Raw genomic sequence first — 57,093 nt, 5'->3', positions numbered from 1 at the left:
AGCTTGAGGCCGGGCATGTAGGTCCCCCCCATGCCGATGCCGGTCAGGGCCCGTAGCACCAGGGCCGAGAGATAGTCATGGGCGAAAAGGGCGAAGAGGAGATTGGCGGTCCCCGACCAGAGGGCCGAGGCGATGAAGATGTTGCGGGTGTTGAGGCGGTCGGTGAGGGCCGAGAGGATGACTCCCGATGCGATATAGCCGAGCTGGTAGACCGAGAAGACCGACCCGGCCATGGTGTTGTTCATTCCCCACTCGGCCTTGAGCAGCGGCAGCACGGCCGAGTAGTTGATGAAGACGAGCATGATGAAGAGCTGGGCCGTACAGAGAAGCAGCAGCCAGCGGGTCTTCTCGGTCATGGGTCTCCCTTGGGGTGCGGGTGGCGGGTTGCGCTTCGGCGCGACGCCTTTCATGAGTCGTCAAAGTATAGCGGTTATCGTGTCGGGGGACAACGGATTTGCGGTCCTTAAATGAGAGAGGGCCCCGTCGAAACGGAGCCCTCTGAGGTAAGTAGCCGTGCGGAAGTATCGTCCTACCGGACGCCCCGCGGGGTGGTGGGGGTGAAGCCGAGGAAGTCGGCCCAGCCACGCATGAAGCTCTCCAGGAACATCCCCTGGGGAACCGGCTCCAGCGCGGGGGCTGCCACCGGTTTGGCAGCTTTTGCCGGCCGCAGGGCGAAGCTCATGACGGCGCCGGCGATCAGCATGCCGCCGGCAAGGAGGAAGGAGGCGCGGAAGCTGCCGGTCTGGGTGTTGAGCATTTCGGAGGCGCGCCCCATCACGAACCCTCCCACGCCCCAGGCGGTGAAGAGGAGGCCATAGTTGAGGCCGTAGTTCTTGAGCCCCCAGTAGTCCTTGCTGAAGGAGGGGAAGAGGGAGAGGTTGGCGCCGTAGTTGAAGCCGATGAAGGTGGCCAGCAGTACGATCAGTACCGCGTTGGGGTGGCCTGCCCCCACGAGGGGGATGGCGGCGAACATGAGCGCAGCCTGGAAGACGAACATGATGATGAGTGTCGCCATGCGGCCGATCTTGTCCGAGAGGACGCCGGCCACCACCCGGCCGCCGGCGTTGCCGATGGCCATGATCGCCACCGCCAGGAACGCCATGGAGCCCATGCTCTTCTTGGCGATGCCGGCGACGTTGCCGATTACCATGAGGCCGGCGCCTGCGCCGATGAAGTAGGTGATCCAGAGGATGTAGAACTTGCCGGAGCGGAGCATCTCGGAGGCGGTGGCGTTGACCGTCGGCTTGGCCGCGGTCTTGGCCGCCGCATTGCCCGTGGCCGCTTCAGCGGGAACGTAGCCGGCGGGAGGGTTGGCCAGGAAGAACGAGAGGCCGCAGACCACCACCGCGAAGGCGACGGCCAGCACCAGCATGGAGTTCTGGATGCCCATGGACCCCAGCAGCCAGGTGGAGAGGGGGGCGATGTAGACCGGCGCCAGGCCGAAGCCTGCCACCACGATGCCGGCGATGAGGCCGGTCTTGGACGAGGGGAACCACTTGAGGGCCGGCGGGGTGGCTGCCGAGTAGCCGAAGCCGAAGCCGGAACCGGCCAGGACGCCGAAGCCGAGGACCCACGCCATGTAGCTGTTGCTCTGGGAGATGATGGTGAAGCCGGCTCCCACCAGAAGCCCGCCGATGAGTGCCGTGCGCGCCGGGCCGATTTTGTCCTGGGCCTTGCCCGCCACGATCATGGAGAAGGCGAAGGCGAGACAGCAGATGGCATACGGGTCGTTGAGGGAGGAGAGGTCCCAGTTGAACGCGCCCGGTCCCCCCTTCTCGATGGAGCCCTTGATGGCCCCCTTGAAGATGCTCCATGCGTAGAGAACGCCGAGGGCCAGGTTGATCCCGGTCCCGGCAAGGGTTACCTGCCATCCCCTGTTCTTGGTTTCCGACATGTTTCGATACCTCCTTTTATGAGCGCTGCGCGTCGGGATACTTTTCGTGTTCATGAAGCTATGAGCAACTTGCATACCATTGTTATAAAATTGCGTATATTTGTTAAAGCCTATAAAAATAAATACGTTACATTTGCAGCCGGTGGTCATGGCACCTCTCTGGCGTGCTGCGGAATTTGCAGTGCTGCAAAATCGAGTTAGAACTTTAGCCAGGATAAAATGCCCGTTAACAATGTTTCGAGGCAATTTTTTCATGTAAAACAGGAGGTTGTGGAGTAGAAAGGGGGAGGGAAGCGGTTTTGCGTAAATGCGAAGGCGGAGATTCGTTTTGCGAAATTGAAAAACCCGGTAACGGGAGCGCACTCACCGTTGCCGGGTTTTTCAATGTGCCGGATAACCGGAGAGAAAGGTCTACTGATAGGTGGTGGCGAAATTCACGGTGTCGCCGGTCAGATATATATTGTCCAGAGTAGTCGGTGGATGCGTTAGCAACTGTCGGTATTGACCCACCGAAGGCGACAGGTCTTGCAGCGGCATCGACGAAGGGGTGACACCGGCAGTGGCTAAAGAGAAGTTGATGGTGGCGATTTCGGCGCCGGTGCCGGTTGAGCTGGTTTTCAGCGCAACCTGGTTTTGTCCCGGGCTGTTGATCAGCGAAACCGTCAGTGTCCTGCTGGCGATATCATAAGTGCCGGTAAGATCAGTTGTTGCTACTCGGACCGGTCCTGAGGGAACAAGAACTCCCGGCCTGAGGATGCAGAGCCCCGAAGTCGCGCCGGGCGCCGAGGAGTAATTGACCAGAACACCGCTCGGCACATTTAATTTTGTACTGACAGTAGCGATTGTGCTGGTGGTCGAGATGTTGTTGAACTTGCCGCTCGATGACATGGTGCCGAAGAGGTAGACCTTGGTGGTTGCCCTGGTTACCGCGGCCGGCGCAGCAGCACCACCGCCTCCGCCACCCCCTCCTCCGCAGCCGGTCACTGCCAGGGCAGTGAGGGCGACTCCGATTGCTGCCGAAATATATTTCTCCATGTGTTGAATCCTCCTGTATTCAGGTTTGCTCCCTTCCTCCCCCCGTGGGAGAGAGGAGGAAGGGATGATTGCTAGAAGGTTGCGATGAGTCCCACCATCCGGAGCAGGATGCCGTAGACATCCAGCAGGTCTATCTTCCCGTCGGGAGCCGCCCCCCCCCGGGAGTACGGCGCCACATCGCCGTGGACCAGGTCGAAGGGGGTCGGTGCGATGAGCCCTTTGGCTATCTTCAGTGCCCTGACGGCGCTGGCGAGATAGCTGGAGGTGCCCGGAAGGAGCCCGTCCTTCGTCCCGAGGAGAATGGAGGAGGTTACCGGCGGGTAGAGATTGCCGGTGGGGAGGGAGCCATCCTTGAACCGGGCATAGACGGTCTTTACCCCTTCGCCGGTGTCGAGGGTCCATGCCTTCGTGGTGGCATACGGTTCTTCGGCGCTCCAGGTGGTGCCGTCGTTGGAGAACTGCATGGTTGAAACTCCCACAGGGTCGGTGGCGCTCAGGTTCAGGGTGACGCCGGTCACGGGGGTCCAGGTGCTGCCGTTATTGATCTTGATGCTGCTTAGCATGTCCGAGATATGCATGGACCAGATTCCGGACTTGACCGCCTCGGCGTTGCCGGCCAGATCGACGGCAAAGTACTTGATGGTGGTGGCCTGGCCCGGGATGTTGGTTACCGGGACCGGCACGGTGTAGACGCTGCTGGCCGTGGTCGGCGTGGTCCCGTCCGTGGTGTAGTAGATCCGGTCGCATCCCGCGCCGTTGATGTCGCTGCAGGTGAGGGTGACGGTCACGGGGCCGGAGGAGTAATTGCCGGGGATCGGAGTCGGCGCGGTGACCGGCGGGGTGGTGTCCAGGGTGATGACGGCGGTGATGGGGGGATAGAGAACCCCGGTCGGAAGCGACTTGTCACGGAAACGGATATAGACGGTCCGGGAGCCGTCGCTCCCGGTGGCGAGGGTCCATTGCTTGGTGGTGGAGTAAGGCTCCTCGGCGCTCCAGACCTTGTTGTCGTTGGAGAACTGCATGGAGGCGACCCCCACCGGGTCGAAGGCGCTCAGGGCCAGGGTCACGGCCAGGCTGTTCGTGGCTGCGGCGCCGTTGTTGATCTTCGCGCTGGCAACCATGTCCGGGACATGGATGTACCACGTATCGGAATGGACCGCTTCGGCGGTGCCGTTGACGTCCACCGCGAAGTACTGGATGGTGGTCGTCGCATTCAGCACGAGGGGAACGGTGTAGATGGGCGAAGCGGTGGTCGGCAGCGTGCCGTCGGTGGTGTAGAAGATCGTCGCCGGCGGAGCGTTGGTCGAGGCCGTCAGCGTCACGGTCACCGGAGCCGCCGAATAGACTCCCGGCACCGGTGCGGCGACGGTGACCGGCGGGATCGGCGTCGGGATGACCCGGTAGCTCAGGGATGCGGTCGCGTCGTAACCGCCTGCCGCATTGGCGGGGGTCGAACTGGTCCGGACGTCGACGGTGATGGTGTAGGTGCCGACGGGGGTGCTGGCCGGCATCGCCCAGGAATTGCCGAACCCGTAATCCTGGACCAGCGCCTTTCCTGCCCCGCTGTCGAGCCAGAACCGGTACTGGTAGGTGACGTTTGCCGGGGCGCCCGTGCCGACGCCGGTGAAGAGGGCGTTGGTGCCGACGACGTGGGGGCTCGGCTTGCTGGGGGTGATGGTTACTCCCGTCGCCGGGGCCCAGGTGCCCGTCGTGACGGCGGCGGTGGTGGAAGAGGTGCTGCCGACACTGTTGAATGCCGTCACGCGGTACGTATAGGCCGTGTTCTGTGATACGGCTTTGTCGGTATAGATCGGCGGATACCCCGGCAGATACGAGATGGTGGTGAGGGTTGCGTACGTGGCGCCGCCGTCACTGCTCCGCTCGACATGGAACGTGCTCGGAACCGCAGGGGGCTGGTTGCCGTCGACCCACTGCAGAATGACCTGGTTGGCATAGGGGTTGGCGTAGGAGGTTACGTACGGGGTCTTACCCGGAACCGTCTGCCCAAGCAGGTAGGTGGCCAGCCCGGTTGGCGCCGGGGGGGCCGCCTGGGAGGTCCTGAAGATGACCGGACGCATGAAGTCGTTCTCTTCGTGCCCCAGGATGTGGCAGTGCCAGACGTACTCGAAGCCGAAGTCGGTCGCTGTGTTCTGGGTGGTAGTCGCCACCGGGTTCGCCGGATTGGCGAAGTTCGTGGTCGTGATCAGTGCCGTTGTCGGCATCGTCGGGTCGATGGGGCGCAAGCTGTTCGGAGGAGTGAAGGGGAGCGTCTGGGACTTCGGCCGCAGCGCGACGATGGTATCCTCCAGCGGGTTCATCCGGACGGTTTCCTTCCACCCCAGTTCGTTGTCATCGGGGGGGCGGATCTGGCCGTCCCAGCCAACACGGTTGATCAGCTGCACATCGAACATGTGGAAGTGGACCGGATGGGTGTCGACGCCGTTATGGGTGATCTTCCAGATCTGCGGCTGGCCGTCGGTGATTATCTCGGTGGCCGGCTCCGCGTATCCCAGGGGGATGGTCGTCTGGGTCAGGTTGCTGGTGAAGGGGAGCTCGACGCCGAGGGTCGCGTTCATCCGTCCATAGGGGTCCCACAGTTCCTGGATCGCCTTGGGCTGGAAGGGGATGGTCGCGGGAGTGGTCGATCCGATCGGCGTGAAGGTGAAGGAGTAATCCTGGATCTTGGCGTAGAGATCCGTGGGGGCGTTCCCCCCCGATGCCGGCGGATAGGTGGATTGCGGGACGATCGGTGTCGGATGGGTTGCTTTGAAGGCGCCCGGCATCGTTGCCTGCAGCGAAGCCATGTCGAACGGAGCGGAGGGCGTCCCTGCCACCCGGAACTGCATGACGGTCCGGGTATTGGGGCCGACACCCCGCAGGGTCGAAGGTGCCCCGCCGCCGGTGGTCTGGTCGGCGTTGCCGGTGTAGTAGTCGTAGCGGGGGTCGAATCCGGGGCTCGGCGCCGGCCCGTCGTTGTAGAGGATCAGGGTGGAGCCGGGGGGGACCTGGGAGAAATCGACGATGACGTCCGCCCGTTCCGCGGGCCCGAGGAGGAGGGCGTGGGTGGAGACATTCAGCACCACGATGTTGCGGCGGTTGTATTCATACCCGATCGGCGTCGGCGGGATGACCACCGGTGAAGGGAGGAAGCCGCTTTCGTTGCCGATCTGGACCATGCTGGGGCCCGACAGGGCCGGGTCCGGTACTCCGCCGGCCCTGCCATCCGTCGGCCATGTTGCCGGGAACGTCGCACTCGGACCAGCCGGGACCATCTTCACTTCTTTCCCGGAAGGGTCGTTGGGGTCGGCGTAGAATATGCTCAGGTTGAGAGTCCGGTCGTTGCAGGCGTTGAGGACCCTGAACCGGTACGGCTTGGGCTCCACCGTCAGGTAGGGATACGCCGTGCCGTTGACGACGGGGGTGTCCATGAAGGCTTCCGGCGTGAGGGACGGCTCCGGGATCTTCGATTTGTCCGGCGCCACGATGAACGGCGGCCAGAACCAGGGGCCGTAATCCCATCTTCCGAAGGGGTTGGTCCCGTCGGGGGCGTTGGGGTCCTGGTTCGGTTCGTAAACGTGGGGGAACCAGAGGTCACCATAGCTCCCCCATGCGGGGTTGGTCCACTTGGCATCCTGAACGCCGATGTTCTGCGGGACGAAGGTCTTGTCCTGGATGATCAGGGGAATGCCGTAATGGTAGACCCCCCCCAGATCCGGGATGGTCTTTGCACTGGTGGGGTTGACGCCGGTGACGTTTGTCCCCGCGATCAGATCATCTTCGTAGGGGTCGGTGATGAGGTAGCCGGCTGCCATGCCGGAGTACACATTCAGGCGGGTCATGCCGTAGGAATGGTCATGGTAGAACATCAGCCTGCCGCTCTGCTGGTTGGTCCAGAAGAACGTCTGGGAGCCCAGGCCCGGGTTCGGCATGTCGGGAACATTCTGGAAGCTTGCGCCGGTCTTGTAGGGGGTGGTTTCAGCGGCCGGGGTAAACCACTGGTGAGGAGTGCCGTCGCTGATCCACGGGCTGTTCCCCCCGTGCAGGTGGATGGAGGTGCGGTTCTGGGTGTACATGGCGCACATAGCGCCCGGAGCTGCGGGGTCGCACTGGGTTCCGTTGGCGTTCAGCGGGCCCATGCCGGCTCCCATGGCGGTGGTGTCCACGGGGAGGAAGAGGTTGCCGGCGGTGCCGGTGGGGAGAAGGTTGGTCGCCTTTACGCGGACCGGCCTGTCTTTCTGGGCAATGATGAGAGGGCCGAGGTAGTGGGCCCGATTATGGGCGGAGGAGATGCTCCCGAACGCGGGATTGAGGTCCACGTATCCCCGCAGCTTGGTCTTCTTCGGGAGGTCGGAGTGCATCTTCTCCGCATACTCGACGACGCCGATCTCGTAATAATCGCCATCGTTGGGAACTCCCGCCGGTGGGGTCACTTTGCTTGCGATGGGGATATACTGCCCCAGGTTGTTGGCATTGGCCGGTCCCAGGCCAGGAAGAGAATCGAGGAATTTCCGGAGGGCCGTTCCGGAATTCCCCCCTGCCGGGGTGTTGGCGAAGTAGGTCCCACCCCCCGGACCTGCGTGGGCCGGACCGATCCCCCACGGGATGGTCGCGACAGTCATCAATAACAGCAGTAATCTTCGGAAATTACCCATTGCCATGTGTCACCTCGTCCCTCTTTTTTTCGTATTGGTACAAACTCAATTGCAGAAAGCCACAGGGGCCAGACCTGAACGCACCCCGCTCACGCCATCGGGCCTGCCGGCACCCTCGCCGGGTGATGGGAAGGCGGATGGCGAGTCAACGGCCGGCGGCCGGGGCCTCGGAATTCGATGCTGCCTGTTGCTGGAGGCAGGAGCGGTATGCGCTGATCTTCTCGCGAATTTCCATCCTGCTGACGGGCTTTGCCGTTGCGCCGTCACCTGGCCTCGACGCAGTTCCTGCACCAAGAAGTTCCCTGCAATCGGTGACCGTGGCGTTGCTTTGGGCCGGAGCTGAGGGTGAAGGGGGGGGGACGGAATAATTCGCGGTGCCGGCATCGGCCGCGAGGGCTGATGATGTCAGCAAGCCGACAGCGCACGTCAGGGCAAGCGAAAGAGTGCGTTTCATGGTCGATCCTCCTTTGGGTAGTGAATGCGTGACGGGCCTGACATACCACGGCGCTCAAGGGCTGCACTCCTGCTGCTCCGCAGTTCGTTCCACTGTGGCATGACGGGTCATCTTTGACCGCCCGCCTCTGTCTGCAGCTTTGCAATGGTGGTGCGTGGGTGTTATTCCGCTTGAGAGCTGTTGACGAATTGCTGGGGAGTGACCGGCGGTGCCGACATATGCCGTGCGATCCGTCCCCGAGACAACCAGTGCGTTACCCCCGCTTCGAGTCGCTTGGGAATCTTGACCGAGGGGGCACCAATGGTGCGTTCAGAAACATTTTGTTACTTGAGTGTAAAAGTCAGATTGGGTTTGTCAAATGTTGCGTTAAATTATAAAAAATTAATGAAATATGGTGTGTGGCTTGAGGGAGGGAAGGAGCTGCTCGATATTGGGGAGAGGGGAGGTGAAAATGGTGACGGCGGAGTGGGGCGGAACCGGAGGGGGTCACCCCACCTCCGCATACTCCCGCTCGCGGAATTCGACGCCGAGGGATTCGGCGAGCCTCCGCACCGCCGCGACGTCAATGCCCGGAACGGTGACGGCGGTGGCAACCACGGTGGGGATCTGTTTCTTTGCCTCGACGAGGAAGGCGCAGACCCCGGCGAAGCCGTCGGCGCCGTAGGGGGTGTTGCAAAGGCGGTTGTAGGTTTCCGCATCGGCGGCGTTGAGGCTCACGGAGATGCTGTCCACCAGCCCCGCCAGCTCCGGCAGGACGTTGCGGCCGTGGACCAGGTTCGCCTGGCCGTCGGTGTTGATCCTGATGCGATACCCGTGCTTCTTCAGTTCGGCCGCGACCTCCCTGATGAGGTCGACCCGGAGCATCGGTTCGCCGTAGCCGCAGAAGACCACTTCGTCCACGGGGCCGGGATCGCCGATGGCGGCCATGACCTCCGCGAAGGTGGGCTCGTGCTCGAGGCGCAGGTAGTGCCCCTTGACGGTGAAGTCGTCGAACTTGGCGCAGAAGGAGCAGCGGTTGGAGCAGCGGTTGGTGATGTTGAGGTAGAGGGAATTCCGGATCCGGTAGGCGATCTCGGTGGACTGGTCCTTCCCCCCGATGCCGAAGAGGCGCCGGGCGTTGAGGGAGGTGATCCGCCCCACATCCTCCACCGTAAGCCCCTTGAGCGCGGCGATCTTCTCGGCGGTGAGCCGCACGTAGGCCGGCTCGTTCCGCTTCCCGCGGTGGGGGACCGGCGCGAGGTAGGGGCAGTCGGTCTCGATGAGGAGGTGTTCGGTCTTGATGCCGCGCACCACCTCCCGCAACTGCTCGTTGGAGGGGAAGGTGACGGTGCCGGGGACGGAGATGAGAAAGCCCATGTCGATGCATTCCCGCGCCATGGCCAGATCCCCCGAGAAGCAGTGGAGCACCCCTCCCACCGCGGCAGCCTTTTCCTCGCGCATGATCGTCATCACCCGCTCGTGGGCGTCCCGGTCGTGAACGACAATCGGCAGCGCCAGTTCCCGCGCCAGCCGGATGAAGCGGCGGAAGACCTCCTCCTGCTCGGCGCGGGGGGAGCGGTCGCGGAAGAAGTCGAGGCCGATCTCGCCGATGGCCACCACCTTCGGCGAGGCGGCCAGCTCACGGATCACGTCGTAGCAGCGGGCGGTGACGCGGGCGGCGTCATGGGGGTGGATGCCGACGGCGGCGTAGATGTGGTCGTATTGTTGTGCCAGTTCACAGGCGGCGCGGCTCGACTCCAGGTCGGCGCCGATGGTGACGATGTGGGAGAGGCCGGCCTCGGCGGCGCGCTGGAGCATCTCGTCGAAATCGGCGGCAAAGTCGTGGCCGTCGATATGGGCATGGGTGTCGATGAGAAAGCCGGCGTGCGTCATGGGGGTGTCCTCGCGGTGCAGAATGTACGAAGGGCGGCATGGTTGATGCCGCCCTCATTTACGTCTGAAAGTACCACGAAGCCCGTTATTCTGGCAAGGGGTCAGAGCCACTTCTTGCGCCGGAAGAAGATCACCATGGCAATGCTGATGACAACCATGAGCGCCAGCACCGCCGGGTATCCCCAGTGCCATTCGAGCTCGGGCATGTATTTGAAGTTTATGCCGTAGAGGCCGACGATGAAGGTGAGGGGCATGAAGATGGTGGCGATGATGGTGAGCACCTTCATCACCTCGTTGGTCCGGTTGCTGAGGGAGGTGAGGTAGACGTCGAGCATGCCCGAGAGCATGTCGCGGTAGGTGTCGACGGTGTCGATGGCCTGGACCGTGTGGTCGTAGACGTCGCGAAAGTAGACGATGGTCGCCTCGCGGATCAGGGGGGAGTCGCGGCGCTCCAGGCTGCCGATCATCTCCCGCAGCGGCCAGACCGCCTTGCGCAGGAAGATCATGGTGCGCTTGAGCCGGTGGATCTTTCGCTGGGTCTCGCGGGTGGGGCTGGTCACCACCTCCACTTCCAGTTCCTCGATCTCCTCGCCGATCTTCTCCAGGGCGACGAAGTAGTCGTCGATGACGGCATCGATGAGGGAGTAGGCGAGGTAATCGGCCCCCATGGTCCTGATGCGCCCTTTACCCCCCTTGATCCGCTCGCGGATCGGGTTGAAGGCGTCTCCCGCAAGCCCTTCCTGAAAAGAGATGACGAAGTTCTCGCCGAGGATCAGGCTGACCTGTTCCGTGGCGATCTCGAACCCCTGGCGGGGGCGGAGCATCTTCAGGACGATGAAGAGGTAATCCCCGAAATCCTCCGCCTTCGGGCGCTGCTCCGTGTTGAGGATGTCCTCCAGGACCAGGGGGTGGATTCCCTGGCAGTCGCCGAGCTGCTGGACGAGTTCGACTTCGTGGAGCCCCTCCACGTTGATCCAGGTGATGGCCGAGGCATCCATGAAGTAGAAGCATTCGTTGAGGGCGGTGATCTCCTTCTCTTCGGCGTTGTCCGCGGTGTAGTCGATGACGGTGATCGTGATCTCCCGGTCGCTCTTCTCACCGATATGGATGAGGGTCCCGGGGGGGAGGCCGGCCTTTTCCGATCTCTTCGTGGCGCGGGGCGGGGCGGGTGCTGGCGGCGGCTGGCCGCCGGAGTGGTGGTTTTTTCTCATGACTCCAGAACTACCAGCCGGTTCACGACCTTGTCAACTCCGAAGACGTACCAGGCGTCCGCCTCGGCCATATCCTTCTCCTTGGGCTTGGGGACCGCGCCGTCAAGGGTGACGACCCGGTCGCGGCAGCCGACCCGGAGCTGGGAGGCGTTGACGAAGGGGTCCTTTTCCAGCACGAGCCGCACGGCGTCGGTGATCTCGTCGTCGTTGTCCTCCTCCGGAGGAATGACCTCGATGCCGTTCACCACGTCGCGGCTCCCCGGCACCCACCAGGCGAGAACTCCGGCGAGCCGCTTGTGGGAAAGGCTCGTCACCTGGCCGTTGAGGGTCACGATTCCCCCGTCCGCCTCGACCTGGAGGAGCCCCGTCGGTTCCCGGGGGGCCTCACGCACCGATTCCCACCTGCCGAAGACGAGGGCGTGGATGGCGTAGTCGGCGAAGGCCGGCTCCTGAAGGAAGGCATCGGTGAGATGGTCGCGGATCTCCATGTCCTCCATCGTCTCGGCCGGGGCGACCCTGAGCCGGTCCACGATTCCGTCCACCCCTGTTGCTGCCCCTCCCAGCTCCAGGGCGAGCTTTTTGGCGGCAACGTGCTCCACCTCTCCCTCCAGGGTGAGGACGCCGGCATCCAGTTCCATCCGCAGTGGCCAGGCGTGGAGGTTGATGCGCGGTTCCCGCTCGAAGGAGGCCTCGATCTCTTTGAGAATCTCCCGGTTGCTCTTCATGGTTCCTCCCGATCTCCGGTGTTTTCAGGCTTCGGCCCCCGTTCCCCGGTTTCCGCGTTAGTCGCAGGTGACACAGTTGCGCCCCGCCGCCTTGCTCCGGTACAGGAGCTCGTCGGTCCGCTTGATGAGGCTTCCCACCGTGTCCTCGGCGGTGGCGATGGTGGCCCCCACGGAGATGGTGACACGGGCGGTGGCGTCGTTGGTGGCCAGGCTCGACTCCTCCACGAGCCGGCGGAACCGCTCGGCAGTGTGGGCGAGTTTTTCCCGGGAAACGCTGGCGAGGAGGGCGATGAATTCCTCGCCCCCCCAGCGCCCCACCAGGTCGTAGGAGCGCGCGGCGTGCTGGAGGGTTCGGGCCACCATCCGCAGCAGGTCGTCGCCCACGTCGTGACCGTAGCGGTCGTTGACCGCCTTGAAGTGGTCCAGATCCAGCAGCATGACGCCGAAGGTCCAGCCGTAGCGGAACATCTCGTCGAACCGCGACTGGAGATTGAGCTGGATGTAGCGCCGGTTCGCGATGCCGGTGAGGGGGTCGAGAAACACCATCTGCTGCAGTTCCTCGATCCGCTGGATGTCGGCGATCCGCGCCGAATTGTCGCTGAAGACCTCCACCGCCCCGACGATCTCGCCGCCGCCGTTGCGGATGGGGGATATCCGGACCTGCACCGGAACGCGGTGCCCCTCCCTGTGGTGAAGGTAGACCTCGGCGTCGCGGTGGAGGCCGTCGGCAAGGGTGTGGCTGACGGGACAGTCGTGCTCGCAGAGGTTGTGTCCGTCCGCGTCAACGTGGCAGAGGATGTTGTCGCGGCAGCGCGAGCCGAGGACCTCCCCCCCCACGTAACCGGTAAGCCGCTCCGCACCCCGGTTCCAGTAGGTGATCCGTCGCTCGCGGTCTACGAAATACACCCCGTCGGAAAGGCTGTCGAGAAGCTGCTTGTAAAAATCATTGTTCTGATCCATAGGTCTCCACGGAAAATGGATTTTGCCCTCGTGTCGCGATGGCGCGCCGGTGGCGGGTCTGCCCTTAATTGTAGTAGATAGCGCCGCGATTTCCAGTGCGGACGCTCATGATGGCGGGAGAATCAGGGGTATGATTTAAAAGTAACGCAAAAACAGATGGTTGCGCTGGTGGTGCGCCCACTGTCTCCTCTACGGAGATGTTGACACCCGAAAGGATTTCGTGCCATAATTACAAAAATTTTTTAGCCAAACTAAAACGTGGGAGGTGCTGACGGCAGCTCCCATCGTCGTATCGAGGCCTATGGAAACCCCCAGTTTCGTCCATCTCCATCTCCATACTCAGTACTCCCTTCTCGACGGCGCCATCCGCCTCGGCGATCTGGTCAAGAAGGTTAAGGACCACCACATGCCGGCGGTGGCGATCACCGACCACGGCACCATGTTCGGCGCCCTGGAGTTCTACCTCAAGTGCCGGGACAAGGGGGTGAAGCCGATCATCGGCTCCGAGGTCTACATCGCCCCGGGTTCGCGCCACGTGAAGGAGGCGCGGGGGGGTGAGGCCGGCGCCGGCTACCACCTGCTCCTCCTCTGCGAGAACCTGACCGGCTACAAGAACCTCTCCAAGCTCGTCTCCATCGGCTTCAAGGACGGCTTCTACTACAAGCCGCGGATCGACAAGGAGGTGCTGGCCGAGCACGCCGAGGGGCTCATCTGCCTCTCCGCCTGCCTGAAAGGGGAGGTGGCCTACCTCTGCGAGCGGGGGAAGATGGAAGAGGCGCTGGACGTTGCCCGCTGGTACGCCGACCTCTTCCCCGACCGCTACTATATCGAGCTCCAGGAGAACACCCTGCCGGAGCAGGACAAGGCCAACAAGGGGCTGCTGGAGGTGGCGCGGGAGCTTGCGCTGCCGCTGGTGGCCACCAACGACTGCCACTACCTGAACCGCGAGGATGCCCGGGCCCACGAGGTGCTCCTCTGCATCCAGACCGGCAAGACCATGAACGACGCGTCGCGGATGCGCTTCTCCGCCGACGAGTTCTACGTCAAGACCCCCGAAGAGATGGCCGCCGCGTTCCACTACGCCCCCGAGGCGATCACCAACACGGTGAAGATCGCCGAGCGGTGCAACCTGGAGCTGGATCTCAAGACCTACCACTTTCCCCGCTACGTCCCCCCCGAGGGGCAGACCCTGGACGACGTGCTGGAAGGCGAGGCCCACCAGGGGCTCGAGGCGCGGCTCGTGGCCATCAAGGCGAAGAACCCGAACCTCACCCCGGAGCAGGAGGAGGGGTACCACAAGCGCCTCCGGATCGAGCTCGACTGTATCAAGCAGATGGGGTTCCCGGGGTACTTCCTGATCGTGGCCGACTTCATCAACTGGGCCAAGGACCACGGCATCCCCGTGGGGCCGGGGCGGGGCTCGGCCGCCGGGTCGCTGGTGGCTTACTCCATCCGGATCACCGATATCGATCCGATCCCCTACAACCTCCTTTTCGAGCGCTTCCTGAACCCGGAGCGGATCTCGATGCCCGATATCGACGTCGACTTCTGCCAGGACCGGCGCGAGGAGGTGATCCAGTACGTCACCGAGAAGTACGGCCGCGACAAGGTCTGCCAGATCATCACCTTCGGGACCATGTCGGCCCGGGCGGTCATCCGCGACGTGGGGCGGGCCATGGACATGACCTATGGCGAGGTGGACAAGATCGCCAAGCTCGTGCCGGAAGTCCTCGGCATCTCGCTGGACAAGGCGCTCCAGCAGGAGCCGAAGCTGAAGGAGATGGGTGAGGCCGATCCGCGGGTGAAGGAGCTCCTCGACGTTGCCCTCTGCCTCGAAGGGCTTGCCCGCCACGCCTCCACCCACGCCGCCGGCGTCGTGGTGGCCCCGGACATCCTCGAAGAGTTCTGCCCGGTCTACAAGGACCAGAAGAGCGGCTCCCTCACCACCCAGTATTCCATGAAGTACGTGGAGAAGATCGGGCTGGTGAAGTTCGACTTCCTCGGCCTCAAGAACCTGACCGTCATCGACAACGCGGTGAAGATGATCCGGGTCGGGAAGCGGCCCGACTTCGACATCGCGGCCCTGCGCGACGACGACGAGGAGAGCTACAAGCTGCTGCAGGCCGGCAACACCACCGGGGTCTTCCAGCTCGAATCCTCCGGCATGAAGGAGCTCCTCACCAAGCTCAAGCCTTCCTGCTTCGAGGACATCATCGCCGTCTGCGCCCTCTACCGGCCGGGCCCCCTCGGCTCCGGCATGGTGGACGACTTCATCGACCGGAAGCACGGCAAGAAGAAGGTGGTCTACGACCTGCCGCAGCTGGAGCCGGTCCTGAAGGATACCTACGGGGTCATCGTCTACCAGGAGCAGGTCATGCAGATCGCCCGCTCCCTCGGTGGCTATTCGCTGGGGGGCGCCGACCTCTTGCGCCGCGCCATGGGTAAGAAAGACCCGGCGGAGATGGCCAAGCAGCGCGACATCTTCCTGGAGGGGGCGAAGAACGGTGGCATCGACCTGCAGAAGGCCGGCGCCATCTTCGACCTCATGGCCAAATTCGCCGAGTACGGCTTCAACAAGTCCCACTCGGCCGCCTACGCCCTGGTCGCCTACCAGACCGCCTACCTCAAGGCCCACTACCCGGTGGAGTTCATGGCGGCGCTGCTGACCGAGGACATGGGGAACACCGACAAGGTGGTGAAGAACATCTCCGACTGCCGCGAGATGGGAATCGAGGTGCTCCCCCCCGATATCAACGCCTCGCACCTCTCGTTTCGGGTCCTCGGCAACTCCATCCGTTTCGGCCTCGGCGCCGTCAAGAACGTGGGGGAGTCGGCCATCGAGGCGATCATCGAGGCGCGGCAGGAGGGGGAGTTCAAGGATATCTTCGATTTCTGCGAACGGGTGGACCTGCGCAAGGTCAACAAGCGGGTGGTGGAGGCGCTCATCAAGTGCGGGGCCTTCGACTCCACCAAGGCGAGACGCTCCCAGCTCATGGCGGTCCTTGAGGATGCCATGACCATTGGCCAGAAGATCCAGCAGGAGAAGGAGAGCGCCCAGGTGTCGCTCTTCGGCACCGAGGAGATCGTCCGCACCAACGGCAACGGCAAGGGGAAAGTGCAGCTTCCCGACCTCCCCGAATGGGACGACAAGATGCTCCTCGGCCTGGAGAAGGAGGCCCTCGGCTTCTTTATCACCGGGCACCCCCTGGGGCGCTACGAGAAGGAGATCAGGCGCTTCGCCACCGCCGACACCGCCACCCTCGGCGAACGCGCCGACAAGAGTGAGGTGAAGGTCTGCGGCGTGGTCGCCTCCCTCAAGGAGCTCATCACCAAGAAGGGGGACCGGATGGCCTTCGCCACCCTGGAGGACCTGGTCGGTTCCGTGGAGATGGTGGTCTTCCCCGAGACCTTCGCCGCCTCCTCCGAGCTCCTCAAGTCCGACGATCCGCTGCTGGTCACCGGCACCCTCGACAAGGGGGAGAAGAGCATCAAGATCATGGCGAACGAGGTGGTGCTGCTGCGGGACGTGAGCACCCGGGAGACGAAGCGGGTGGTCTTCACCCTGGCCGCCGAGGGGCTGGAGCGGAGCCGCCTCGAATCGCTGCGGGGGATCATCGCCCGTTACCCCGGCGGCTGCCGGGCTGCCGTTGCCATCGAGGTTCCGGAGCAGTTCCGCACTGTCATCGCTCCGGCCGATTCCTGCACCGTCGCGCCGAGCGAGGAAATGGTGATGGAAGTGAAACACTTATTCGGCTATAATGCCGTCTCTTTTGAATGAATTACGCTGACAAGGAGATCAGATAATGGCTGCCATCCCCCCCCTTGAGTTCGAAAAGCCCATCGTCGAACTGGAAAAGAAGATTCAGGAGCTGATGGAAATCGCCGGAGAGAACGATGAGTTGAAGGACGAGGTCGGGACGCTGGAGAAGCGAGTCGACAAGATGCGGGAGTCGGTCTTCTCCAACCTCTCCCGCTGGCAGATGACCCAGGTGGCCCGGCACATCAATCGCCCCTTCACGCTGGACTACCTCAATCTGATCTTCACCGATTTCGTGGAGCTCCACGGCGACCGCCTCTTCGGTGACGACCACGCCATCGTCGGCGGCCCGGCCCGGCTCGACGGCGAGCCGGTCATGGTCATCGGCCACCAGAAGGGGCGCGACACCAAGGAGAAGGTCTACCGCAACTTCGGCATGCCGAACCCGGAGGGGTACCGCAAGGCGCTGCGCCTCATGGAGATGGCCGAGCGGTTCCGGATGCCGATCATTACCTTCGTCGACACCCCCGGTGCCTATCCCGGCATCGGCGCCGAGGAGCGGGGGCAGGCCGAGGCCATCGCCCGCAACCTGCGCGAGATGGCGGCGCTGACCGTGCCGATCATCGTCGTCATCGCCGGCGAGGGGGGGTCCGGCGGGGCGCTCGCCATCGCCGTGGGTGACCGGGTCCTCATGCTCCAATACTCGATCTATGCAGTCATCTCCCCAGAAGGGTGCGCCGCCATCCTCTGGTCCGATGGCACCAAGGGGGAGCAGGCCGCCGAGGCCCTCAAACTCACCGCCAAGGACCTCAGGGAACTGGAGGTCATCGACGAGATCGTAGCAGAGCCCCTCGGCGGCGCCCACCGCGACCACGAGGCCATGGCAAAGGCCCTGCACGAGGCCCTTGCCCGCCACCTGAAGGAGCTCAAGGGGATCACCCCCGAGCAACTGGTGGAAGAGCGGTATCAGAAATTCAGGAAGATGAGCCGGTTCGCGGAATAAGCAGACTGACGGCTGACAGATTAAAGGCTGAAGGCTAAAGGTTTTGGGTGAAGGGTTTTCCCCGTTCGCCTTCAGCCTTTAGCCTTCAGTCTTTTTGGAGATCACATGGAAGAACGGATTCAGAAGATACTTTCCCAGGCCGGGGTTGCCTCCCGCCGCGAAGCCGAACGGATGATAACCGCCGGGCGGGTGACGGTTAACGGAGTGCCGGTCACCGAGCTCGGCGCCAAGGCGGATCCTGCCCGCGACCGGATAACCGTCGACGGCAAGCCGGTTACCGTGGAGGAAAAGCGGGTCTACCTTCTCCTCAACAAGCCGGTGGGGTATGTCACCACGCTGAAGGACCCCGACGGGCGCCCCATCGTCACCGATCTCCTGAAGGGGGTCGGGGTGCGGGTTTTCCCGGTGGGGCGCCTCGACTACAACACTGAGGGGTTGCTGCTTCTCACCAATGACGGGGCCTGGGCCAACCGTCTCGCCCACCCGCGCCACGAGGTTGACAAGGAATATCTCGTGCGGGTGAGGGGAACGGTCGACCGGGAACAGCTCCGCCGGCTCGAACGGGGAGTCGAGCTTGACGACGGAAAGACCGCTCCTGCCCGGGCTGCCGTATTCAAGGAGAGCGACAATAACACATGGGTCTCCATAACCATCCATGAAGGGCGTTACCGCCAGGTCCGGCGGATGTGCGAAGCGGTCAGCCTGTCGGTCGTGCGCCTGCGGCGGGTCCGGTATGGTTCGCTCTCCCTGGGAGAACTGAAGATTGGAGAGTTTCGCTATCTGACGCCGGCTGAAGTGAAGGCGTTGGACGGCGTCGCCCCGCGACGCACCGGCCCGTCATCGCGGTGACTGTTCATTGGATCATATGGAGCGGGGGGGGGGCGAACATTTCGAGGAGAGCACTCTGAAATGTAGCAACATGTGGGAATCAAAAACGAAAGGGGTTAGCAACCGTAGCTGCTAACCCCTTGTTTTTATGGTGCCGAAGACTGGACTCGAACCAGCACACGGTTGCCCGCACAAGAACCTGAATCTTGCGTGTCTACCAATTCCACCACTTCGGCGTGGAGAAATAATCTTCTAGCACTGTTGTGGATCAATTGCAAGTATTTTTTCCGGTGAGGTGCTGGTCCGTGATGGCATGGAGAAGCCGGACCAGTCTGTCATAGTCGAACGGTTTGCCGAATACCTCCTGGATGCCGACGGAAGCCGCCTGTCGATGGATGCCCGGATAGAGCTGACCGGTCCCCATGATGATGGCCAGTTCCGGCTGGAGGTGGCGTGCCCGGCGGGCCAGTTCGAAACCGTCCATCACCGGCATATTCAGGTCGGTGAGCATGATGGCGTAGCGGTGCTGGCCGAGCAGTGCCAGCGCATCTCTGCCGCTTTCGGCGCAACTGACGGAAAACCCCTCGTTTTCAAGTGCCAGTCTGATGAAGAAGAGGACGTCCGGGTCGTCGTCAACCGCGAGAATGCTTCCTTTGTCCATTCCGGCTGCGGCGGTGCGAAAGAGTCGATCGTCCTGCTGGTCCATGGAGGGGCTCCTGCGTAACATGGCTGAGTATCTGACGTCATCGTCTGCATGAATCAAATATGCCTGCAGGTCATTTTTGTCAATTAAAAAATGACAATGCGTCGTGCGGTGAATCGAATTGACAGGGAGGGCGGAATGAGGGTATACCAGTTGGCAATCAGTGCGCAGATGCGAGCTCAGAAGGAATCAGGGACAATTTGAAATCGGCCGAGGGTCACGTTGCTGCATGAGATCGGACACACACTGAAGCGGTTGAGGTCGGAGCGCGGGTTCACCCAGAAGGAGCTGGCGACCCGGGTGAGCGGCGGACTCGATTATACCTATATCGGGAAGATCGAGCGGGGCGAACAGCTCCCGTCACTTAAGATTCTCATTGCGCTTGGCGAGGCCCTTGGCGTTCCGGTGGGCTCCTTTTTGGGCGAAGGTGCGGCCCCACTCTCCCGAAGCCATGTCGCGTTGGCCGGTGGCAAGGAGCGGGAGCTTGCCAAGGAATTGCGTCAGCTTCATCCCGACGATCTGCCGGTGCTGCTTGATATCGTCCGGGCGTTGAACCGTCACCGGAAGCATGCGCGGAAAGATAGGTACGCCCCGGCGGCCGATCTGCTTCCGCTGGCAGCCGAAGACGGTCCTTCCTACGGCAAACCGTAATTTATGACAACTCGTCACACGCCAACGTCAGGGGGCAGGGAGCGCCTCGACAAGCTTCTCGTGGATCGTGGGCTGGTTCAGTCCCGCGAGCGCGCCCGTGCGCTCATCATGGCCGGCCAGGTGGTGGTGAACGACCATCTGGCCGACAAGGCGGGAGTGCAGGTGTCCGTCGATGCCGAGATCCGGCTCAAGGGAGAGGATATCCCCTATGTCAGCCGCGGGGGGCTCAAGCTTGCCCGGGCCCTGGACGAGTTTTCCATCGACGTGGCAGACCGTGTCGCCATCGATGTAGGGGCTTCCACCGGCGGATTCACCGACTGTTTGCTCCAGCGGGGCGCCCGCCGGGTCTTCGCCGTTGATGTCGGCTATGGCCAGCTGGCCTGGAAGCTTCGCCAGGATCCCCGCGTGGTGAATCTGGAGAAGACCAACATCCGCTACCTGGAGCCGGACGCGCTGCCAGAGCCGCCCGATCTGGCGGTCATCGACGCCTCCTTCATCTCCCTCGACAAGGTCCTCCCTCCGACGCTCCGGCTTGTGCGGAGCGGCGGCATCATCGTCGCTCTCATCAAGCCCCAGTTCGAGGTGGGCAAGGGGGAGGTCGGCAAGGGGGGTGTGGTCCGCGACGAAGGGAAACACGAGGAAGTGGTGGCAAACGTCGTCACGCTGGCCGAATCCCTGGGGCTTGCGGTGCGCGGTGTAACCGAGTCTCCGCTCCTCGGGCCGAAGGGGAACCGGGAGTTTCTCATCTACCTGTCCAAATCATTATGACCATCCGCATACTTCATACCGCCGACCTGCACCTGGGGGCACCACTCAAGAATTTCGGGGGATTGCCCGGGAGCGCCGGGGCGATTTCCTCAAGACCTTCGACCGGATCGTGAATCTTGCCATCAAGCGTGAAGTCGATTGCCTGGTGGTTGCGGGGGATCTCTTCGATGCCGCCGATGTGGACGCCGAGACCGTCGGGCGGGTGCAGGACGGCTTCGCCCGGCTTGAAGGGCGGGGGATCCGCGTGGTGCTCATCCCCGGCACCCACGACAACGTGGTGGCGCCGGAGAGCGTCTATAATCGCCACGCATTCCCCGGTGCCAGTATCCTCAAGGAGCCGGCGGTGACTGAACCGCTGCGCATCGAGGTCCGGGGGACGCCGGTCTGGTTCTACGGGTTTGCCTACCGATCCGACCGTTCCCCCGAGGCGCTGGCGTCCATGAAACGGCGCGACGGGGGAGGGATCCATGTGGGGCTTCTCCACGGCTCGCTCAAGGGGAGTCCGGAATGGGACCTGCGCAAGAAGGATATCCCCTTCACCACCGCGGAGCTTGCATCGCTCGGGCTCGACTACATTGCGCTGGGTCATTACCACAACACCGCCTGTCTTGAGGAGGGGGGGCGCATCGTGGCCTGTTATCCCGGCTCACCGGAAGGGAAGAAGTTCGGCGAGAACGGACCGCGGCACGCCCTGGTCGTCGAGTTGGGGAGTGCCGCGGTCAGTGTTGAGAAGGTGCCGGTCCAGACGCGAACCGTTGATGAACTGACGGTGGATGCCTCCCTCTTCCCCGAGGCGGGGGCGCTGGAGGGGGAACTTGCGCGGCTCGCCTCGCCCGACCTTATCGCCCGGGTGCGTCTCGGCGGCACGGTGGAAGAGCCGATAGATGTGGCAAACCTCGGGGGCCGGCTCCAGGGGAAGTTCGCCTGGCTTGATCTTGTGGACGATACCGACCTCTATCACAGCGACCATGTGAAACGGCTGGAGCGAGAGGATTCCATCCGGGGGCTGTTCATCCGCAAGGTCCACGCCCGTTTTGCCCGGGCCGAATCCGATACCGACCGGGAACTTTGTCAGGAGGCCCTGAAGCTCGTCATGGGACGCTTCGGCCGGGGAGGGGGAATCTGATGCTCTGGATCACCTCCGTGCAGCTCCCGGCATTCGGCCGTTTCCGGGGGGCCGACTTCTCCTTCCGCCCCGGGATGAACCTTGTCTCCGGCAAGAACGAAGCGGGGAAGTCGACGCTGCTCGATGCGGTTTCTGGCACGATCTTCGGTTTCCGGCGCGACAAGGACCGGTTCATTCCCTGGGACGGAGGAGGGCGGTGCGAGGCCCGGGTCAGTTTTGCCTATGACGGCCGCGAGATGACCATCATGCGGGACTTCCTCACCGACAAGGTCCAGGCTGTGGAGCGGCGGGGCGAGACGGTGACCTGGCGGTTCGAAGGGAAGGTTTCGCCCGCGGGACGGAGCAGCGAGCGGGAGGAATACCTGGGAAAGATCGAAGAGATCTGGGGGTTCGCCGAGGCCGATATCTTCCGCAATTCCGTCTCCGTGGGGCAGCGGGACCTCAAGATCGAAGGGGGGGGCGGACTCACGACGAGGATCAAGCAGCTCCTTTCGGGTTACGCCGAGATGGACTACGATGCAGTGGTCGAGAGTCTCGAGAAGGAGTTGTATGAACTGACCAGGCGTCCCGGCGGCCGTTCTAAGGACCGCGAGCTGGAAGAGGTTCGCGCCCGCATGGCGGAGCTGGCCGAGGCGTGGCGGGAGGCGAACCGGACCGCGGAGGGGCTTGCCAGGACCGACGCGGAACTGGGGGAGTTGCGCCGTTTCATCGATTCTGCCCGGGCCGATCTGGAAAAAGGGGAGAAATATCTCCAGCGGGTAAAAAAGTATCATGCCGCCGCGGCGCAGGAAGTGGCACTGCGCAAGGAGTTCGACCGCGTTCAGGAGGAACGGGAGAAAGTGGCGGCCCTCATGGCCCAACAGGAGAAGGTCGATGCTCGCCTGGCCCCCTTTGCCGCGCTTGCCGAGCTTCCTGACGGCTTCGACCGGACCATCGAGGTCTACTGCGCGGCGTGCGAACGGCTCGTCCAGCTGGAGCATGAGCGTGCGGCGTTCGCTGCAGAGGGGGCTGCGGCCGCTCGGGCGGTGCCGGCGGCAACCGTGCTCGTCCCCCTTGTCTGCTGGCTTGCGGCGGCTGGTTCGTGGTTGGTGGCGCCGCGGTTTTCCGTCGGCGTGATTGCCGTGGCGGTGGTCGTCTCCGCCATCGTGGCTCTGCGGGCAGTCCGGGCGAGACAGGCGCTGAGCAGCGAGTCCGCCCGCCGCCAGGGGCGTTTCGATGCCCTCGACGGCGAGATTGCCCGCCTTCGGCGGGAGGTTTCCCTGCATGAAGCGGAACTCGGGAACCACTTGGGGGCGACCGATGCCGCCGGCGCCCGGGGACTCATCGTCGATCTGGAACGCGTTGCAGAGCTGAAGGGAGAGCGGGACCGCGTGGCAAGTGCCCTGAGGGTCCTGGCCCCGCTGGACGATCTGGTGACTCAGGGAAGTGAACTCGCCCGGGAGCTCGCCGTGGTCCGGGAGGCGATGGAGAGCGTTGTCGGGGCGGGATTCCGGGTCATGTCCCACGAGGAGTACGTCGAAGCCGAGGAGAAGATGCGGCGGCTCGAGGGGGAGATGCGGGAGAAGGAGCGGGCTGCCCTTCTCAAGGAGCAGGAGCTGGCGGGGCTCCGCAAGGGGGGGCTCGACCTGGAGGCGATCGCCGAAGAAGGGGAAGAGCTCAAGTCCCGCGAAGAACGGCTCGTCAGACGGGTCGGCGCCCTGCGGTTGGCGGCGGAACTGCTCCGGGAAACCCTCGACGACTACCGCGCCACCTATCTGGCGCGGCTCTCCACGGAGATCAACGGCAAGCTCTTCAATCTGACCGCCGGCCGGTACCGGGAAGCGCAGCTCGATGACGGCTTCAACCTCGCCATCGGAGCCGATGGCGCGCTCCATCCGGTGGAGTCCTACAGTTGTGGTGCCCAGGATCAGGCGTATCTCGCCTCCCGGCTGGCCCTCGGAGGGATCCTGTCGCGGGGAAGAAAATTACCTTTTCTTCTCGACGACCCTCTGGTAAATTTTGACGATGAACGCAAAACGGCGGCACTTACGGCACTTAACCTCGTCGCCGCCGACCACCAGGTGATCCTCTTCGTCCATGACGAACGCTACGGAAAGCTCAAAGGGTCCGACCTCTGGAACCGGATACGAATCGACGCGAAAGGAAGCTCGGATGGACAGCTGCATCTTCTGTAAAATCATCGATGGCTCGATCCCCGCGAAGAAGGTCTATGAGGACGACGACCTCGTCGCCGTCGAGGATATCAATCCCGTGGCGCCGCACCACCTTCTCCTCATCCCGAGAAAGCACATCGTGAACGCCCTCGACCTGACCCCGGAGGATGACGCCCTGGTGGGGCGCGTTTTCCGCGCGGCTGCGGCCATTGCCCGGGAACGCGGGGTTGACGAACGGGGCTTCCGCATCGTGCAGAACAGTAATGCCGATGCCGGCCAGTCGGTGTTCCACATTCACTTTCACTTGCTGGCGGGACGCCATCTCGGCTGGCCGCCGGGGTGAGGATCGTTCGCCCATTGCCACACACCGATCGGAGGAATGTCATGGCCCGATACCTATTCACCGCACTGCTTCTTCTGTGTGCCGTACCGGCGTTTGCCGACATTTATAAATGGGTCGACGACCGGGGAACCGTCAACTTTGCCGAGGATCTGGGAAAAGTCCCGCGGAAGTACCGGAAAAAGGTGGTCGTGATCCCCGAAGGGGCACCATCAGCTCCGGAGGTGACGGAGACGGTCGTCGATCAGGGAAAGAAAGCTGCCGCCGAAACGGCAGGTGAGAAGTCCCGCCCGGCCAAGCAGGAGAAGAAAGCGGTCTATGGCGGCAGGGATGAGGATTCGTGGAAGGCGGAATTCACCAAGCTAAGGGGAGACATCAAGTCGTACGAGAGCGAAATTGCCGAGCGCAAGGCGAAGATCGCCAACCCCGAGAAGATGAGCCGCGGCGAATACCTCAGCCTGCAGAGCCAGGTGAAGCGGCTCGAGGATAAGCTGGCGGAACTTCAGGGCAAGCTGAGTGCCCTTACCGAAAGCGCCCGGAAAGCGGGGGTTCCGCCGGAACTCCGCTGATAGACGGAACTGGTTTTGAAAATGAAAAGCCCGGAGAGATCCTCCGGGCTTTTCTCGTTTAATTGACGTTGCAGCGGGATGCTTCCTCGTTTCCGTCGGTGGATGCCATCGACGGGTCTTGCCGAACGCTCTCTGTCGACCGTGCGGAATCGCTTCGTCTCCGGCATCCCCTTTTTTGGGGCGGTTGTTACGCGCCTGACGGAGGAGATGTACGCGGCTGTGCGCCATTCCCTGAACGTCAACTAAAAGGGGTTTTGCTCCGGTGAATCCGTATAACCGCTGGACCCTCTGACCTTTTGAAAACTTTTTTTCGAGAAGGCGCTTCAGGCTTACCTCGGGGGAGGTCATGCTCACTGCGTCTGAACTCGTAGGGGGTGTCATGGGTTAACCGTCAGGTCCCTCAACCGGTTAGTACCTGATTCCCAGAGCAATTCTCAAAGAGCGGTTTCCATTTGTCTGAAGTGTAACGCCCGATGAGAGGCTGTCAAGGGTGTCTGGTTAGATTTTGTTTATCTCGGTTTGTCTTGCGCGCACCGGCCGACAGATTGACACTCCAGGGTTTTGTTGCTACGGTAGACCGATTTTTTCCCGTGAGGAGCGTTATGCCGTTTCCCCAGATAGACCCTGTTTTCTTCCGCCTCGGCCCCCTGGAGTTCCGCTGGTACGGCCTCATGTATATCATGGGGTTCATCGCCTCCTACTTCATCCTTCAGCGGGGGGCGCGGCGCAGGGGGCTCCCCTTCACCAAGGATGATGTGGCCGACATCATCTTCAGCCTGGCTCTTGGAGTGATCCTGGGGGGGCGTCTCGGCTACATCGTCTTTTACAATGCGGCCTACTACCTTGCCCACCCGCTGAAGGTTCTGGCGGTATGGGAAGGGGGGATGTCGTTCCACGGGGGGCTAATCGGGGTGGTGCTGGCGGGGATCTGTGCGGCGCGGAAAAAGCGGATCGGGTTTTTCGCCCTTGCCGATCTCTGCGTGCCGGCGGTGCCGGTTGGGCTCGGCCTTGGCCGGATCGGCAACTTCATCAACGGAGAACTCTACGGCCGGGTGACCGATGTGCCGTGGGGGATCGTTTTCCCCGGCGGAGGAGGGGCGCCGCGTCATCCGTCACAGTTGTACGAGGCGGTTCTCGAAGGGCCGGTGCTCTTTGCGATCCTGGCGGTGGCGGGGCGGAAGGAGCGGCCCACCGGCGCCGTCTTCTGGACCTTCGTTGCGACATATGGCCTGTTCCGGTTTTTCGTCGAGTTTTTCCGGGAGCCCGATGCGCAGTTGGGACTGCTGCTTGGCCCCTTTTCCATGGGGCAGTTCTTGAGCTTTCCGATGTTTCTCCTCGGCGTGACGATGGTGTTCGTGGTCAGCCGCCGGGGGAAACGGTAGGGCAGGGGCGTCAACAGCGAAGGCTCTTGGTCATCTCCAGTACGTTCCCGCCATTTATCCGGTCGTATTTCACCGTGTCCATCAGTGACTTGATGATGTAGATCCCCCGCCCCCGGTCCTCCAGGGCATCGAAATCCGGTGGGGGGATGGTGTTGATGTCGAACCCCTGGCCGGCGTCATAGACCTTGATGATAAGCACATCCTGGTCGGAGATGGTGATGTAGACGTGGACCATCTTGTCCGGATCGTTGGCGTTGGCGTGCTTTATGGCGTTGACCATCGCCTCGGTCAGGACGAGATTCAGATGATAGGCAAGGGTCTCGCGGTCGCCGTCGAACCGGTCGAGTTCCTTGGCGATATCCTCGCCGATCCTCCCGATCAGACTCAGGTAGCGAGTCTGATTCGGCACCTTGATGTCAACCTCGATAGAGTTCCTGTCCATTTCTTCCTCGCACACCTAGAAGTTGTCCAGCGCTTCCGCTGTTGAACCGAAGATCTCGAATACCCGATGGAGTCGTGTCAGTTCGAACATCGATTTCACCTGGGGTTGAAGGCTGGCGAGCTTCAGGCTTCCCTGGTGGGAAATGGCGTTCTTGAAGCCGGAAACCAGGGCGCCGAGCCCCGAGCTATCGATAAACCGCACGTCCGTCAGGTCCACCAGGAGATTCTTCCTCCCCCCCTCGAAGAGTTCCTGCATCTTCGCCTTCAGGTCGTTGGAATTGTGGGCGTCGAGCCGCTCCTCCTTGACAAAGATAATCAGGATCTCGTTCTTCTCTTCAATCTTCATATTCATGATCTGCTCCTTGGCGCGTACCGGCCTTCCGCTGGGGAAGGAGCGGTCGGATTCGTGCTGCCTGCATCGTTATCTTACACCATTTGCGGTCCCTTCGCTCATACTTTCATTAACAGTGCGTAAGGGGAGGATCTTGAAGGCGACCATGGAAACGTCGTCGTTCAGCGAGGCGCCCCCGCAAAATGCTTCGACTTCCCGCTGCACCGTATCGACGATCTCGTCCACCGGCCGCTGCCGGTTGACCGCAAGGATGTCGCAGAGTCGGCCGGTGCCGAAAAAATCACCCTCCCGGTTTTGCGCCTCGGTGATCCCGTCCGTATAGAGGAGGACGATGTCTCCCTCCAGGAGCGTGACGGTCCGGTGCTCGAAGTCGACTTCCCGCTTCACGCCGAGGATCAGCCCTTCGGCGTCGAGTTCGGTGCAGGCGGGCGTCCCGTTGCGGTGGATGAGTGGCGGGTTGTGCCCCGCATTGGCATAGCTGAGTGTGCGGTTTTCCACGTTGAAGCGGACGTAAAACATGGTGATGAAGAGCTCTGCCGCGGTCAGGTCATCGTGGAGCAGTTCGTTGAGGGTGGCGAGGATCGCGTCGACGTTCTTGTCGGAGCTGGCCTGGGCCCGGAGCACGCTGCGGGTCTCGGCCATGATGAGGGCTGCTCCCACGCTGTGGCCCGAAACGTCGGCGATCACCATGTCGATCCCGTGCTCTCCGTGGAGGAAGAAGTCGTAGTAGTCGCCGCCGACGTGGGTTGCCGGCTTGCAGCGCCCGGCGATGGCGATCCCCGGCAGCGTCGGGGGGGAAGAGGGGAGGAGCGAAAGCTGGATCTGCTTGGCAATCTCCATCTCGTTCACGACCCGCGCATGCTCCAGCAGCGCCCGTTCCTTCTGGGCCCGTTCCTGCTCCTTTGCCTCCATCTCCTTGACGATCTTCACCGCCTGGGCCAGCTGGCCGGCGAGGCTCTCCAGGAGGTTGAGGAACGGCTCGTTGAAGAGTCCCACGATCCCCTTGGAGAAGACCGACATGATCCCGAGGGGCTGCTCTCCTTTCCGGGCGATGGGGATGTGGGCGAACGACTTGATCCCCTCCCGCTGCATCAGCTCCCGGGAGACCGGCTTGGTGATGTACTGGGTATCGTTCACGAACTGGACGCGGTTGGCCAGGAACGCATCGCCGATGTACGTTTCGCTTTCCGGCTCCCAGTCCCTTCCGGTGATTCCGGCAATCCCCTTGCCGCTGAAGCTCCTGACCCGCAGCATTCCGTTTTCGTCGATCAGCCGGATCACCGCCAGGTCCAGCTTGAACTCCTTCAGGACGAGGTTGAGGAGGTCGTCCATGATGATCTGGAGATCGAGAGTCCGGTTCATGATCTCCGAGGCCCGCAGCCGCACGTAGAGGGCCTCGCGGCTTTCGGCGAGGGAGGCCTGCACCGTGCTGAAGATGTCATAGACCGGTTCCATGCGCGAGCCGAGGTCCGAGAGGTAGCTCTCGACGATGGCCCCGGCCGCCGCAGCACCGACGGAGCCCGCCAGGGTCTTTTCGGTGAAGCGCTTGAGCTTTGGCAGTTCGAACTCGGAAACCCCGCCGTGCTCGTTGATCTCCCGGTTTCCCAGATATTCGGCAATGGCGGTGTGGGCCTGGGGTTCTCCGATAAACTTCGCCATGAGATTCACAAACTGCATGATGGTGACCGGCTTCGACATCCGCTTGGTTTCCCACGGGACGCCGTTGGCCTTTGCCTTGAAGACGTCGACGAACTTCTTCATCTGATCCCGCTCCCGATCGCTCTGGCCGAGCAGGATGGAGCAGCCCAGATAGGCGCCGACGTTGAAAAGCAGGCTCCAGAAGACCGCGTGGGTCCAGATGTCGAAGCCGACGAGGCCGAAGAGCGCCGTCGGCTTCAGGAGCGCAATGCCGAAAGGGCCGTCGTCCAGGATCGCCTTCGGCAGCCATCCCGACATGATGAATGAGGGGAGGAGCAGGGTGTATGCCCAGAAGAGAAACCCGAGGACGATGCCGGCAAGGGCCCCCGCCTTGTTCCCCCGCCGCCAGTAGAGGCCTCCGATGAGTGCCGGGCCGAACTGGGCGGCGGCGGCGAAGGAGATGAGCCCCATATTGACGAGCATGAACGTTTCGCCCACCACCGTCTGGTAGAGGAAGCCGAGCAGGACCACGACGAAAATGGAAAGCCGCTTCAGGTTGATCAGAAGCTTCGGGAACCAGGGGCGGGGGTTGAGGCTCACGATGATCGGCATCAGGAGATGGTTGAGGATCATGGTGGAGATCGCCACCGATTCCACCATCACCATGCCGGCTGCGGCGGAAAAACCGCCGAGAAAGGCGAGGAGCGTGAGCCACGAGTGCCCGTTCTTCAGGGGGAGGGTAAGGACGAAGAAGTCGGCCCCCAGGATTCCCCCGGTCTGGAGGATCCCCCCCAGGGCCACGGGAAGCACGAAGAGATTGATGAGGAACATGTAGGCCGGAAGGAGCCACATGGCCTTCTTGATATGTTCTTCGTTGGAGTTCTCGATCACCATGACGTGAAACTGGCGGGGGAGCAGGATGATGGCCCCCATGGCGAGGTAGAGGGTGGAGAACCACCGTGCGTAGGAGGTCTCTCCCTGCTCGCCGAGGGTGGTCAGGTGGTCGAGAAGCATCCCCTGGGAGGAAATGCGTGCGAAGATGTCGCCGAAGCCGTCGAAGAGCCCGTAGGTTACGTAGATGCCGACGGCGAGAAATGCGATGAGTTTGACGACGGATTCCACCGCCACGGCGGCCACCAGCCCCTCGTGGCGCTCGGAGGAGACGAGGCGGCGGGCGCCGAAAATGACCCCGAATACCCCCAGGATCAGGGCGGCGAAGAAATTGGTGTGGAGCGAGAGGGGGAAGTTGCTGTGCAGCAGGGGAAGCTGCATGTACGGATAGCCGCAGAGGATATCGAAGGTGGTGGAGACCGCCTTCAGCTGCAGCGCGATGTACGGCATGATGCCGAGAAGGGCGATGATCGTGATGATGGCCCCGAGCCATTGCGACTTGCCGTAGCGGGAGCTGATGAAGTCGGCGATGGAGGTGATGTTGTTCTCTTTGGCGATCCGGACGATTTTCCGCAGCAGAAACCACCATGAAAAGGCGACCAGGGTCGGGCCGAGATAGATGAGGAGGAAATCGAGGCCGGTGGTGGCCGCTTTGCCGACGCTGCCGTAGAAGGTCCAGGAGGTGTGATAGACGGCGATGGAAAGGGTGTAGACAAGGGGGTTAGCAATGACGCTTCTGCCGGCCTCGCGCTTCTTGTCGGCGTAGTAGGCCACCATGAAGAGAAGGGCGATGTAGAGGAGCGATACCCCGGCCACCAGTTCGATGCTGAGGATCACCGGTGCCCTCCTTCGTCGTGCCGGTCGTCGGGGAGGTCGAGGGCCTTGGTGAAGAGATAGATCACGAAGATCGAGATGGCCCATCCCCCCATGAAGTAGAGGTAGAGCATCGGGATGCCGGCGAGCATGTCAGGCCGGTTGAAGATCTGGACAAACGGATAGTTGAGCATGACCACGCCGAGGATGAAGAAGATCACCCACGATTCCCGCAGCCGCAGACGCTTGAACAGACCGTTCGTGAATTTCAGCCACACGGCAGTATCCCCAGTGCTTCAAGGAAGGAGTCGGCAATCTCCGCGACGGATCGGGACGTGTCGATGGTCACCACTGTTCCTTCATCGGCGGAGGGAGGATCGAAGTCCCGCATCTGGCGCTGATATATCTCCCATCTGCCGTCGGACGGTTCCGCAGGATCTTTCCCGCGGTCGGCGAGCCGGCGGCGGACCAACTCCCCCCCGCAGGTGGCATGGATGATGGAGAAACGGGCACCGTGGCGGGCGGCCAGCGTGCGAAACGGCAGCCGGTCGGGGGCGTGGCGGAACGTCGCGTCCACGATGACCCCCCTGCCGGCGGCGAGCCGCGCCTCCGCCCGCCTCAGGAGTTCGGCATAGGTGCGGGTGGTAACGGCCGCAGCATAGATCCCCTCGCCATATCCTTCGGCGCGGCGGGCATGGGGGGGGAGACCGGCCAACTCCTTTCTTACCACATCGGAGCTGATGATTTCCAGCCCCAGCTCAAGGGCGATCTCCCGGGCCGCGAAGCTCTTGCCGCTGCCGGAGGGGCCGCAGGTGATGATGAGGGTCGGCGGGAGGTTGCGGCGGCAGATATACCCCCGGGCGAGGCGGAAATAGCGGGCGGCCCGCTCCCGCGCGGTATTGCGTTCCGGTTCCGGAATCTGGTGGTCTGCGAAACGCAGGCTCTCGACCTTGCCGCGCACGTAGGCGCGGTAAACCTTGTAGAAATCCACGATCCGGCTGATCTCCCCGTCGCCGGTCGCCCGAATGTACTCGTCGAGAAAGAGTGCCGACAGATCGGGCCGGCCGTTGGCGTCGAAATCCATGAGGAGAAAGGCGATGTCGGCGGCGGTGTCCCCGTAGCGGAAGCGGGCGTTGAATTCGATGCAGTCGAAGATGCAGATGCTCCCGTCTTCGCCGAGGGAGATGTTTTCCAGGTGGAGATCACCGTCTCCGTCGCGGATGAACCCTCCGGCAACCCGTTCGGCGAAGAGGGGGGAGTTTTCCTTCAGGAACCGTTCGACCCACTGCTCGATGGCCAGGAAATCCCTCCCGCCGAGGGTCGTGCCGCAGAATATGCGGGTCTGGTTGAAGTTTTCCTCCCAGTTGCCCCTGATGGTGTCGATGCTGCCGAACGGGGCGATTTCGTCGTTTCGCTCGGCCTGGAGATGAAAGGCGGCAACGGTCCGGGCGAGGGCACGAACCTCGTTCCCGCCGACCCCCCCCGCAGCCAGGAGCCGGTCGAGCATCCGTTCTGCCGGGAGCCGCTTCATCTTAACTGCGTAATCGACGATCCGTCCTTCGCCGAAGAAGGCGGCGCCGTCGGACGCCGTCTCCCGCACCTCCACCACCCCCAGGTAGAGGGAGGGGCAGAGGCGGCGGTTGAGCCGCACCTCTTCGTCGCAGTAAAAGCGGCGGCGGTCGAGGGTGGAAAAGTTGAGAAAGCCGAAATCGACCGGTTTCTTGACCTTGTAGGCGTAGTCGTCGGTGAGAAAGATGTAGGAAACGTGAGTCTGGACGAGTTCCACGGCGCTGGTGGACTCGGGATAGGCGGCTGGTTTCAGGAGTGAGCGTAGGAATCGCTGTTCCATGACATGTCCACGGTGCTGAAAGTCATGTCAAACAGTACCACAAACGCCGTTTCCCGCAAGGGTTGCGGCGGAGATAATTGTTTGACGGCATTTATGAGTTGTGCTAGCTTTCTTACATAGTTGAGGCACGTTTGCCCCCGTGGCAACCCACTCCGACGGAACGTCGACCCGTTTGATCCTCATCGCACATTCAACGTCTCACCCGACCCGGCAGGGAACGGAACGCCCACTATAAAGCATTCCGTTCCCTGCCGGCGTCCCAGACAGGAATACCAATGAAAACACGCATGGTCGCCGCGCTCCTCCTGACCCTGACGGTCCTCCCGGGCTGCACCGCCAATGGTGCCGGCAGACAGAACCTTGCTACCGAGCCGTCCTTCCGGCCGACGGTCGCCATAGCCGAATCCCGGGCGCTCTACATCTACTCACTCTCGCGGCTCCGGATCATTGAAGGAGACATGGAAGGGGCCCTCACGCTCCTGAACGGTGCCATCGAGGCCGACCCCAACTCCGCATTCCTCCACGTAGCGGCAGCAGAGATCTATCTGAAGACGAACCGTCTCGACGACGCGCTGAAGGCGTGCGAGAACGCCATCCGCCTCGACCCGAACCAGCGCCAGGCGCAGCTCATGTCCGGCATGATCCTGGCGAGCCTCAAACGCGACAAGGAGGCGATCCCTCACCTGAAAAAGGCGGTGGAGCTCGATCCCGCCAAGGAGGATGCCTACCTCCATCTCGGCGTTTCCTACGTGAAGACTTTCGACTACGAAGAGGCGGTCAGCATCCTCAAGTCCCTGGTGAAGGTCAATCCCGACTCGTATCTGGGATACTACTACCTCGGCAAGACCTACGACCAGATGAAGCTCCCCCGCGAGGCCATCGGCTACTACCGCAAGGCTGTGGATCTCAAGCCCGATTTCGAGCAGGCGCTCATCGATCGCGGGATCGCCCAGGAAGGGCTCGGCCTTTTCGACGATGCCGTTGCCACCTACAAGGAGCTGCTGGAGGTCAACCCTGCCAACGTCACGGTGGTTCATCACCTCGTGCAGCTCTTTCTTCAGCAGCAGCGGTTCGCCGAGGCGCTTCCCTATCTGCAGAACCTGAAGGCAAAGGGGGTCGGGGGGCTCGAGACCCTCCGCAAGATCGGCCTCATCCATCTGGAGCTCGAACAGTACGACGACGCCATCACCGAGTTCCAGGAGATCCTTGCCAAGGAACCGGCGGCACACCAGGTGCGGTTCTATCTGGGGAGCGCCTACGAGGACAAGGAAGAGTTCGACCGGGCGATCGAGGAGTTCTCCAAGATTCCGCCGGGGACCCTGAACTACTTCGAGGCGGTGGGCCACATCGCCTTCCTGTACAAGGACAAGGGGATGCCCGACAAGGGGGTGGCAGTTCTGCGCGATGCCATCGCCGCCAATCCGAAGCAACTCGACCTCCATCTCTACCTGGCAGGGCTGTACGAATCGACCGGGAAGTTCGCCGAGGGGCTCGCCCTTCTCAAGGGGGGCGAAGAGCAGTTCGGCGCCGATCCGCGCCTCTATTTCCGCCTCGGGACCATCTACGACAAGATGGGGGACAAGGAGCAGTCGATCGCCGCCATGAAGAGGGTGATCGTCCTCTCCCCCGATGACGCCCAGGCCCTCAATTACCTTGGCTACACCTACGCCGAGCTCGGGACCAATCTCGACGAGGCGCTCCAGTATCTCAAGAAGGCGGTGCAGCTCCGCCCCAGCGACGGGTTCATCCTCGACAGCCTCGGATGGGTCTACTTCAAGATGAAGCGCTTCGACGAGGCGGTTCCGCTGCTGGAGCGGGCGCTGAAGCTGGCCGACGGCGACGTCACCGTCATGGAGCACCTCGCCGATGCCCATGCGGCCCGCCACGAGTACCGCAAGGCGCTGGAGCTCTACAAGAAGATCCTGGCCGCCGAACCGGAGCGCAAGGATATCCTCGAAAAGAAACGAAAGGTCAAGGCGGAGAGCCTGGAAAGATGACCTGGCGGCGGTTTCTCTGCCTCGTTTCGCTCGCGTTTCTCGTCTCCTGCAGCGGCAGCGCCCCCTCCGCTCCCCCCCGCCGTGCGGCGGGGCCCCCGGCCTACGGCGACGCGCTGGTGGTCGGCTCCATCGGCGAACCATCCACCCTGATACCGATCCTCGCCTCCGACTCCCCCTCCCATGAAATCGCGGGGTACGTCTACAACGGCCTCGTCAAGTACGACAAGGACCTGAAGTTGACGGGAGACCTGGCCGAATCGTGGGAGGTCTCTCCCGACGGCCTCACCATAACCTTCCATCTCCGCAGGGGGGTGAAGTGGCATGACGGCGTCGAATTTACCTCCCGCGACGTGCTCTACACCTACCGCGTCACCATCGACCCCAAGACCCCCACCGCCTATGCGGAGGATTTCAAGCAGGTGACGAGGGCCGAGGCCCCTGATCCCTATACGTTCCGGGTCTCCTACGACAAGCCCTTCGCGCCAGCCCTTGCCTCGTGGGGGATGAGCATCCTGCCGGCCCATCTGCTGGAGGGAAAGGACATCACCAGGAGCGAGCTTGCCCGGCACCCCGTCGGCACCGGACCGTACCGCTTCAAGGAGTGGGTGGCGGGGCAGAAGATCGTGCTGGAGTCGAACCACGACTACTTCGAGGGACGGCCGTACCTCGACCGGTACATCTACCGGATCATCCCCGACAACTCCACCATGTACCTGGAGCTCAAGGCGGGCGGAATCGACATGATGGGGCTCTCGCCGGTCCAGTTTGCCCGGCAGACCGCCAACCCGGAATTCCAGGCCCGTTTTGCCAAGTACCGTTACCCCTCGTCCTCCTATGTCTATGTCGGCTACAATCTGAACAACCCCCTCTTTGCCGACCGGCGGGTGCGCCAGGCGATCACCTGCGCCATCAGCAAGGACGAGATCGTCCACGGGGTACTGCTCGGGCTGGGGCAGGCCGCCCACGGCCCCTATAAGCCGGGAACCTGGGCCTGCAACCCGGACGTGAAGGATTTCGGCTACGATCCGAAGCGGGCGCGGGCGCTCCTGGCCGAGGCGGGATGGCGGGAGGCGGGGCGCGACGGCATCCTGGTGAAGGACGGCAGGCCGTTCAGCTTCACCATCCTCACCAACCAGGGAAACGACCAGCGCCTCAAGACCGCCCAGATCATCCAGCGCCGCCTCCGCACGGTGGGGATCGAGGTGAAGATCCGGGTGCTGGAGTGGGCATCGCTGCTCACCAACTTCATCGACAAGCGCAACTTCGACGCCCTGATCATGGGATGGACCATCGGCCAGGACCCGGATCTCTTCGATGTCTGGCACTCCAGCAAGACCGGGCCGAAGGAGCTCAACTTCGTCGGCTACAAGAATCCCGAGGTCGACCGCCTCATCGAGGAGGGGCGGCGGACCTTCGACCAGGAGAAACGACGGCGCTGCTACTGGCGGATCCAGGAGATCCTGGCCGAGGATCAGCCCTACACCTTCCTCTACGTCCCCGACGCCCTGCCGGCGGTGAGTGCCCGCTTCCGGGGAATCGAGCCGGCTCCGGCCGGGATCATGCACGACTTCATCCACTGGTACGTGCCGAAGGAGGAGCAGCTCCACCCATGACTGCCTATCTCCTGAAGCGCCTCTTCGCCATGGTTCCGCTCATGCTCGGGATCACCGTCATCACCTTCATGGTGATCCGTCTCGCCCCCGGCGAGCCGGTGGAGGCGATGACCGCCCTGAGCCCCAAGATCACCGCCGAGACCCGCCAGCGGCTCCGGGAGTTCTACGGCCTCGACAAGCCGCTCCCCGTGCAGTACGTGACCTGGCTGAAAAAGGTGGCCACCCTCGATTTCGGCCGCTCCTTCGCCCCGGACCACCGGCCGGTTACCGACAAGATCCGGGAGCGGATACCGGTCACGCTCTCGCTCAACATCATAGCCCTGATCCTCGAATTCGGCCTGGCCATCCCCATCGGGGTCTTTGCCGCCACCCACCGCGACACCCTCTACGACAAGGGGATCACGGTCTTCGTCTTTCTCGGCTTCGCGGTGCCGACCTTCTGGCTGGCGCTCCTTCTCATGTACTTCTTCGGGGTGAAGCTCGGCTGGCTCCCGATCTCGGGGCTCCACTCCCTCGGCAGCGAGGGGCTCTCACCGCTCCGCTGGTTCGGCGACATGGCGAAGCATCTGATCCTCCCGATTTCGGTTGCCACCTTCGGGAGCCTGGCGGGGCTCTCCCGCTACATGCGCTCCACCATGCTGGAGGTGATCCGGCAGGACTACATCACCACCGCCCGGGCCAAGGGGCTCGCGGAGCGGACGGTGATCTACCGCCATGCGCTGCGCAACGCCCTCCTGCCGGTGATTACCCTTCTCGGCTTTTCGCTCCCGGGGCTCATCGGCGGGAGCGTCATCTTCGAGACGATCTTCGCCATCCCCGGCATGGGGCAGCTCTTCTACCAGGGGGTCATGGCCCGGGACTATCCGCTCGTCATGGGGATCCTCGTCATCGGCGCCTTCCTGACCCTGATTGGGAACCTTCTGGCCGACATCTGCTACGCCATGGCCGATCCCCGGATCAGGCAGGGGAGGGGATAGTAATGGCACTGCGCGAGAGCTGGTTCTACACCGTGTTCTGGCAGCGCTTCCGGGGCAACCGCCTCGCCGTGGCGGGGGGGATCGTGGTGCTGCTCCTCTTCATTCTCTCCTTTCTGGCGCCCGCCATCACCCCCTGGGAGCCCGACGCCATCGACGCCTACCACGTCCTGCTGCCGCCGTCCGCCGCCCACTGGTTCGGCACCGACGAGCTGGGGCGCGACGTCTTCACCCGCGTGATCTACGGGGCGCGGATCTCCCTCAAGGTCGGGTTCGTGTCGGTGGGTATCGCCGTCGCCATCGGGACGGTGCTCGGCCTGGTTTCCGGCTTTTACGGCGGGGTGGTCGATACCGTCATCATGCGCTTCGTCGACATCATGCTCTGCTTCCCGACCTTTTTCCTGATCCTGGCGGTGATCGCCTTCCTGGAACCCAGCATCTGGTATATCATGGCGATCATCGGCCTCACCGGCTGGATGGGGGTGGCGCGGCTCGTCCGGGCGGAGGTCCTGTCGCTGCGGGAGCGGGATTTCGTCGTGGCGGCCCGGGCCCTGGGCGCCTCCGATCTGCGGATCATCTTCCGGCATATCCTGCCGAACGCGGCGTCACCGGTCCTCGTCTCGGCCACCCTCGGCGTGGCGGGGGCGATCCTGACCGAGTCGGCCCTGTCGTTTCTCGGCATCGGCGTCCAGCCGCCGACCCCCAGCTGGGGGAACATCCTCACCGCCGGCAAGGATTACGTCGAGTTCGCCTGGTGGCTGTCGCTCTTTCCCGGCGTTGCCATCCTGGTGACGGTCCTCGCCTACAACCTGCTGGGGGAGGGGATCCGTGACGCCCTCGACCCGCGGCTGAACCGATAATTTCCCAATTGCCTTCGGGCTGACACTGTTCCCCTCATCCGGCCTTCGGCCACCTTCTCCCTGAGGGAGAAGGGTCCAGCGGAAGATTAGCGCTAATCAGGAAGTGGAAAGACACATCAACGAGGTAACCCTATGTCCGAATCCTATTCCCCCGCCATGGAGCTCGAAGGAGAGCTCGTCGTCAACAAGGACGATTTCGCCATCGTCAGCGTCGATGACGAGATCAGGGCCGACGGCCTCTGCCGCAAGCTCCTCTCCCGGTTCTACTTCTCGCTCCTCGAAGCAGGGATGACCCCCGAAGAGGCGACGGCCCTCGCCAACGGCGCCGACTACTACGTCCGCGACTTCGTGGTCGGCTACAAACACCGCAGCCTCTTCGACGAGCGGCGGGGGATCGTCCGGCAGTTCGCCGGCAACTGGTACATCGTCAATACCATCGAGCCGGCCGTCGAGGAGCTGGCGGGCCACCTGGCCGGCACACGGGCGTTCTACCGCTTCCTCGCCGAGCGCGGGGACATCTCTCCCGGATTCGACGCCGTCATTGCCGGGGAGTGCGACGATCTCGCCTACTACGCGGGGCGCATCCGAAGCTTCTGGGAGATCGAGGGGGGAGGATACGGCGAATGGGAGCGGGAATGCACGCTGAAAGATCGTTGAACGAAAGGGGGATCACCATGCGTTTCGCGAAACTGTTGTTGCTGCCGCTGCTTGCCGTCGGCCTCATTGCGGGGTGCGCCACCAACATGGGCGACATCCGCGGCTTCAACCTGATCTCACTCGACCAGGAGCGGGAATTGGGGAACAAGTTTGCCGCCGAGATCGAGAAACAGCAGCAGGTGCTGAACGATCCGGAGGTCCAGCGTTACGTGGAGCGGGTGGGGCGCCGGCTCCTGACGGGAACCCGGGAGGTGCAGTTCGATTTCGCTTTCAAGGTGGTGAAGGATGACAGCGTCAACGCCTTCGCCATTCCCGGCGGGCGGGTCTATGTCCAGACCGGTCTGCTCAAGGCGGCCGAAAGCGAAACCGAGCTCGCGGCGGTCATGGCTCACGAGATCAACCACGCCGTGGCCCGCCACGGCACCCGCCAGATGACCCAGCAGTACGGCTACTCGCTGGTCCTCTCCCTGGTTCTCGGCGACAATCCGAATCTCCTCGCCCAACTGGCGGCCCAGCTCTTCGGCAAGGCGGGAATGATGTCCTACAGCCGGGAATTCGAGAACCAGGCAGACTTCCTCGGCGTCGAGACCATGGCAAAGGCGGGCTACAATCCCCAGGGGATGGTGACCTTCTTCCGCAAGCTCGACAGCATGGGCCAGAGCAACCCCTCCTCGCTGGCCAAGTTCTTCTCCTCCCATCCCCTCACGTCCGAGCGGATCCAGCGGGTCCAGGCGGAGATTGCCGACCTTCCTCAGAAGAGCTACCCCGCCGTGGACAATGCCGAGTTCCGGCGGATCAAGGGGCGGCTGTAATGGGGGGCAACCGCGAAGGCGCGATCGGCCGCTGGGACGCCGTTGCCGACCGCCTCGGGCAGATTCTCGATCGGGTGGATCGGGTCCTTGACCGCTCCGTCCCCCCCGCGGCGCCGGAGCCCGAGCTCTTCGACCGCCACATCGCCTTCCGCTGGCGGCGGATCGGCACCGGCGGGGCGTTCGAGCCGGTGGAGCATCCCCACCTCCCCGACCTCGGAGATCTCGTCGGCATCGATTTTGCCGTGGAGGACCTGGTGCGGAACACGGAGCAGTTCGTCGCGGGTTTTTCGGCCAACAACGTGCTCCTTTGGGGGGAGCGGGGGACCGGCAAGTCGACCTGTGTCAAGGGGGTCCTGCGCCGCTTTGCCGATCGGGGGCTCCGCCTCGTGGAGGTGCAGCGGGACGACCTCCTCACCCTGCCGGCGATCATCGGCACCCTGCGGACCGTCCCCCGGCGCTTCATCCTCTTCTGCGACGATCTTTCCTTCGGCGAGGGGGAGGGGGCCTACCGCGAGCTGAAGGTTCTTCTGGAAGGAGGGATCGAGGCTCGGCCGGAGAATATCCTCTTCTACGCCACCTCCAACCGCCGGCACCTGATGCCGGAGCGGATGGAGGAGAATCTCGGGGGGGAGATCCATCCGGAGGAGGCGGTATCGGAAAAGCTCTCCCTAGCCGACCGTTTCGGGCTGAACCTGAGCTTCTACCCTTTCAACCAGGAGACCTACCTGGCGATCGTGGAGCGCTATGCGGCAACGTTCTCCCTGCCGGTGGAGCGGGAGCAGCTGCGCCGTGAGGCCCTTCAGTGGGCACTCTGCAAGGGAAACCGTTCGGGGCGCGCCGCCCGCCAGTTCATCGACGATCTGGCGGGGCGACTGCGGGTGCGGCTGACGGACGGACGCTAACGGTGCGGGAAGCCCCCTGAGCGAAGCCTCCGCGATTGACTTGAGTTTTGGTTAGTGATAATTAATTATCTATTCTCATTACGGTCAGGAGGGTTTGCGCATGAAGAGTAGGAGAAGCAGCATTGTACGTTTTGTCATCGGTACGGCGGTGACGGTATCGGCAGCGGTGGCGTTCGCCTCCGGCGGCGGTGTCGGGGTGACGGCCGACGAGGCGCTCCAGCGGCTCATGGACGGCAACAAGCACTACGTGGAAGGACAGCTGGGGGCCTGCCGCGAGAGCGATGCGGCAAAGCGGGAGTCCCTCGCCACGGGGCAGAAGCCGTACGCCATCATCCTCTCCTGTTCCGACTCCCGGGTCCCTCCCGAAATCGTCTTCGACAAGAGCATGGGGGAGATTTTCGTTGTCCGGGTGGCGGGGAACGTTCCCGACCCCGTCGTGCTCGGGAGCATCGAATACGCGGCGGAGCACATCGGCTCTCCCCTCATCATGGTCCTTGGCCACGAGCGGTGCGGTGCCGTGACCGCCGCCGTCGACGCCAAGGGGAAGCCGGAAGGGAATATCGGCGCCATTGTCAAGACCATCGCGCCGGCGGTGAGGAAGGCGAAGGCCGAGGCGAAGGGGAAGAGCAAGGCCGAACTGGTGGAGGCCGCCTGCGAGGCCAACGTGAAGCTCGTCGCCCGGAGCCTGACGAAGCGGTCGCCGGTCATCGCCAAACTGGCCAAGGAAGGGAAGATCAAGATCGTCACCGCCAAGTACGATCTTGACGACGGCAAGGTCTCCCTCCTCGACGAAAAGAAGTAACCCGGCCTGTACCGGCACGAAAGCCCGCTTCGGCGGGCTTTTTCTTTTGGGGGATTCGGGGGGCATCCTGCGGTTCATGCCTTGCGCGGAGCGGCCATCCGCGGTACCATGCCGTAACTGCCCGTTGCCCGGCCGACACGGACCGCACCGTCCGGCGGCCCGGTCCGACGGTGACTGCCTGATCCCAACCGACGAGGTTTTCCCATGACCAGTGCCGAGCGCCGCTCGATCCTCTGTCCCAACTGCCGCAGGCTCATCAGCCGCGATGAGCCCTCCTGCCCCTGGTGCGGCACGAGCCGCCCCGGCTCCTGGCTGAAAAACAATCCCTTCACCCGCAGCATCGGCAGCGCCGACCGGCTCGTCCGTCTCATCATCACCGTCAACGTGGTAATGTTCGTGGTGTCGCTTCTCGTCAGCCGCCGTGCTCCCGGCATGGGGGGGCTCTTCACGGCGCTCTCGCCCGACTGGCGAAGCCTCCTCGCCCTCGGCGCCACCGGCGTCATTCCCATCGACCGCTATGGCCGCTTCTGGTCACTGCTCTCCGCCAATTATCTCCACGGCGGGCTGCTGCACATCCTCTTCAACATGATGGCGCTCCGCCAGATCGCCCCCCTGGTGGCCCAGGAGTATGGCACCTGGCGGATGGTCTCGATCTATACCCTGGCCGGGGTGTGCGGCTATCTCCTCTCCTACGTCGCGGGGGTCGGCTACACCATCGGCGCATCGGCGGCCGTCTGCGGGCTCATCGGCTCCCTCCTCTATTACGGGAAGAGCAGGGGAGGGGTGTACGGGCAGGCGGTCTTTCGCGAGGTGGGGGGATGGGTGGTGGGGCTCTTCCTCTTCGGCCTCGTGGTGCCGGGAATCAACAACTGGGGCCATGGGGGTGGAGTGGTCGGCGGGATCGTCGTGGGATTCGTGCTGGGCTACCGGGAGCGGCGCCAGGAGAGTCTGCTGGACAAGTTCCTCGCCGCGGTCTGCATTCTCGCCACCGTAGCGTCGCTCGCCCTCGGCCTGGTGTCGGCCTGGTTCACCTTTGTCTGAGGGGTGGGGGGGCCGATGGTCAGTGCCAGAGCCCGCTCAGGTGGCGCCGGGGCCTTCGCGTGACCTCTTCCAGGTGGGGAGCCAGCGTCCCCCCCTCCCCATCGGCTCCGGTCAGGGGTTCCCGGTCGGGGTACAGCTCGTGCTCGACCTCGGCGAGCCGGCGGATCCGCTCGTCGGTCACCGGATGGGTGCGCAGCAGCGACGGCTCGACGGTCGTGCGGCCGGGGATGAGGGCCCGCTTCAGGAGCCTCTGCTGGTGCGCCTCCAGCTTGGCCAGGGCCGAGGCGAGGCCGGCCGGGTCGCCGCTCAGGCGGGCGCCGGAGAGATCGGCTTCGTATTCGCGGGTGCGGGAAAGGGAGAGCTGGAGCAGGGCGCTGACGGTCGGCGCGAACATCATGAGGATGATCGGCACCCAGGGCATGGCGTATTCGCCGAGGATGAAGAGGGGGAGGTTGATCAGGACCAGAAGCTGGCCGAGGAGCGAGATCAGGCGCGTGAGGCGGTTCACCACGTCGGCGAAGCTCATGACCCAGGTGTCGCCGCTGCCGATGTGGCTCATCTCGTGCCCCAGGACCCCCACCAGTTCCCGCAGGGTAAGGAGGCGCAGAATCCCGTCGCTCACGGCGATGGCCGCGTTGCTGCCGCTGCCGATGGAGAAGACGAGGGGAGCGGTGCTCGGGATGTAGTGAAGGCGGGGGACGGTGTCGAGGTCGGCGCGGCGGGCGAGCTCCCGGATGATGGCGTGGAGTTGGGGCGACTCGGCGGCGGCGAGGGGGCGGGCCCGGTACATCTTCAGGACGAGGGCCGGATAGATGCGGATGCTGGCCACCAGGGGGATGATCCCGACGCAGAGCGCCCACGCGATGCCGTAGATCCCGGCGAAGAACCAGCCGAGGGAGAGGAGCAGTCCCACCATTCCGAGGACGAGAACCGCTGACCGCACCAGGTTGCGCAGGCTCCGTCCGGCCATGTCAGCGTACCGCAGTGCCCCAGTCGCGCGTCGCGAGGAACTGTTCCAGCTCCCGCTGGGCCGCGTCGAAATCCTCCAGCGCGATCGTCGCGTCCTCCGTCCATTCCCGGGTCTTGTAGTAGAGCTTGTCGTAGTACCCCCGGATCAATCCTTCCATGAACGGCGCCATCTCCCAGCGCTCGAGATGGCCGGCGAGCTCCTCGTACCGGTCGCCGCCGAGCTTCTTCCGGATGCGCAGGAGCGCCTCCGCCATCCCCTCGCGATATTCGGGAAGCCCGTATTCCTCCATGAGTCGCGCCACCCGTGTCTCCACCGATGCCACGCACCAGATCTTCACGCTCTCCCGCATGACCTCGTACAGGTTCCCTGGCAGGGTCATCCTGCCGATCCGCCGGCTCTCCCCCTCGACGATAACCGGCCGATCGGCGGGAAGCCGCCGGAAGGCATCCCAGAGCAGGGTTTCGAAGCGTTTCTGGGTAAGGCTCTGGGAGAGTCCCAACTCGCCGAAGGCCGAGCCGCGGTGGTTGGCAAGCCCCTCCAGGTCCACGGTGGAATGTCCTGCCGCCGCCAGCTTGAGCAGCAGGGTGGTCTTGCCGATGCCGGTCATGCCGTGGAGGACCACCAGCGGGGCGGGAGGGCGGAACGGCTCGAAATATTCCGTCACCACGGTGCGAAACGCCTTGTAACCGCCGACGAGCTGTACGGCGTCGTGGCCGGTCAGGTCGAGGATCGACGTAACCGTCTTGCTCCGCAGTCCTCCGCGCCAGCAGTAGACGAGGATCGGCCGGCCGGCGGCATGGGCGACGATCTCCGCCACCATGGCCGGGAAGCGGTGGGCCGTGAGCTCCAGCCCGCGGCGGCGCGCTTCGAGGGGGCCCACCTGTTTGTACAGCGTGCCGATCTCGACCCGCTCCTCGTTGGTGAGGAGCGGCACGTTGAGGGCACCGGGGATGTGGTCTTCCTCGAACTCCAGAGGGGTGCGGACGTCCACCGGCAGGTGGGTGTCGAGGAGCGATTCGTGAAAGGGTACGGTTTGGGGCACGGGGTTCTCCTTGCAAGCCGGGCCATTATACGGAGGGGCGGGGGGGATTGCAAGGGATGGCCGCGGCTGTGTTGAACGTAGCCGTTCAGGCCGATTGTTACTTGATTTACGGAGGGTTACGTGCTATGAAAGACGGAATTTTGTCCGGCTGAAATTTATTCACTACTCATAAAGGGAGGTTGCAATGGCTGCACAGTACTCCGCTGATTTCGAGAAGGCCCTCCAGGTTGGCCGCCCGCCCACCATCAAGAAGCTTTTCCCCAACTCCAAGGCGCTCATCGTGAGCGGCAAGGTGGTGGACCGTGCCATGATCGCCAAGGGAAAGGCGATCACCATGGCTGCCAACGGCCGCAACTACTTCGTCATCCGCGGTGTCCTCATGGCCGCCCAGCGCGCCAACTGCCCGATCATCATCGAGATCGCCAAGTCCGAGGGGGGGCAGAAGGCTTACTGCGCCGTCAACTACTGGAACATGGCCCGCATTGTGGATGCCCTCTGCAACGAGCTCGGCATCACCGTGCCGGTGGCGATCCACGCCGACCACTACGGGATCAAGAACGACAAGGATCTGAAGGCGGCCATGGTGGAGATCCCGACCATGTTCGAGGCGGGGATTACCTCCATCGCCATCGACGCCTCCCACCTCCCCGACGACCAGAACCTCCTCGCCAACCTCGCCATCAACCCGGCGATCCCCGCCTGGGCCGGCCTCGAAACCGAAGTGGGAGAGATCAAGGGTAACCAGGGGCTCTCCACGGTGGACGAGGCGAAATTCCTCATCCAGGGACTCAACGCCCGCGGCATCTTCCCGGACTGGATCGCCCTCAACAACGGCACCACCCACGGGATTGAGGCCTCCGATGCCGGTATCCAGGTGGGGCTCACCGCCGAGATCCATCAGGCCCTCGCCCCCTACAAGGTGAACGGCGCCCAGCACGGCACCTCGGGCAACAGTTCCGAGCGCCTGCGGGAGATCGCCAACCGGACCGCCACCACCAAGGCCAACGTCGCCACGGCGCTCCAGATGATCTCCTGGGGCCTTGAGGTGAACGATTACGGCAACGCCCAGCTCGACGCCGCCGGCAACTTCATCAAGGTGGCCGGCGAGGGGATGACCGAGGAGCTGTGGGCCGAGGTGGTCGCCTACGCCGAGTCGAAGGGGTGGAAGAAGGGGGATTACAAAAACCTGAACCTTCCGTTCGAGAACAAGCTGCTGGCGCAGCCGACCGAGATTCGCGAGCGGATGGCCAAGCGGGTGGAGGAGTTCGCCTACAAGATGCTGACCGAGGTCCTCAATGCCGCTGACACCGCGCCGCTGGCCATCGCGGCAATCATCGCCGCCGGCTCCCATGACGTGGGCCCCAAGGGAAGCCCCATCGAGAAGGCAGGCGACTGGACCGACGAGAAGATCGTCGAGCGGGCCAAGACCATCGCCAGCGACAAGGGGCCGGCGGGGAACTTCGACGATTAGTACTGCCCTTGCAGATTGAGTGGGAGGGGGGCGCAAGCCCCCTTTTCCGTGTCTGGCGGCCTCCGCAGCCGCCGGTGCAGGTGAGACCATGACCAACCTGACTGTATTTTTCGTTTCCGTCATCCTGGTGACCATTGCCCCGGGGCCGGACATCATCTACGTCCTCACCCGGGGGGTGAGCCAGGGGAAGCGGGCGGGGCTCGCCGCCGCGGCCGGCTTCAGCACCGGCTGCATCTTTCACACGGCCCTGGCTGCCGTCGGCATCTCGGCCCTCATCCGCTCCTCCGAGGTTGCCTTCACCGTCATCCGGCTGGCGGGGGCTGCGTACCTGGTCTATCTCGGGATCGGGGCGCTGCGCAGCAGGGGAGGGGCCCTGATCGGCGCATCCACGGAAGCGCCTCCCCTCGGGTCGATCTACCGCCAGAGCATCGTCGCCAACATCCTCAACCCGAAAGTGACCCTCTTTTTCCTCGCCTTCCTCCCCCAGTTCGTCGCTCCGGGTTCCGGGAGCGTCGGGCTCCAGCTCATGGGGCTCGGCCTGATCTTCATGGCGGTGACGATCACGGTTTTCGGCGCGGTGGCCCTGTGTGCCGGCCTCATCGGCGACTGGCTGCGCCGTACCCCCGCCGTGGCCGGAAGGATCCAGGCCCTCGCCGGCCTGACCTTCATCGGCCTTGGCATCCGCGTCGCCCTTCCCGACGTGAAGTGAACGGCACAATGCGGAGGTCGTCCCCGTGAAGTTCTATCGCAAGGAAGAGTCCCGGTTGAAGTTCCCGTTCCTCGTCGCCGGCGCCGCCATCGGTGCGCTGGCGGGGGTCTGGTACCTCGTCTGCAGTTCCCGGGGGCTGACCCTCCTGGGGGCCGCGGCGATTCCCGAGCCGCTCTGGCGGCGGCTGGTGAACGGAGCACTGATGGTCTTTGCCGCCGTTTATGGGGCGAACATTGTGCGCCGCCTCGTTGAATTCGCAACCCACGATACAAAGGATAGTTGATCTGCCAATGGATGATGCCACCCTTTCCGCGCTCCGCTGCTGGTTCCGCGATTATTGCCGCACCTTTTACACCGACAACGAGGATGACAACCGGAACATCCGTCTCAAGGAGGAGCATACCGCCCAGGTCTGCGCCACCATGGAGCTCCTCGCCGATTCTCTCGCCCTCGCACCCGCCGATCGCCGTCTCGCCGCCGCGGTGGCCCTCTTTCACGATGTGGGGCGGTTCGAGCAGTTCCGCCGCTACCGCACCTTCAAGGACAGTGCGTCGGTCAACCACGCCGCCCTCGGCGCCCGGGTTCTGGCAGAGGAAGGGGTGCTTGCGGGGGTCGCGGAAGGGGAACGGCGGCTCATCGCCAGCACCGTGGGGCTGCACAACGTCTTCCGCATCCCGGCGGGGCTGGACGAGCGGCACCTGCTTTTTCTCCGGCTGATCCGTGATGCCGACAAGCTGGACATCTGGCGGGTCTTCATCGAGTTCTATCGCCAGCCGGCGGGGGAGCGCGCGTCGGCCGTGAGTCTTGGTTTTCCCGACATCCCCCATTGCACGCCGGCGGTGGTCGACACGCTCCTGGGGGGCGAGATGGTCGATCTCGCCACCCTCCGGACCCTGAACGATTTCAAGCTCCTCCAGCTCTCCTGGGTGTTTGATCTCAATTTCTCCTGTTCCCGTCAGGTGGTACGGGAGCGGGGCTACGTCGAACTCATTGCCGATATGATCCCCCGTCAAGGTGATGTGGCGCGGGCCATCGAGGTGGTCCGGGACGCTCTTTCTCCCCGGGAGCCCGACTCCGGTGCCGCCGGCGCGGTGGGGAGGTGCTGACGGTGGCCGAAGAAGTGAAGGAAGCGGCAGCCGTCGGAGCGTCGGGGCATGAAGGGGAGGATAGTGGCCGTTCGGCAGGTATCTGGTGGGTCGTGGCGCTCTGCCTTGCCTGGATCGTGCCGGGGCTCGTGGGGCATGACCCCTGGAAGGCCGATGAGCCGTACACCCTGGGGCTGGTCAACCACATCCTCCAGACCGGAGACTGGGTGGTACCGACGCTGGCGGGGGAGCCGTTTCTTGAGAAGCCCCCCCTCTTTTTCATCACGGCGGCCGGTTTCGCCCGCACCTTCTCGCCGCTCCTGCCGCTTCACGATGCCGCGCGCCTTGCCGGCGGCTTCTACTCGCTGGTGGCGCTCCTCTTTGCCGGGCTCACGGGCCGGGAGCTCTTCGGCAGGGGAAGGGGGCGGGTAGCGGCGTTTCTCGTCCTGGGGTGCATCGGTCTTCAGCCCACCGCCCACAAGCTGATTACCGATACGGCTCTCTTTGCCGGTTTTTCGGTGGCCCTCTACGGACTGGCGCTCAGTCGCCGGCGCTGCCTTGCCGGCGGCGCTCTCCTCGGGACCGGCACCGGCATGGGATTCATGGCCAAGGGGCTCCTGGCGCCGGGGCTTCTCGGCTTCACGGCGCTGGCCCTCCCGCTGGTGGCTAAGGAGTGGCGGAGCCGCCGGTACGCCGCGACCCTGGCGACGGCCCTGGCAGCAGTGGTGCCGTGGCTCACTGTCTGGCCCGTGGCCCTCTACCTCAAGGCGCCCCGCCTGTTCGACGAATGGATGTGGGTCCAGAACTTCGGGCGGTTCCTGGGGCACAACGACCTGGGCCCCAAGAACAAGGTCGGCTTCTATTTCTATACCCTGCCGTGGTACGCCTGGCCGGCGTTCCCCCTGGCGCTCCTCGTTATCTGGCGGGAGCGGCCGTGGCGCCGGAGCGATTCACCGCTGTTTCTCCCCTTCACGGCATTCGTGGTCATGCTGGCACTCCTGAGCCTTTCCCGCGATGCGCGGAGCCTCTATACGCTGCCGTTGCTCCTGCCGCTGGCGCTTCTGGCGACCCCCGGGGAGAAAATGCTCGCCGGTCGTTTCGCCGCATGGCTCAATGGTGCGGCGCTTGTGGTTCCGGCTCTGGCGGCGCTCCTCCTGTGGGGGGGGTGGCTCGTCATGACAGCCGGTGTCCCTGCGGCAGTTGCCGGGGAGATCCTCCGGAAGCACCCCCACGTGCCGGTGGTGCGCCCCCTGTTGTTGGCCGCGGCGCTTGTTTACACCGTCGGCTGGGTACTGGTCGTCAGGCGATGGCGGCATCTCCCGGAGCGTTTCGCTGTCATCTGGGGGGCGGGGCTGGTCATGGCATGGGGGGTGGCGATGACGCTCTGGCTCCCCTGGCAGGATGCGGGGCGGAGCTACCGGGAGGTGACGGCGTCCCTCGCGCGGGTACTCCCTCCCGGCGCCTGCATCTCCAGCAAGGGGCTCGGCGAATCCGAGCGGGCGATGTTCGAGTATCGGGCAGGCGTCGTTACGAAGCGGGTGGAGGTCGGGGCTCCCGTCGACTGCACCTTCCACCTCGACCAGCTGAGGAAAGAGCTGAAGGAACTCCCTCCCGCGGCGGGATGGGAGAAGGTCTGGGAGGGACGGCGGCCCGGCTGCAAGAACGAGCGGTTCATCCTCTGGCGCCGCGGCGAAACGGTCGGCCGGACCGGGCTCAGTGCCGGGCCATGACCCGCCCCATCCCTGCCAGGGCACCGCTGGCGAAGGCGATGCACCAGAGGGTATAGATGGTGAGGCTCACCCGGTGGAAGGTGCGGTTGACCCGCTCGGCCCGGCGGGCGAGGGCGGCGGTGAGGGCGAGGAGAAAGTGGAATCCCATCCCCGCCAGGGAGAGGAATCCGGTGAGGTTGTGCCACTCGGGGGCCTTGCCGTAGAGCCGGGCGTAGACGCTCATCTCGCTGGTGCCGAGGTAGTCGAAGAGGAGCCCGATCCCGAAGACGATCAGGTGCTTCGCATGGAGCCCTTCCCGCCGGCCGCTGAAGACGGCATAGGTGTAGAAGAGGAGCGCCAGGCTCATGTAGAGGATGCCGATCTTCAGCATCCTTCGAGCTTCCCGGTCTGGCGCAGCGCCTCGTAGAGGACGATTCCCGCCGAGGTGGAGAGATTGAGGCTGCGGACCTTGCCGAAGATCGGAATCCGCACCGTATGTTCCCGGTTGGCTTCGAGAAGCTCCTCCGGCAATCCCACCGTTTCCTTCCCGAACACGATGAAATCCCCCTCCCGGAATCCCGCCTCCACGTGGCTCTTCGCCGCTTTCTTGCTCGTGTAGAGGAACCTGCCGTCAGGATAGGCCCGCTGCAGCTCGTCGAGGCTCTCCCAGTAGTGGATCTCCACCTCGCTCCAGTAGTCGAGGCCGGCCCGCTTCAGCTGCCGGTCGTCGGTGGAAAAGCCGAGCTTCCCCACCAGGTGGAGCACGGTGCCGGTGGCGCCGCAGAGGCGGGCGATGTTGCCGGTGTTGGGGGGGATCTCCGGTTCGACGAGGACGATGTGGAATGGCTGGTAAGGCTGCATGGTCGGTCCGATGGGTTGAGTGCCCGCGTATACCGCTTCGGGCTGCTTGCCGGTCTTGCATTTTTCGATGGGCGGGTCTATTATTAGCGCTTCTTCGCGTCCTCGCAAAGCACTTTCTTGCCCCAGGGCATTTCCAGCGCGCATCACGACAATCCACTCACACAAGGGAGCAGCAATGAAGATCATCGTTACCGACGAGGTTGCCCAGGAAGGTTTGGCACTTCTGGCCCAGGACCCGCGGGTCGAAATCGACGTGAAACTCGGCCTCAAGAAGGAAGAGCTGCACGCCATCATCGGAGAGTACGACGCGATCATCACCCGGAGCGGCACCACCGTGGACAAGGAGCTCCTCGACGCCGGCAAAAAGCTCAAGATGGTGGCCCGGGCCGGGGTCGGCATCGACAACGTGGATGTGGACTACGCCTCGTCCCGCGGCGTGATCGTGGTGAACGCTCCCTTCGGCAACACCAACAGCGCGGCTGAGCACGCCATGGCGCTGCTCCTCTCCTTCTGCCGCAACGTGACCAGGGCGAACGCGAGCCTCAAGGGGGGGGAGTGGAAGCGCGCCCCCTTCACCGGCTACGAACTCAAGGGGAAGACCGCCGGGGTCATCGGCCTCGGGAAGGTCGGCGGGCGGGTCGCCACCCGGCTCAAGGCGTTCGAGTGCGAGGTCCTCGCCTGCGACCCATACATCGCCGTCAAGCGTGCCCACGACCTTGGCGTGAAGCTCGTCTCCCATGACGAGATCTACAAAAACTGCGATATCATCACCGTCCATACCCCCCTCACCGACGAAACCCGCAACATGATCGGCGAGCGTGAGCTGGCCATGATGAAGGACGGCGTCATCATCATCAATGCCGCCCGCGGCGGGATCATCGAGGAGAAGCCGCTCCTCAAGTATCTGGAGTCGGGGAAGATCACCGGCGCCGCCATCGACGTCTTCAGCGTGGAACCCCCGAAGACCGACGACCTGAAGGCCCTCATCGCCCATGAGCGGGTGGTCGTGACCCCGCACCTGGGAGCCAACACCTTCGAGGCCCAGGTCAACGTGGCGGTTGACGTCTCCAAGGAGATCCTCAACTATCTCGACGACCAGCCCCTGGAGAACGCGGTGAACATCCCGCGGTTCGACATGTCCCTCATGGACCAGATGCGGCCGTTCCTCAACCTGACGAATGTCATGAGCGAGTTCGTCATCCAGCTCGTCGACGCGAACATCAATACGGTAACCTTCACCTACGCCGGGAACATTGCCCACTACGACTGCACGCCGCTCACCGTCTGTGGCCTTGCCTCCCTCATGAACCGGATGGTCGAGCAGGACGTGAACATGGTGAACGCCTCTCTCATCGCCGAAAATATGGGGATCACCGTTAACGAGAACAAGACCACCCAGTCCCCCTCCTTTTCCAATATGATCACCCTCACCATCGAGGGGGGCGGGAAGAAGCGGACCATCTCGGGGACCCTTTTCGAGGGGATGCCGCGAATCGTCAATCTGCGCGACTATCAGGTCGACTTTGCCCCCGAGGAGCATATGCTCCTTCTCACCTACGGCGACCGGCCGGGGATGATCGGCAAGATCGGCACGATCCTGGGGGTGAGCGACATCAACATCGCCTCCATGCACCTGGGACGGCGGGAAAAGCAGGGTGAGGCGATGGTCCTCCTCTCCCTCGACTCGGCGGTTTCCCCCGCGGTCATCGAGGAGCTGCGGACGGCGACCGAAGCCGCCTTCATCAAGCCGATTCACATGCCCGGCGTCCGTTGCAGCCGCGGCTGCGGTTGCGGCATCTGAGCAGGGCGCCCGTCGAATCCCTGTCTGACTATGAAGCCCCGGCCTGCGCCGGGGCTTTTTCGTTGCGCGATGCGGGAGAAATGCTAGGCTTGTGGAGTCGGCACCACGGGAAAAGGGGGGAGAGGTGAGGAACCGAGTATTGTCTGGGGGAGAGAGCCGGATGGAGCGGGACAGCATGGGGGAGGTCGCGGTGCCGGCCCATGCCTACTGGGGGGCGCAGACGCAGCGCTCGCTCATTCATTTTGCCATCGGTGATGATCCGATGCCGCTGGAGGTGGTCCGGGCGCTGGCTGTCGTCAAGAAGGCTGCGGCCCTCGTCAACGTCGAGACGGGGCGACTCACCGCGGAGAAAGGGAGGCTCATCGCGGCGGCCGCCGACGAGGTCGTCGACGGGAAGCTCGATCCCCATTTCCCCCTGAGCGTCTGGCAGACCGGCAGCGGCACCCAGACGAACATGAACGTGAACGAGGTGATCGCCAACCGCGCCATCGAGCTCGCCGGCGGGGTCCTCGGTTCCCGGAGCCCCGTCCATCCCAACGACGACGTCAACATGTCCCAGTCGTCCAACGACGTCTTCCCGACTGCCATGCACATCGCCGCCGCGCTCCTGATCCACGGGGGGCTCATTCCCGCGGTGGAGCGGCTCCGGGATGCCATCGAGGCGAAGGGGAGGGAGTTCGCCGACGTGGTGAAGATCGGCCGCACCCATCTGCAGGACGCCACCCCTCTTACGGTGGGCCAGGAGATGTCGGGGTGGGCGAGCCTGCTGGAACGCGATATTACGCGGCTGCTGCAGGGTCTCGACGGGCTCTGGGATCTGGCCATCGGCGGCACGGCGGTCGGCACCGGCCTCGCGGCCCGCCCCGACTTCGGGCAGCGGGCGGCGGAGCGGATCGCCTCCCTGACGGGGCTTCCGTTTCGCTCCCATCCCAACAAGTTTGCGGCCCTCTCGGCCCATGACGAACTGGTCTTCGTCCACGGCACCCTCACCACTCTGGCCGGCTCCCTCATGAAGATCGCCAACGATATCCGCCTCCTCGCCTCGGGACCCCGCTGTGGCATCGGCGAGCTGCAAATCCCCGAGAACGAGCCGGGCTCATCCATCATGCCGGGGAAGGTGAACCCGACCCAGTGCGAAGCGATGACCATGGTGGCGGCGCAGGTCATGGGGAACGGCACGGCGGTGGCCATCGCCGGCTCCCAGGGGAATCTGGAGCTGAACGTCTTCAAGCCGGTCATCATCCATAACGTCCTCCGCTCGGCAGCGCTCCTCGGCGACGCGTGCCGCTCCTTCACCGACCATCTCGTGGTGGGGATGGAGGTCGACCGGCAGCGGACCGCCGAGCATCTCCGCAACTCCCTGATGCTCGTCACCCCGCTCTCGCCACGGATCGGCTACGACAAGGCCGCCCGGATCGCCCATACCGCCTACGCGGAGGGGACGACGCTCCGGGAGGCGTGCCTGAAGCTCGGCTATCTCTCCGCCGCGGAGTTCGATGCCTTGGTCCGCCCCGAGGAGATGACCCGGCCGGACCGCACCGACTGAGGAGAGACGCGGGGACCTGCCCCGACACCGAAGAGAAAAGCCCCGGCAGATGATCCCGCCGGGGCTTTCGTGTTTTCGGGGTGGCGCGGGGGGCGTCAGCCGTGGAGGGGGCGCCCGCCGCATTTCTTCAGCCGGTCGTGGGCCCGGCGCAGCACCGCTTCGGTCGTTTTCCAGTCGATGCATTTGTCGGTGATGGAGACCCCGTACTTGAGCTGGGAGAGATCTGTCGGGATCGCCTGGTTTCCCTCTTCGAGGAAGCTCTCGATCATGACGCCGGAGATGGAGCGGTTGCCGGCGGCGATCTGCTCGATGACCGACTCCAGCACCTCCGGCTGCTTCTCGTGCCGTTTCTCCGAATTGCCGTGGCTGCAGTCTACCATCAGGGTGGGGAAGAGCCCCCCCTTTTCGAGCATCTCCTCGGACTTCCTGATGTCTTCGGGGGAGTAGTTCGGCTTTTTCCCTCCCCGCAGCACGATGTGGACATCGGGGTTGCCGGTGGTCTGGATGATGGAGCTTTTCCCGTCGCGGTTGATGCCGAGGAAGCTGTGGGAGTGGTGCGCGGCGATCATGGCGTCGATCGCCACCTGGAGGCTGCCGTCGGTGCCGTTCTTGAACCCCATGGGGAACGAGAGGCCGCTTGCCAGCTCGCGGTGGGTCTGGGATTCGGTGGTGCGGGCGCCGATGGCTCCCCAGGAGATGAAGTCGGCCAGATAGTCGGGGGTGATCGGGTCGAGCATCTCGCTGGCGATCGGCAGGAGCCGGTCGGTGATCTCGCAGAGGAGCCGCCGGGCGATGCCGAGCCCCTTGGAGATCTGGTGGGTGCCGTTCATATCCGGGTCGTTGATGATCCCCTTCCAGCCGACGGTGGTGCGGGGTTTCTCAAAGTAGACCCGCATCACGATGAAGAGTTGATCCGAGAGTTCGCCGGCGAGCCGGGCGAGCCGTTCCGCGTAGTCGAGGGCCGCCTTGGGGTCGTGGATCGAGCAGGGGCCCACCACCACCATGAGGCGCCGGTCCTTCCCCCTGAGGATGTTCTTGATGTGGGACCTGCTGGCGTTGACGAACTCCGCCGTCTCCTCTGTCTGCGGGAAGACCTGGCGCAATTCCGCCGGCGCGATGATGGGGGTGATGCTCCTGATCTTGAGGTTGCTGGTTTTGATCATGGTTAATGGTGCCCTTTCAGATGGTGAAATAGCCGCACATCAGTTCGATAACAGTTCCGCTATGGTGGCGAGGGTTGCCTGCCGGGCGCCGGCGGAGGTCATTTGCGCCACCGCCTGTGATGAGTCGCCCGGGTTCAGCTCGACCCCCCGGACCGCATCTTCCAGCAGCGTCACCGACAGCCCGTGCCGCACCCCCTCCAGCACCGACTCCTTGACGCAGTAGTCGGTGGCGAGCCCCCCCACGTAGAGCTTCGATATCCCCATCTCCTTCAGGAGAACGGGGAACGGGACCCCGCTTTCGGTCACCCCCTGGAAGGCCGAGTAGTCGTCCCGTGCCGGGTCCATCCCCTTGGAGATGATGATGGTATCGGAAGGGAGCGCCAGAAGCGGGTGGAAGCGGGCTCCCTCGGTGCCGCGGATGCAGTGTGCCGGCCAGATTCCGCCGTAGTCGCGGAAGTGGGTGGTTGTGGGGGGATGCCAGTCGCGGGAGGCAAAGACCGGCAGCCCTTTGGCCCTGAACAGGGTGAGGTACTGGTTCAGCACCGGGACCACCGCGTCCCCCCCGGGGACGGCCAGCAGCCCGCCGGGGCAGAAGTCGTTCTGGACATCGACGATCAGCAGGGCAGAGTCCTTGTTCATGGTGTCCTCCCCGGGCAGTGGCCGTTCCGGCATCTCAGGCACGCTGCAGTGAATGGTGGCTAGCGCCGGTATCCCCGCTGCACCTCGTTCATCAGCTGAAGGCGCAGTTCGTTGAGCCTTCGGCTGACGGAAACCTTGTACCGGTGCGGATTGATAAAGCGGAGGCATCCCCGGGGGAGGCGTGCGAGCTGGTCTGCGGTGCGGTCGGCCAAGTCGTCGAGGGGGGGGCTCGGGGCGGTTCGCACCCCCTCGGCCATCACCGTCGACCGGAGTTCCACCAGGCGGGCCTCGCGGGGGATTGTCACGTACTGGAGCGGGTTGGTGGGGTCGTAGACCGTATCGCCGGGGAGGACTTCCTCCGCGTCGAGACAGATCACGTCCTGAATGAACGATCCGTCGGGCGCCACGGCACGCAGCAGGCGCTTGCGGTCGGGGAGGGTCGCCTTGGCGATGTCGCTCGTGACCTTCAGCCGCGGCCGGTCACCGATACGCACGAGCTTGTAGACCCCCCCCAGGGCGCCGCCGCCTTCGCCGGCGCAGGTGGCGAGCCTCGTTCCGACGCCGTAGATGTCGACCCGCCCCCCTTCGCTCCGCATCGATTCGATCACGTATTCGTCGAGCTCGTTGGAGGCGACGATCTTGACGTCGGGAAAGCCGGCCTCGTCGAACGCACGGCGGCTTTCCCGCGAGAGATAGGCGAGGTCGCCCGAATCGATCCTGACTCCCACGAGCTCGTGCCCCTGCTCGCGCAGTTCCCGTGCCACGGTGAGGGCGTTGGGGATGCCGCTCTGCAGGGTGTCGTAGGTGTCGACCAGCAGGACGCAGTTGTCGGGGAAGACCTCGGCATATTTGCGGAATGCAGTCAGCTCGTCGGGGAATGCCATGATCCAGCTGTGGGCATGGGTTCCCTTTACCGGGATGCCGAAGAGCTTTCCCGCCAGGACGTTGCTTGTGCTCCGCACCCCCCCGACATAGGCGGCGCGGGCTTCGCTCACCCCGCCGTCGGGGCCCTGGGCGCGGCGCAGGCCGAATTCGAGCACCGTCCCGCCGGCCGCGGCGTGGACGATCCGCGCCCCCTTGGTGGCTACGAGGGTCTGGAAGTTGATGATGTTGAGAAGCGCCGTCTCCACCAGCTGGGCCTGGGCGAGGGGGGCTTCTATTGTGAGGAGCGGCTCGTTGGCGAAGACTGCCGTCCCTTCCGGCATCGCCGTAATCCTTCCCGTGAAGCGGAAGGAGCGGAGAAAGTCGATGAAAGCCGGGCGAAAGAGTCCAAGCCCCTGGAGGTATTCGAGGTCGTCCTCGGCGAAGCGAAGTCCTTCAAGATAGGAGAGCGCCGGGTCGAGGCCGGCGAAAACGGCATACCCCCCCTGGAACGGGTTGTGGCGGAAAAAGAGATCGAATACTGCCGGGGTGTCGGCGATCCCTTCTTCGAGATAACCGGCAAGCATGGTGAGCTGATAGAGATCGGTCAGCAGCGGCGAATAGCGCATGATCCTCTCCGGGGGGACGAAATGGGGAGCAGTATAGCACACTCTCGCCAAGTGAGAGCTTCCAAATCACGCCACTCTGCCGTGCCGTTCGTTTTGTTGCTGCAGTCAAACATCCGTACAGTGAGAGTGGTTGACAGCCGACGACCGGAAACGGCGAGAGGCGGGATTGCTCCCGCCTCTCGCGTTCCGAAGGTTGTCAACCGATCGGGTTACTGCTTGCGGAGGTTGTAGAAAACCTCTTTGCCGCGGAACACGGCGGTGACGTCGAGCTCGTCCTGGATGCGGAGGAGTTGGTTGTACTTGGCGACACGGTCGGTGCGGCAGAGGGAGCCGGTCTTGATCTGGCCGGCGTTGACCGCCACCGAGAGGTCGGCCAGGGTCGTGTCCTCCGTCTCGCCCGAGCGGTGGGAGATGACGCAGGTGTAGCCGGCGCGCTTGGCCATCTCGATGGCGTCGAGGGTCTCGGTTAGGGTGCCGATCTGGTTCAGCTTGATCAGGATGGAGTTGGCGATCCCTTTCTGGATCCCCTCTTTCAGGATCTTCGGGTTGGTGACGAAGAGGTCGTCGCCGACGATCTGGATCCGCTTGCCGAGGCGCTCGGTGATCTTCTTCCAGCCGTCCCAGTCGTTCTCGGCCATGCCGTCCTCGATGGAGATGATCGGGTACTTGTTGACGAGGTTTTCGTAGAAGTCGATGAGCTCGTCGGCGGTTTTCTCGGGCTGCGCCTCGTTCTCCAGGATGTACTTGCCCTCCTTGAAGAGTTCCGACGATGCCACGTCGAGGGCGAGGAGGACGTCGTCACCCGGCTTGTAGCCGGCCTTGATGATCGCCTCCATGATCACTTCGAGCGCCTCCTCGTTGGACTTGAGGTTCGGGGCGAAG

49 protein-coding genes and 1 tRNA gene (2 of these 50 cut by a window edge) are annotated in these 57,093 nt (G+C 63.7%); 26 read left to right on the top strand and 24 right to left on the bottom strand.

Going from position 1 to position 57,093, the window contains the following annotated elements:
• The 9 genes from GPICK_RS10820 to GPICK_RS10785 form a co-directional block, all read right to left on the bottom strand.
• A protein-coding gene (locus GPICK_RS10820) for an MFS transporter (RefSeq protein ID WP_039743098.1) crosses the window boundary here: on the bottom strand, positions 1 to 356 show its 5' portion. 889 nt of this gene lie to the left of the window's left edge; the window shows 356 of its 1,245 coding nt (coding positions 1-356); the start codon lies at positions 354 to 356; the stop codon falls past the left edge of the window.
• A 173-nt stretch (positions 357 to 529) separates the two neighbouring features.
• Positions 530 to 1,894 carry an L-lactate MFS transporter gene (locus tag GPICK_RS10815; protein ID WP_039743095.1) on the bottom strand — a complete coding sequence of 455 codons (1,365 nt, stop codon included), beginning with the start codon at positions 1,892 to 1,894 and terminating at the stop codon, positions 530 to 532.
• Between the two features lie 411 nt (positions 1,895 to 2,305).
• Positions 2,306 to 2,929: a hypothetical protein gene (locus GPICK_RS10810; protein ID WP_039743092.1), complete on the bottom strand. Its 624-nt coding sequence runs from the start codon at positions 2,927 to 2,929 to the stop codon at positions 2,306 to 2,308.
• A 71-nt stretch (positions 2,930 to 3,000) separates the two neighbouring features.
• Positions 3,001 to 7,548, bottom strand: coding sequence for a chitobiase/beta-hexosaminidase C-terminal domain-containing protein (locus tag GPICK_RS16700; RefSeq protein WP_052263408.1), 4,548 nt, complete (start codon positions 7,546 to 7,548; stop codon positions 3,001 to 3,003).
• Between the two features lie 178 nt (positions 7,549 to 7,726).
• Positions 7,727 to 8,035 (bottom strand): hypothetical protein, encoded by a 309-nt coding sequence (locus GPICK_RS17395; protein WP_144400086.1) that lies wholly within the window; start codon positions 8,033 to 8,035, stop codon positions 7,727 to 7,729.
• A 486-nt stretch (positions 8,036 to 8,521) separates the two neighbouring features.
• A complete protein-coding gene (locus GPICK_RS10800) occupies positions 8,522 to 9,907 on the bottom strand; it encodes a TatD family hydrolase (RefSeq protein WP_039743089.1) in 1,386 nt (461 codons plus the stop codon).
• A 101-nt stretch (positions 9,908 to 10,008) separates the two neighbouring features.
• Positions 10,009 to 11,118, bottom strand: coding sequence for a magnesium/cobalt transporter CorA (gene corA, locus GPICK_RS10795; protein WP_084201422.1), 1,110 nt, complete (start codon positions 11,116 to 11,118; stop codon positions 10,009 to 10,011).
• Positions 11,115 to 11,843, bottom strand: a complete 729-nt coding sequence (locus tag GPICK_RS10790) for a BON domain-containing protein (protein ID WP_039743086.1) — start codon at positions 11,841 to 11,843, stop codon at positions 11,115 to 11,117. The genes corA and GPICK_RS10790 overlap by 4 nt, the downstream gene beginning before the upstream one ends.
• A 57-nt stretch (positions 11,844 to 11,900) precedes the next feature.
• Positions 11,901 to 12,803: a sensor domain-containing diguanylate cyclase gene (locus GPICK_RS10785; protein ID WP_039743083.1), complete on the bottom strand. Its 903-nt coding sequence runs from the start codon at positions 12,801 to 12,803 to the stop codon at positions 11,901 to 11,903.
• 301 nt (positions 12,804 to 13,104) lie between these two features.
• Between GPICK_RS10785 and dnaE the strand changes: the two genes are divergently transcribed.
• From dnaE to GPICK_RS10770, 3 genes are all read left to right on the top strand, one after another.
• Positions 13,105 to 16,581, top strand: a complete 3,477-nt coding sequence (gene dnaE, locus GPICK_RS10780) for a DNA polymerase III subunit alpha (protein WP_039743080.1) — start codon at positions 13,105 to 13,107, stop codon at positions 16,579 to 16,581.
• A gap of 25 nt (positions 16,582 to 16,606) precedes the next feature.
• Entirely contained in the window at positions 16,607 to 17,563 is a 957-nt protein-coding gene (locus tag GPICK_RS10775; RefSeq protein WP_039743076.1) for an acetyl-CoA carboxylase carboxyltransferase subunit alpha, read from the top strand.
• 105 nt (positions 17,564 to 17,668) lie between these two features.
• The gene (locus GPICK_RS10770; protein ID WP_039743073.1) at positions 17,669 to 18,412 is read left to right on the top strand and encodes a pseudouridine synthase; all 744 of its coding nucleotides are present in this window, start codon (positions 17,669 to 17,671) and stop codon (positions 18,410 to 18,412) included.
• A gap of 128 nt (positions 18,413 to 18,540) precedes the next feature.
• On the opposite strand, the gene GPICK_RS10765 is transcribed toward GPICK_RS10770, so the two are convergent.
• Positions 18,541 to 18,627: transfer RNA gene (locus tag GPICK_RS10765), tRNA-Leu, on the bottom strand.
• Between the two features lie 32 nt (positions 18,628 to 18,659).
• A complete protein-coding gene (locus tag GPICK_RS10760; protein WP_052263407.1) occupies positions 18,660 to 19,097 on the bottom strand; it encodes a response regulator in 438 nt (145 codons plus the stop codon).
• Between the two features lie 219 nt (positions 19,098 to 19,316).
• Between GPICK_RS10760 and GPICK_RS10755 the strand changes: the two genes are divergently transcribed.
• The 7 genes from GPICK_RS10755 to lgt all read left to right on the top strand — a co-directional run bounded on the left by GPICK_RS10755 (position 19,317) and on the right by lgt (position 26,083).
• The gene (locus tag GPICK_RS10755) at positions 19,317 to 19,745 is read left to right on the top strand and encodes a helix-turn-helix domain-containing protein (protein WP_039743071.1); all 429 of its coding nucleotides are present in this window, start codon (positions 19,317 to 19,319) and stop codon (positions 19,743 to 19,745) included.
• Between the two features lie 3 nt (positions 19,746 to 19,748).
• Positions 19,749 to 20,513, top strand: coding sequence for a TlyA family RNA methyltransferase (locus tag GPICK_RS10750; protein WP_039743067.1), 765 nt, complete (start codon positions 19,749 to 19,751; stop codon positions 20,511 to 20,513).
• A gap of 109 nt (positions 20,514 to 20,622) precedes the next feature.
• The gene (locus GPICK_RS10745) at positions 20,623 to 21,639 is read left to right on the top strand and encodes a metallophosphoesterase family protein (protein WP_236685537.1); all 1,017 of its coding nucleotides are present in this window, start codon (positions 20,623 to 20,625) and stop codon (positions 21,637 to 21,639) included.
• Positions 21,639 to 23,813: an ATP-binding protein gene (locus GPICK_RS10740; protein WP_039743064.1), complete on the top strand. Its 2,175-nt coding sequence runs from the start codon at positions 21,639 to 21,641 to the stop codon at positions 23,811 to 23,813. The genes GPICK_RS10745 and GPICK_RS10740 overlap by 1 nt, the downstream gene beginning before the upstream one ends.
• Entirely contained in the window at positions 23,791 to 24,135 is a 345-nt protein-coding gene (locus GPICK_RS10735; protein WP_039743062.1) for a histidine triad nucleotide-binding protein, read from the top strand. The genes GPICK_RS10740 and GPICK_RS10735 overlap by 23 nt, the downstream gene beginning before the upstream one ends.
• Positions 24,136 to 24,176: 41 nt before the next feature.
• The gene (locus GPICK_RS10730; protein ID WP_039743059.1) at positions 24,177 to 24,701 is read left to right on the top strand and encodes a DUF4124 domain-containing protein; all 525 of its coding nucleotides are present in this window, start codon (positions 24,177 to 24,179) and stop codon (positions 24,699 to 24,701) included.
• A gap of 602 nt (positions 24,702 to 25,303) precedes the next feature.
• On the top strand, positions 25,304 to 26,083 hold the full coding sequence (gene lgt / locus GPICK_RS10725) for a prolipoprotein diacylglyceryl transferase (protein ID WP_039743056.1): 780 nt from the start codon (positions 25,304 to 25,306) through the stop codon (positions 26,081 to 26,083).
• A 10-nt stretch (positions 26,084 to 26,093) separates the two neighbouring features.
• Here the strand turns inward: lgt and GPICK_RS10720 are convergent, their stop codons facing one another.
• From GPICK_RS10720 to GPICK_RS10700, 5 genes are all read right to left on the bottom strand, one after another.
• Positions 26,094 to 26,525 carry an ATP-binding protein gene (locus tag GPICK_RS10720; RefSeq protein ID WP_039743053.1) on the bottom strand — a complete coding sequence of 144 codons (432 nt, stop codon included), beginning with the start codon at positions 26,523 to 26,525 and terminating at the stop codon, positions 26,094 to 26,096.
• Positions 26,526 to 26,540: 15 nt separating this feature from the next.
• Positions 26,541 to 26,876, bottom strand: a complete 336-nt coding sequence (locus GPICK_RS10715) for an STAS domain-containing protein (RefSeq protein WP_039743050.1) — start codon at positions 26,874 to 26,876, stop codon at positions 26,541 to 26,543.
• A 69-nt stretch (positions 26,877 to 26,945) separates the two neighbouring features.
• The gene (locus tag GPICK_RS10710) at positions 26,946 to 30,242 is read right to left on the bottom strand and encodes a sodium:solute symporter family transporter (protein ID WP_039743047.1); all 3,297 of its coding nucleotides are present in this window, start codon (positions 30,240 to 30,242) and stop codon (positions 26,946 to 26,948) included.
• Complete coding sequence (locus tag GPICK_RS10705) at positions 30,239 to 30,496, bottom strand: hypothetical protein (RefSeq protein ID WP_144400085.1); 258 nt, start codon at positions 30,494 to 30,496, stop codon at positions 30,239 to 30,241. Before GPICK_RS10705 ends, GPICK_RS10710 begins: the two co-directional genes overlap by 4 nt.
• Positions 30,487 to 32,067, bottom strand: a complete 1,581-nt coding sequence (locus tag GPICK_RS10700; RefSeq protein WP_039743045.1) for a bifunctional aminoglycoside phosphotransferase/ATP-binding protein — start codon at positions 32,065 to 32,067, stop codon at positions 30,487 to 30,489. Before GPICK_RS10700 ends, GPICK_RS10705 begins: the two co-directional genes overlap by 10 nt.
• Positions 32,068 to 32,342: 275 nt before the next feature.
• Between GPICK_RS10700 and GPICK_RS10695 the strand changes: the two genes are divergently transcribed.
• The 9 genes from GPICK_RS10695 (at position 32,343) to GPICK_RS10655 (ending at position 41,725) form a co-directional block, all read left to right on the top strand.
• Positions 32,343 to 34,064: a tetratricopeptide repeat protein gene (locus GPICK_RS10695; RefSeq protein WP_039743042.1), complete on the top strand. Its 1,722-nt coding sequence runs from the start codon at positions 32,343 to 32,345 to the stop codon at positions 34,062 to 34,064.
• A complete protein-coding gene (locus GPICK_RS10690) occupies positions 34,061 to 35,677 on the top strand; it encodes a peptide-binding protein (protein ID WP_039743040.1) in 1,617 nt (538 codons plus the stop codon). The genes GPICK_RS10695 and GPICK_RS10690 overlap by 4 nt, the downstream gene beginning before the upstream one ends.
• The gene (locus tag GPICK_RS10685) at positions 35,674 to 36,654 is read left to right on the top strand and encodes an ABC transporter permease (protein WP_039743037.1); all 981 of its coding nucleotides are present in this window, start codon (positions 35,674 to 35,676) and stop codon (positions 36,652 to 36,654) included. The genes GPICK_RS10690 and GPICK_RS10685 overlap by 4 nt, the downstream gene beginning before the upstream one ends.
• Positions 36,655 to 36,656: 2 nt before the next feature.
• Positions 36,657 to 37,511, top strand: a complete 855-nt coding sequence (opp4C, locus tag GPICK_RS10680; RefSeq protein ID WP_039743035.1) for an oligopeptide ABC transporter permease — start codon at positions 36,657 to 36,659, stop codon at positions 37,509 to 37,511.
• Positions 37,512 to 37,643: 132 nt separating this feature from the next.
• Positions 37,644 to 38,168: a hypothetical protein gene (locus GPICK_RS10675; RefSeq protein WP_039743032.1), complete on the top strand. Its 525-nt coding sequence runs from the start codon at positions 37,644 to 37,646 to the stop codon at positions 38,166 to 38,168.
• A 17-nt stretch (positions 38,169 to 38,185) separates the two neighbouring features.
• The gene (locus GPICK_RS10670; protein WP_039743030.1) at positions 38,186 to 38,980 is read left to right on the top strand and encodes a M48 family metallopeptidase; all 795 of its coding nucleotides are present in this window, start codon (positions 38,186 to 38,188) and stop codon (positions 38,978 to 38,980) included.
• Complete coding sequence (locus GPICK_RS10665; RefSeq protein ID WP_052263406.1) at positions 38,980 to 39,882, top strand: ATP-binding protein; 903 nt, start codon at positions 38,980 to 38,982, stop codon at positions 39,880 to 39,882. Before GPICK_RS10670 ends, GPICK_RS10665 begins: the two co-directional genes overlap by 1 nt.
• A gap of 100 nt (positions 39,883 to 39,982) precedes the next feature.
• Positions 39,983 to 40,684, top strand: a complete 702-nt coding sequence (locus tag GPICK_RS10660) for a carbonic anhydrase (protein ID WP_039743027.1) — start codon at positions 39,983 to 39,985, stop codon at positions 40,682 to 40,684.
• Between the two features lie 204 nt (positions 40,685 to 40,888).
• Entirely contained in the window at positions 40,889 to 41,725 is an 837-nt protein-coding gene (locus GPICK_RS10655) for a rhomboid family intramembrane serine protease (RefSeq protein WP_039743024.1), read from the top strand.
• Between the two features lie 19 nt (positions 41,726 to 41,744).
• Here GPICK_RS10655 and GPICK_RS10650 read toward each other — a convergent pair whose 3' ends face one another.
• On the bottom strand, positions 41,745 to 42,695 hold the full coding sequence (locus tag GPICK_RS10650) for a zinc metalloprotease HtpX (protein ID WP_039743020.1): 951 nt from the start codon (positions 42,693 to 42,695) through the stop codon (positions 41,745 to 41,747).
• A gap of 1 nt (position 42,696) precedes the next feature.
• Complete coding sequence (gene mnmH, locus GPICK_RS10645) at positions 42,697 to 43,737, bottom strand: tRNA 2-selenouridine(34) synthase MnmH (RefSeq protein ID WP_039743017.1); 1,041 nt, start codon at positions 43,735 to 43,737, stop codon at positions 42,697 to 42,699.
• Positions 43,738 to 43,921: 184 nt separating this feature from the next.
• On the opposite strand from mnmH, the gene GPICK_RS10640 reads away from it, so the two are divergent.
• The 5 genes from GPICK_RS10640 to GPICK_RS10620 all read left to right on the top strand — a co-directional run bounded on the left by GPICK_RS10640 (position 43,922) and on the right by GPICK_RS10620 (position 48,732).
• On the top strand, positions 43,922 to 45,208 hold the full coding sequence (locus tag GPICK_RS10640) for a class II fructose-bisphosphate aldolase (protein WP_039743014.1): 1,287 nt from the start codon (positions 43,922 to 43,924) through the stop codon (positions 45,206 to 45,208).
• Positions 45,209 to 45,296: 88 nt separating this feature from the next.
• Complete coding sequence (locus GPICK_RS10635) at positions 45,297 to 45,917, top strand: LysE family translocator (protein ID WP_039743011.1); 621 nt, start codon at positions 45,297 to 45,299, stop codon at positions 45,915 to 45,917.
• Positions 45,918 to 45,942: 25 nt separating this feature from the next.
• Positions 45,943 to 46,200, top strand: a complete 258-nt coding sequence (locus GPICK_RS10630; RefSeq protein ID WP_039743009.1) for a hypothetical protein — start codon at positions 45,943 to 45,945, stop codon at positions 46,198 to 46,200.
• A gap of 7 nt (positions 46,201 to 46,207) precedes the next feature.
• Entirely contained in the window at positions 46,208 to 47,023 is an 816-nt protein-coding gene (locus GPICK_RS10625) for an HD domain-containing protein (protein ID WP_039743006.1), read from the top strand.
• A 2-nt stretch (positions 47,024 to 47,025) separates the two neighbouring features.
• Positions 47,026 to 48,732 carry an ArnT family glycosyltransferase gene (locus GPICK_RS10620; protein WP_052263405.1) on the top strand — a complete coding sequence of 569 codons (1,707 nt, stop codon included), beginning with the start codon at positions 47,026 to 47,028 and terminating at the stop codon, positions 48,730 to 48,732.
• Here GPICK_RS10620 and GPICK_RS10615 read toward each other — a convergent pair.
• Both GPICK_RS10615 and GPICK_RS10610 read right to left on the bottom strand, forming a co-directional pair.
• Entirely contained in the window at positions 48,716 to 49,102 is a 387-nt protein-coding gene (locus GPICK_RS10615; protein ID WP_039743002.1) for an HsmA family protein, read from the bottom strand. The genes GPICK_RS10620 and GPICK_RS10615 overlap by 17 nt on opposite strands.
• Positions 49,096 to 49,572, bottom strand: coding sequence for a tRNA (cytidine(34)-2'-O)-methyltransferase (locus tag GPICK_RS10610; RefSeq protein WP_039743000.1), 477 nt, complete (start codon positions 49,570 to 49,572; stop codon positions 49,096 to 49,098). The genes GPICK_RS10615 and GPICK_RS10610 overlap by 7 nt, the downstream gene beginning before the upstream one ends.
• 175 nt (positions 49,573 to 49,747) lie before the next feature.
• On the opposite strand from GPICK_RS10610, the gene serA reads away from it, so the two are divergent.
• Together serA and fumC are read left to right on the top strand one after the other, a co-directional pair.
• Entirely contained in the window at positions 49,748 to 51,373 is a 1,626-nt protein-coding gene (serA, locus tag GPICK_RS10605) for a phosphoglycerate dehydrogenase (RefSeq protein ID WP_039742997.1), read from the top strand.
• Between the two features lie 160 nt (positions 51,374 to 51,533).
• Complete coding sequence (gene fumC, locus GPICK_RS10600) at positions 51,534 to 52,919, top strand: class II fumarate hydratase (protein ID WP_039742994.1); 1,386 nt, start codon at positions 51,534 to 51,536, stop codon at positions 52,917 to 52,919.
• Between the two features lie 95 nt (positions 52,920 to 53,014).
• Here the strand turns inward: fumC and GPICK_RS10595 are convergent, their stop codons facing one another.
• The 4 genes from GPICK_RS10595 to eno all read right to left on the bottom strand — a co-directional run.
• Entirely contained in the window at positions 53,015 to 54,082 is a 1,068-nt protein-coding gene (locus GPICK_RS10595) for a 3-deoxy-7-phosphoheptulonate synthase (RefSeq protein ID WP_039742991.1), read from the bottom strand.
• A gap of 39 nt (positions 54,083 to 54,121) precedes the next feature.
• Entirely contained in the window at positions 54,122 to 54,721 is a 600-nt protein-coding gene (locus GPICK_RS10590) for a nicotinamidase (protein WP_039742988.1), read from the bottom strand.
• Positions 54,722 to 54,780: 59 nt separating this feature from the next.
• Complete coding sequence (locus GPICK_RS10585; protein WP_039742985.1) at positions 54,781 to 56,211, bottom strand: nicotinate phosphoribosyltransferase; 1,431 nt, start codon at positions 56,209 to 56,211, stop codon at positions 54,781 to 54,783.
• A gap of 209 nt (positions 56,212 to 56,420) precedes the next feature.
• Positions 56,421 to 57,093, bottom strand: partial view of a phosphopyruvate hydratase gene (gene eno / locus GPICK_RS10580; protein ID WP_039742982.1) — the 3' portion only. 620 nt of this gene lie beyond the right edge of the window; only the last 673 of its 1,293 coding nucleotides appear in the window; the start codon falls outside the window, past its right edge; the stop codon is at positions 56,421 to 56,423.

Source organism: Geobacter pickeringii (genome assembly GCF_000817955.1).
Classification (GTDB): Bacteria; Desulfobacterota; Desulfuromonadia; order Geobacterales; family Geobacteraceae; genus Geobacter; species Geobacter pickeringii.
The sequence above is the reverse complement of the archived record's forward strand: the minus strand, read 5'-3'. Positions and strand labels throughout refer to the sequence as shown.

What these genes read in the sequence shown, in the direction of transcription:
- dnaE (WP_039743080.1), top strand. Translation starts at nt 13,105, where the DNA reads ATGGAAACCCCCAGTTTCGTCCATCTCCATCTCCATACTCAGTACTCC.
- GPICK_RS10670 (WP_039743030.1), top strand. Translation starts at nt 38,186, where the DNA reads ATGCGTTTCGCGAAACTGTTGTTGCTGCCGCTGCTTGCCGTCGGCCTC.
- GPICK_RS10730 (WP_039743059.1), top strand. Translation starts at nt 24,177, where the DNA reads ATGGCCCGATACCTATTCACCGCACTGCTTCTTCTGTGTGCCGTACCG.
- GPICK_RS10770 (WP_039743073.1), top strand. Translation starts at nt 17,669, where the DNA reads ATGGAAGAACGGATTCAGAAGATACTTTCCCAGGCCGGGGTTGCCTCC.
- GPICK_RS10800 (WP_039743089.1), bottom strand. Translation starts at nt 9,907, where the DNA reads ATGACGCACGCCGGCTTTCTCATCGACACCCATGCCCATATCGACGGC.
- GPICK_RS10720 (WP_039743053.1), bottom strand. Translation starts at nt 26,525, where the DNA reads ATGGACAGGAACTCTATCGAGGTTGACATCAAGGTGCCGAATCAGACT.
- GPICK_RS10585 (WP_039742985.1), bottom strand. Translation starts at nt 56,211, where the DNA reads ATGCGCTATTCGCCGCTGCTGACCGATCTCTATCAGCTCACCATGCTT.
- GPICK_RS17395 (WP_144400086.1), bottom strand. Translation starts at nt 8,035, where the DNA reads ATGAAACGCACTCTTTCGCTTGCCCTGACGTGCGCTGTCGGCTTGCTG.
- GPICK_RS10735 (WP_039743062.1), top strand. Translation starts at nt 23,791, where the DNA reads ATGGACAGCTGCATCTTCTGTAAAATCATCGATGGCTCGATCCCCGCG.
- GPICK_RS10750 (WP_039743067.1), top strand. Translation starts at nt 19,749, where the DNA reads ATGACAACTCGTCACACGCCAACGTCAGGGGGCAGGGAGCGCCTCGAC.
- GPICK_RS10790 (WP_039743086.1), bottom strand. Translation starts at nt 11,843, where the DNA reads ATGAAGAGCAACCGGGAGATTCTCAAAGAGATCGAGGCCTCCTTCGAG.
- GPICK_RS10655 (WP_039743024.1), top strand. Translation starts at nt 40,889, where the DNA reads ATGACCAGTGCCGAGCGCCGCTCGATCCTCTGTCCCAACTGCCGCAGG.
- GPICK_RS10615 (WP_039743002.1), bottom strand. Translation starts at nt 49,102, where the DNA reads ATGCTGAAGATCGGCATCCTCTACATGAGCCTGGCGCTCCTCTTCTAC.
- serA (WP_039742997.1), top strand. Translation starts at nt 49,748, where the DNA reads ATGAAGATCATCGTTACCGACGAGGTTGCCCAGGAAGGTTTGGCACTT.
- lgt (WP_039743056.1), top strand. Translation starts at nt 25,304, where the DNA reads ATGCCGTTTCCCCAGATAGACCCTGTTTTCTTCCGCCTCGGCCCCCTG.
- GPICK_RS10740 (WP_039743064.1), top strand. Translation starts at nt 21,639, where the DNA reads ATGCTCTGGATCACCTCCGTGCAGCTCCCGGCATTCGGCCGTTTCCGG.
- GPICK_RS10690 (WP_039743040.1), top strand. Translation starts at nt 34,061, where the DNA reads ATGACCTGGCGGCGGTTTCTCTGCCTCGTTTCGCTCGCGTTTCTCGTC.
- GPICK_RS10760 (WP_052263407.1), bottom strand. Translation starts at nt 19,097, where the DNA reads ATGGACCAGCAGGACGATCGACTCTTTCGCACCGCCGCAGCCGGAATG.
- GPICK_RS10635 (WP_039743011.1), top strand. Translation starts at nt 45,297, where the DNA reads ATGACCAACCTGACTGTATTTTTCGTTTCCGTCATCCTGGTGACCATT.
- GPICK_RS10665 (WP_052263406.1), top strand. Translation starts at nt 38,980, where the DNA reads ATGGGGGGCAACCGCGAAGGCGCGATCGGCCGCTGGGACGCCGTTGCC.
- GPICK_RS16700 (WP_052263408.1), bottom strand. Translation starts at nt 7,548, where the DNA reads ATGACTGTCGCGACCATCCCGTGGGGGATCGGTCCGGCCCACGCAGGT.
- GPICK_RS10675 (WP_039743032.1), top strand. Translation starts at nt 37,644, where the DNA reads ATGTCCGAATCCTATTCCCCCGCCATGGAGCTCGAAGGAGAGCTCGTC.
- GPICK_RS10715 (WP_039743050.1), bottom strand. Translation starts at nt 26,876, where the DNA reads ATGAATATGAAGATTGAAGAGAAGAACGAGATCCTGATTATCTTTGTC.
- opp4C (WP_039743035.1), top strand. Translation starts at nt 36,657, where the DNA reads ATGGCACTGCGCGAGAGCTGGTTCTACACCGTGTTCTGGCAGCGCTTC.
- GPICK_RS10660 (WP_039743027.1), top strand. Translation starts at nt 39,983, where the DNA reads ATGAAGAGTAGGAGAAGCAGCATTGTACGTTTTGTCATCGGTACGGCG.
- corA (WP_084201422.1), bottom strand. Translation starts at nt 11,118, where the DNA reads ATGAGAAAAAACCACCACTCCGGCGGCCAGCCGCCGCCAGCACCCGCC.
- GPICK_RS10595 (WP_039742991.1), bottom strand. Translation starts at nt 54,082, where the DNA reads ATGATCAAAACCAGCAACCTCAAGATCAGGAGCATCACCCCCATCATC.
- fumC (WP_039742994.1), top strand. Translation starts at nt 51,534, where the DNA reads ATGGAGCGGGACAGCATGGGGGAGGTCGCGGTGCCGGCCCATGCCTAC.
- GPICK_RS10650 (WP_039743020.1), bottom strand. Translation starts at nt 42,695, where the DNA reads ATGGCCGGACGGAGCCTGCGCAACCTGGTGCGGTCAGCGGTTCTCGTC.
- GPICK_RS10685 (WP_039743037.1), top strand. Translation starts at nt 35,674, where the DNA reads ATGACTGCCTATCTCCTGAAGCGCCTCTTCGCCATGGTTCCGCTCATG.
- GPICK_RS10815 (WP_039743095.1), bottom strand. Translation starts at nt 1,894, where the DNA reads ATGTCGGAAACCAAGAACAGGGGATGGCAGGTAACCCTTGCCGGGACC.
- GPICK_RS10590 (WP_039742988.1), bottom strand. Translation starts at nt 54,721, where the DNA reads ATGAACAAGGACTCTGCCCTGCTGATCGTCGATGTCCAGAACGACTTC.
- GPICK_RS10785 (WP_039743083.1), bottom strand. Translation starts at nt 12,803, where the DNA reads ATGGATCAGAACAATGATTTTTACAAGCAGCTTCTCGACAGCCTTTCC.
- GPICK_RS10700 (WP_039743045.1), bottom strand. Translation starts at nt 32,067, where the DNA reads ATGGAACAGCGATTCCTACGCTCACTCCTGAAACCAGCCGCCTATCCC.
- GPICK_RS10610 (WP_039743000.1), bottom strand. Translation starts at nt 49,572, where the DNA reads ATGCAGCCTTACCAGCCATTCCACATCGTCCTCGTCGAACCGGAGATC.
- GPICK_RS10775 (WP_039743076.1), top strand. Translation starts at nt 16,607, where the DNA reads ATGGCTGCCATCCCCCCCCTTGAGTTCGAAAAGCCCATCGTCGAACTG.
- GPICK_RS10625 (WP_039743006.1), top strand. Translation starts at nt 46,208, where the DNA reads ATGGATGATGCCACCCTTTCCGCGCTCCGCTGCTGGTTCCGCGATTAT.
- GPICK_RS10640 (WP_039743014.1), top strand. Translation starts at nt 43,922, where the DNA reads ATGGCTGCACAGTACTCCGCTGATTTCGAGAAGGCCCTCCAGGTTGGC.
- GPICK_RS10810 (WP_039743092.1), bottom strand. Translation starts at nt 2,929, where the DNA reads ATGGAGAAATATATTTCGGCAGCAATCGGAGTCGCCCTCACTGCCCTG.
- GPICK_RS10695 (WP_039743042.1), top strand. Translation starts at nt 32,343, where the DNA reads ATGAAAACACGCATGGTCGCCGCGCTCCTCCTGACCCTGACGGTCCTC.